Source organism: Rhizobium sp. 22-785-1 (genome assembly GCF_053521965.1).
On the sequence record NZ_JBNWDI010000001.1, the window covers coordinates 686,901 to 743,458 of the forward strand.

General features: G+C 56.9%; 57 protein-coding genes (2 of these 57 cut by a window edge). 34 read left to right on the top strand and 23 right to left on the bottom strand.

Annotation, left to right across the window (positions count from 1 at the left end; translation table 11 throughout):
• From ACQZ5M_RS03210 to ACQZ5M_RS03225, 4 genes are all read left to right on the top strand, one after another.
• Window positions 1-179: the final stretch of a nucleotidyltransferase family protein gene (locus ACQZ5M_RS03210; RefSeq protein ID WP_296078631.1), read on the top strand. The gene continues 874 nt to the left of window position 1, outside the view; only the last 179 of its 1,053 coding nucleotides appear in the window; its start codon lies beyond the left edge, outside the window; it ends in the stop codon at window positions 177-179.
• The gene (locus ACQZ5M_RS03215) at window positions 179-892 is read left to right on the top strand and encodes an acylneuraminate cytidylyltransferase family protein (protein ID WP_296078632.1); all 714 of its coding nucleotides are present in this window, start codon (window positions 179-181) and stop codon (window positions 890-892) included. Before ACQZ5M_RS03210 ends, ACQZ5M_RS03215 begins: the two co-directional genes overlap by 1 nt.
• Before the next feature lie 115 nt (window positions 893-1,007).
• The gene (locus ACQZ5M_RS03220; RefSeq protein WP_449079060.1) at window positions 1,008-2,144 is read left to right on the top strand and encodes a hypothetical protein; all 1,137 of its coding nucleotides are present in this window, start codon (window positions 1,008-1,010) and stop codon (window positions 2,142-2,144) included.
• A 98-nt stretch (window positions 2,145-2,242) separates the two neighbouring features.
• Complete coding sequence (locus ACQZ5M_RS03225; protein WP_296078634.1) at window positions 2,243-2,446, top strand: hypothetical protein; 204 nt, start codon at window positions 2,243-2,245, stop codon at window positions 2,444-2,446.
• A gap of 10 nt (window positions 2,447-2,456) precedes the next feature.
• Here ACQZ5M_RS03225 and ACQZ5M_RS03230 read toward each other — a convergent pair whose 3' ends face one another.
• The gene (locus ACQZ5M_RS03230; RefSeq protein ID WP_062598662.1) at window positions 2,457-2,924 is read right to left on the bottom strand and encodes an Lrp/AsnC family transcriptional regulator; all 468 of its coding nucleotides are present in this window, start codon (window positions 2,922-2,924) and stop codon (window positions 2,457-2,459) included.
• Window positions 2,925-3,160: 236 nt separating this feature from the next.
• On the opposite strand from ACQZ5M_RS03230, the gene trxB reads away from it, so the two are divergent.
• The 4 genes from trxB to ACQZ5M_RS03250 all read left to right on the top strand — a co-directional run bounded on the left by trxB (window position 3,161) and on the right by ACQZ5M_RS03250 (window position 7,078).
• The gene (gene trxB / locus ACQZ5M_RS03235) at window positions 3,161-4,135 is read left to right on the top strand and encodes a thioredoxin-disulfide reductase (protein ID WP_296078635.1); all 975 of its coding nucleotides are present in this window, start codon (window positions 3,161-3,163) and stop codon (window positions 4,133-4,135) included.
• A 24-nt stretch (window positions 4,136-4,159) separates the two neighbouring features.
• The gene (locus ACQZ5M_RS03240; protein WP_296014747.1) at window positions 4,160-5,056 is read left to right on the top strand and encodes a LysR family transcriptional regulator VtlR; all 897 of its coding nucleotides are present in this window, start codon (window positions 4,160-4,162) and stop codon (window positions 5,054-5,056) included.
• A 569-nt stretch (window positions 5,057-5,625) separates the two neighbouring features.
• Window positions 5,626-5,916, top strand: coding sequence for an ArsR/SmtB family transcription factor (locus tag ACQZ5M_RS03245; RefSeq protein WP_296014659.1), 291 nt, complete (start codon window positions 5,626-5,628; stop codon window positions 5,914-5,916).
• Window positions 5,917-5,965: 49 nt separating this feature from the next.
• On the top strand, window positions 5,966-7,078 hold the full coding sequence (locus ACQZ5M_RS03250) for an alkene reductase (RefSeq protein WP_296078636.1): 1,113 nt from the start codon (window positions 5,966-5,968) through the stop codon (window positions 7,076-7,078).
• Window positions 7,079-7,101: 23 nt separating this feature from the next.
• Here ACQZ5M_RS03250 and ACQZ5M_RS03255 read toward each other — a convergent pair whose 3' ends face one another.
• Window positions 7,102-8,127: an NAD(P)H-binding protein gene (locus tag ACQZ5M_RS03255; protein WP_296078637.1), complete on the bottom strand. Its 1,026-nt coding sequence runs from the start codon at window positions 8,125-8,127 to the stop codon at window positions 7,102-7,104.
• 104 nt (window positions 8,128-8,231) lie between these two features.
• Here ACQZ5M_RS03255 and ACQZ5M_RS03260 point away from each other — a divergent pair, with 104 nt between their 5' ends.
• Window positions 8,232-9,176, top strand: coding sequence for a LysR family transcriptional regulator (locus ACQZ5M_RS03260; protein ID WP_296078638.1), 945 nt, complete (start codon window positions 8,232-8,234; stop codon window positions 9,174-9,176).
• 15 nt (window positions 9,177-9,191) lie between these two features.
• Here the strand turns inward: ACQZ5M_RS03260 and ACQZ5M_RS03265 are convergent, their stop codons facing one another.
• Window positions 9,192-9,464 (bottom strand): DUF2188 domain-containing protein, encoded by a 273-nt coding sequence (locus tag ACQZ5M_RS03265; protein ID WP_296014643.1) that lies wholly within the window; start codon window positions 9,462-9,464, stop codon window positions 9,192-9,194.
• Window positions 9,465-9,654: 190 nt separating this feature from the next.
• On the opposite strand from ACQZ5M_RS03265, the gene ACQZ5M_RS03270 reads away from it, so the two are divergent.
• On the top strand, window positions 9,655-10,767 hold the full coding sequence (locus ACQZ5M_RS03270) for a calcium:cation antiporter (protein WP_296097423.1): 1,113 nt from the start codon (window positions 9,655-9,657) through the stop codon (window positions 10,765-10,767).
• A gap of 9 nt (window positions 10,768-10,776) precedes the next feature.
• Window positions 10,777-11,301 (top strand): GNAT family N-acetyltransferase, encoded by a 525-nt coding sequence (locus ACQZ5M_RS03275; RefSeq protein WP_365999740.1) that lies wholly within the window; start codon window positions 10,777-10,779, stop codon window positions 11,299-11,301.
• An 80-nt stretch (window positions 11,302-11,381) separates the two neighbouring features.
• Here ACQZ5M_RS03275 and ACQZ5M_RS03280 read toward each other — a convergent pair whose 3' ends face one another.
• From ACQZ5M_RS03280 to ACQZ5M_RS03290, 3 genes are all read right to left on the bottom strand, one after another.
• Window positions 11,382-11,963: a TetR/AcrR family transcriptional regulator gene (locus ACQZ5M_RS03280; RefSeq protein ID WP_296078641.1), complete on the bottom strand. Its 582-nt coding sequence runs from the start codon at window positions 11,961-11,963 to the stop codon at window positions 11,382-11,384.
• A 2-nt stretch (window positions 11,964-11,965) separates the two neighbouring features.
• Window positions 11,966-12,430, bottom strand: coding sequence for a nuclear transport factor 2 family protein (locus tag ACQZ5M_RS03285; RefSeq protein WP_296078642.1), 465 nt, complete (start codon window positions 12,428-12,430; stop codon window positions 11,966-11,968).
• Between the two features lie 328 nt (window positions 12,431-12,758).
• Entirely contained in the window at window positions 12,759-13,961 is a 1,203-nt protein-coding gene (locus tag ACQZ5M_RS03290; RefSeq protein ID WP_296014626.1) for a pyridoxal phosphate-dependent aminotransferase, read from the bottom strand.
• 446 nt (window positions 13,962-14,407) lie between these two features.
• On the opposite strand from ACQZ5M_RS03290, the gene ACQZ5M_RS03295 reads away from it, so the two are divergent.
• The 3 genes from ACQZ5M_RS03295 (at window position 14,408) to ACQZ5M_RS03305 (ending at window position 16,451) form a co-directional block, all read left to right on the top strand.
• On the top strand, window positions 14,408-14,671 hold the full coding sequence (locus ACQZ5M_RS03295; RefSeq protein ID WP_449079061.1) for a hypothetical protein: 264 nt from the start codon (window positions 14,408-14,410) through the stop codon (window positions 14,669-14,671).
• A 242-nt stretch (window positions 14,672-14,913) separates the two neighbouring features.
• Complete coding sequence (locus ACQZ5M_RS03300; protein ID WP_296014618.1) at window positions 14,914-15,816, top strand: DMT family transporter; 903 nt, start codon at window positions 14,914-14,916, stop codon at window positions 15,814-15,816.
• Window positions 15,817-16,235: 419 nt separating this feature from the next.
• Window positions 16,236-16,451: a cold-shock protein gene (locus tag ACQZ5M_RS03305; RefSeq protein WP_003494703.1), complete on the top strand. Its 216-nt coding sequence runs from the start codon at window positions 16,236-16,238 to the stop codon at window positions 16,449-16,451.
• Between the two features lie 105 nt (window positions 16,452-16,556).
• Here ACQZ5M_RS03305 and ACQZ5M_RS03310 read toward each other — a convergent pair whose 3' ends face one another.
• Complete coding sequence (locus ACQZ5M_RS03310; protein WP_449079062.1) at window positions 16,557-17,255, bottom strand: MBL fold metallo-hydrolase; 699 nt, start codon at window positions 17,253-17,255, stop codon at window positions 16,557-16,559.
• 234 nt (window positions 17,256-17,489) lie between these two features.
• Here ACQZ5M_RS03310 and ACQZ5M_RS03315 point away from each other — a divergent pair, with 234 nt between their 5' ends.
• From ACQZ5M_RS03315 to ACQZ5M_RS03330, 4 genes are all read left to right on the top strand, one after another.
• Window positions 17,490-18,092, top strand: coding sequence for a DUF1236 domain-containing protein (locus ACQZ5M_RS03315; protein ID WP_296014610.1), 603 nt, complete (start codon window positions 17,490-17,492; stop codon window positions 18,090-18,092).
• A gap of 218 nt (window positions 18,093-18,310) precedes the next feature.
• A complete protein-coding gene (locus ACQZ5M_RS03320; protein ID WP_296078644.1) occupies window positions 18,311-18,808 on the top strand; it encodes a MarR family winged helix-turn-helix transcriptional regulator in 498 nt (165 codons plus the stop codon).
• A 2-nt stretch (window positions 18,809-18,810) separates the two neighbouring features.
• Window positions 18,811-19,521, top strand: coding sequence for a response regulator (locus ACQZ5M_RS03325; protein ID WP_296014745.1), 711 nt, complete (start codon window positions 18,811-18,813; stop codon window positions 19,519-19,521).
• 50 nt (window positions 19,522-19,571) lie between these two features.
• On the top strand, window positions 19,572-20,951 hold the full coding sequence (locus tag ACQZ5M_RS03330) for an ATP-binding protein (RefSeq protein WP_296078645.1): 1,380 nt from the start codon (window positions 19,572-19,574) through the stop codon (window positions 20,949-20,951).
• A gap of 32 nt (window positions 20,952-20,983) precedes the next feature.
• Here ACQZ5M_RS03330 and ACQZ5M_RS03335 read toward each other — a convergent pair whose 3' ends face one another.
• From ACQZ5M_RS03335 to ACQZ5M_RS03350, 4 genes are all read right to left on the bottom strand, one after another.
• Window positions 20,984-21,325, bottom strand: coding sequence for a tRNA-binding protein (locus tag ACQZ5M_RS03335; RefSeq protein ID WP_296014606.1), 342 nt, complete (start codon window positions 21,323-21,325; stop codon window positions 20,984-20,986).
• A gap of 12 nt (window positions 21,326-21,337) precedes the next feature.
• Window positions 21,338-22,156, bottom strand: coding sequence for a pyrroline-5-carboxylate reductase (gene proC / locus ACQZ5M_RS03340; protein WP_296078646.1), 819 nt, complete (start codon window positions 22,154-22,156; stop codon window positions 21,338-21,340).
• Window positions 22,157-22,161: 5 nt separating this feature from the next.
• Entirely contained in the window at window positions 22,162-22,662 is a 501-nt protein-coding gene (locus ACQZ5M_RS03345) for a type III secretion system chaperone family protein (protein WP_296078647.1), read from the bottom strand.
• 462 nt (window positions 22,663-23,124) lie between these two features.
• A complete protein-coding gene (locus ACQZ5M_RS03350) occupies window positions 23,125-23,388 on the bottom strand; it encodes an accessory factor UbiK family protein (RefSeq protein ID WP_062426406.1) in 264 nt (87 codons plus the stop codon).
• Between the two features lie 301 nt (window positions 23,389-23,689).
• On the opposite strand from ACQZ5M_RS03350, the gene lgt reads away from it, so the two are divergent.
• The 5 genes from lgt (at window position 23,690) to ACQZ5M_RS03375 (ending at window position 28,498) form a co-directional block, all read left to right on the top strand.
• Window positions 23,690-24,511: a prolipoprotein diacylglyceryl transferase gene (gene lgt / locus ACQZ5M_RS03355; RefSeq protein ID WP_296040703.1), complete on the top strand. Its 822-nt coding sequence runs from the start codon at window positions 23,690-23,692 to the stop codon at window positions 24,509-24,511.
• A 5-nt stretch (window positions 24,512-24,516) separates the two neighbouring features.
• Window positions 24,517-25,617 (top strand): class I SAM-dependent methyltransferase, encoded by a 1,101-nt coding sequence (locus ACQZ5M_RS03360; RefSeq protein ID WP_449079063.1) that lies wholly within the window; start codon window positions 24,517-24,519, stop codon window positions 25,615-25,617.
• Between the two features lie 148 nt (window positions 25,618-25,765).
• Window positions 25,766-26,560 (top strand): peptidoglycan editing factor PgeF, encoded by a 795-nt coding sequence (pgeF, locus tag ACQZ5M_RS03365; protein WP_449079064.1) that lies wholly within the window; start codon window positions 25,766-25,768, stop codon window positions 26,558-26,560.
• 1 nt (window position 26,561) lies between these two features.
• Window positions 26,562-27,713, top strand: coding sequence for a M24 family metallopeptidase (locus ACQZ5M_RS03370; protein WP_296014599.1), 1,152 nt, complete (start codon window positions 26,562-26,564; stop codon window positions 27,711-27,713).
• 77 nt (window positions 27,714-27,790) lie between these two features.
• On the top strand, window positions 27,791-28,498 hold the full coding sequence (locus ACQZ5M_RS03375; protein WP_449079065.1) for a hypothetical protein: 708 nt from the start codon (window positions 27,791-27,793) through the stop codon (window positions 28,496-28,498).
• A gap of 72 nt (window positions 28,499-28,570) precedes the next feature.
• On the opposite strand, the gene ACQZ5M_RS03380 is transcribed toward ACQZ5M_RS03375, so the two are convergent.
• The gene (locus ACQZ5M_RS03380; RefSeq protein WP_449079191.1) at window positions 28,571-28,936 is read right to left on the bottom strand and encodes a hypothetical protein; all 366 of its coding nucleotides are present in this window, start codon (window positions 28,934-28,936) and stop codon (window positions 28,571-28,573) included.
• Here ACQZ5M_RS03380 and ACQZ5M_RS03385 point away from each other — a divergent pair.
• Window positions 28,820-29,707 carry a ribose-phosphate pyrophosphokinase gene (locus tag ACQZ5M_RS03385; RefSeq protein WP_449079185.1) on the top strand — a complete coding sequence of 296 codons (888 nt, stop codon included), beginning with the start codon at window positions 28,820-28,822 and terminating at the stop codon, window positions 29,705-29,707. The genes ACQZ5M_RS03380 and ACQZ5M_RS03385 overlap by 117 nt on opposite strands.
• A gap of 85 nt (window positions 29,708-29,792) precedes the next feature.
• Here ACQZ5M_RS03385 and ACQZ5M_RS03390 read toward each other — a convergent pair whose 3' ends face one another.
• The 4 genes from ACQZ5M_RS03390 to ACQZ5M_RS03405 all read right to left on the bottom strand — a co-directional run bounded on the left by ACQZ5M_RS03390 (window position 29,793) and on the right by ACQZ5M_RS03405 (window position 35,040).
• The gene (locus ACQZ5M_RS03390; protein WP_449079066.1) at window positions 29,793-30,671 is read right to left on the bottom strand and encodes a phosphatase PAP2 family protein; all 879 of its coding nucleotides are present in this window, start codon (window positions 30,669-30,671) and stop codon (window positions 29,793-29,795) included.
• The gene (locus tag ACQZ5M_RS03395) at window positions 30,661-32,175 is read right to left on the bottom strand and encodes an ArnT family glycosyltransferase (RefSeq protein WP_449079067.1); all 1,515 of its coding nucleotides are present in this window, start codon (window positions 32,173-32,175) and stop codon (window positions 30,661-30,663) included. The genes ACQZ5M_RS03390 and ACQZ5M_RS03395 overlap by 11 nt, the downstream gene beginning before the upstream one ends.
• 228 nt (window positions 32,176-32,403) lie before the next feature.
• On the bottom strand, window positions 32,404-33,921 hold the full coding sequence (gene exaC, locus ACQZ5M_RS03400) for an acetaldehyde dehydrogenase ExaC (protein ID WP_449079068.1): 1,518 nt from the start codon (window positions 33,919-33,921) through the stop codon (window positions 32,404-32,406).
• A gap of 159 nt (window positions 33,922-34,080) precedes the next feature.
• Window positions 34,081-35,040: a helix-turn-helix domain-containing protein gene (locus ACQZ5M_RS03405; RefSeq protein WP_449079069.1), complete on the bottom strand. Its 960-nt coding sequence runs from the start codon at window positions 35,038-35,040 to the stop codon at window positions 34,081-34,083.
• 281 nt (window positions 35,041-35,321) lie between these two features.
• On the opposite strand from ACQZ5M_RS03405, the gene ACQZ5M_RS03410 reads away from it, so the two are divergent.
• The 8 genes from ACQZ5M_RS03410 to ACQZ5M_RS03445 all read left to right on the top strand — a co-directional run bounded on the left by ACQZ5M_RS03410 (window position 35,322) and on the right by ACQZ5M_RS03445 (window position 43,376).
• Entirely contained in the window at window positions 35,322-35,966 is a 645-nt protein-coding gene (locus ACQZ5M_RS03410; RefSeq protein ID WP_449079070.1) for a 50S ribosomal protein L25/general stress protein Ctc, read from the top strand.
• A 301-nt stretch (window positions 35,967-36,267) separates the two neighbouring features.
• Complete coding sequence (locus ACQZ5M_RS03415) at window positions 36,268-38,664, top strand: bifunctional diguanylate cyclase/phosphodiesterase (RefSeq protein ID WP_296102401.1); 2,397 nt, start codon at window positions 36,268-36,270, stop codon at window positions 38,662-38,664.
• 24 nt (window positions 38,665-38,688) lie between these two features.
• Window positions 38,689-39,417, top strand: a complete 729-nt coding sequence (locus ACQZ5M_RS03420) for a substrate-binding periplasmic protein (RefSeq protein WP_449079071.1) — start codon at window positions 38,689-38,691, stop codon at window positions 39,415-39,417.
• 93 nt (window positions 39,418-39,510) lie between these two features.
• Entirely contained in the window at window positions 39,511-40,227 is a 717-nt protein-coding gene (pth, locus tag ACQZ5M_RS03425; protein ID WP_449079072.1) for an aminoacyl-tRNA hydrolase, read from the top strand.
• Window positions 40,228-40,383: 156 nt separating this feature from the next.
• Window positions 40,384-40,983, top strand: coding sequence for an exopolysaccharide biosynthesis protein (locus ACQZ5M_RS03430; RefSeq protein WP_296040389.1), 600 nt, complete (start codon window positions 40,384-40,386; stop codon window positions 40,981-40,983).
• Between the two features lie 112 nt (window positions 40,984-41,095).
• Window positions 41,096-42,199, top strand: a complete 1,104-nt coding sequence (gene ychF / locus ACQZ5M_RS03435) for a redox-regulated ATPase YchF (RefSeq protein ID WP_449079073.1) — start codon at window positions 41,096-41,098, stop codon at window positions 42,197-42,199.
• 257 nt (window positions 42,200-42,456) lie between these two features.
• Complete coding sequence (locus ACQZ5M_RS03440) at window positions 42,457-42,912, top strand: MaoC family dehydratase (protein ID WP_296014564.1); 456 nt, start codon at window positions 42,457-42,459, stop codon at window positions 42,910-42,912.
• The gene (locus ACQZ5M_RS03445; RefSeq protein WP_296085768.1) at window positions 42,909-43,376 is read left to right on the top strand and encodes a MaoC family dehydratase; all 468 of its coding nucleotides are present in this window, start codon (window positions 42,909-42,911) and stop codon (window positions 43,374-43,376) included. Before ACQZ5M_RS03440 ends, ACQZ5M_RS03445 begins: the two co-directional genes overlap by 4 nt.
• 116 nt (window positions 43,377-43,492) lie before the next feature.
• On the opposite strand, the gene ACQZ5M_RS03450 is transcribed toward ACQZ5M_RS03445, so the two are convergent.
• From ACQZ5M_RS03450 to petA, 4 genes are all read right to left on the bottom strand, one after another.
• Complete coding sequence (locus ACQZ5M_RS03450) at window positions 43,493-44,035, bottom strand: adenine phosphoribosyltransferase (RefSeq protein ID WP_296014557.1); 543 nt, start codon at window positions 44,033-44,035, stop codon at window positions 43,493-43,495.
• 318 nt (window positions 44,036-44,353) lie between these two features.
• Window positions 44,354-45,265 carry a cytochrome c1 gene (locus tag ACQZ5M_RS03455; protein WP_449079186.1) on the bottom strand — a complete coding sequence of 304 codons (912 nt, stop codon included), beginning with the start codon at window positions 45,263-45,265 and terminating at the stop codon, window positions 44,354-44,356.
• Between the two features lie 21 nt (window positions 45,266-45,286).
• Entirely contained in the window at window positions 45,287-46,570 is a 1,284-nt protein-coding gene (locus ACQZ5M_RS03460) for a cytochrome b (protein WP_296014556.1), read from the bottom strand.
• Between the two features lie 13 nt (window positions 46,571-46,583).
• Window positions 46,584-47,162 (bottom strand): ubiquinol-cytochrome c reductase iron-sulfur subunit, encoded by a 579-nt coding sequence (gene petA / locus ACQZ5M_RS03465; protein ID WP_296014554.1) that lies wholly within the window; start codon window positions 47,160-47,162, stop codon window positions 46,584-46,586.
• Between the two features lie 310 nt (window positions 47,163-47,472).
• On the opposite strand from petA, the gene ACQZ5M_RS03470 reads away from it, so the two are divergent.
• A complete protein-coding gene (locus ACQZ5M_RS03470) occupies window positions 47,473-48,423 on the top strand; it encodes an endonuclease/exonuclease/phosphatase family protein (protein ID WP_296097466.1) in 951 nt (316 codons plus the stop codon).
• Window positions 48,424-48,786: 363 nt separating this feature from the next.
• Window positions 48,787-51,111: a methyl-accepting chemotaxis protein gene (locus ACQZ5M_RS03475; RefSeq protein WP_449079187.1), complete on the top strand. Its 2,325-nt coding sequence runs from the start codon at window positions 48,787-48,789 to the stop codon at window positions 51,109-51,111.
• Window positions 51,112-51,269: 158 nt separating this feature from the next.
• Here ACQZ5M_RS03475 and ACQZ5M_RS03480 read toward each other — a convergent pair whose 3' ends face one another.
• From ACQZ5M_RS03480 to ACQZ5M_RS03490, 3 genes are all read right to left on the bottom strand, one after another.
• Window positions 51,270-53,132, bottom strand: coding sequence for an ABC transporter ATP-binding protein (locus ACQZ5M_RS03480; RefSeq protein WP_449079074.1), 1,863 nt, complete (start codon window positions 53,130-53,132; stop codon window positions 51,270-51,272).
• Window positions 53,133-53,371: 239 nt separating this feature from the next.
• On the bottom strand, window positions 53,372-55,321 hold the full coding sequence (locus ACQZ5M_RS03485) for a methyl-accepting chemotaxis protein (RefSeq protein WP_449079075.1): 1,950 nt from the start codon (window positions 55,319-55,321) through the stop codon (window positions 53,372-53,374).
• 194 nt (window positions 55,322-55,515) lie between these two features.
• Window positions 55,516-56,558, bottom strand: partial view of an ABC transporter ATP-binding protein gene (locus tag ACQZ5M_RS03490; protein WP_296014540.1) — the 3' portion only. It continues 814 nt past the right edge of the window; the window shows 1,043 of its 1,857 coding nt (coding positions 815-1,857); its start codon lies off the right edge, out of view; its stop codon occupies window positions 55,516-55,518.

Here is a 56,558-nt window from a genome sequence, read left to right on the forward strand (position 1 = left end):
CCAGCATTGTGGATCTAATCGAAACGGGTGTTCCACTTGATATGCCCGACCTTTTCCTGCGAGCCTTGAGACGAGGTGAAGTGACGACCGTTTATCCGATCCGAGACTACTGGATTGACATCGGTCGCAGCGAGGATCTAGACCGTGCTCGAACCGAGTTCCAAACGGTATTTGGCTAATGGAGAAGGTAGACGGCGTTATCGCTATTATTCCAGCGCGAGGCGGATCCAAAGGACTTCCCCGGAAAAATATTTTAAAGTTAGGCGGCAAGCCATTGATCGCCTGGACAATCCACGCTGCGCTTGAGTCTGGTACTGTCGATCGTGTCGTAGTTTCTACAGATGACGAAGAAATCGCCGAAGTTTCGCAGCGCGAAGGCGCCGAAGTGCCATTCTTACGACCCGCTCATCTGGCGACCGAAACAGCAAAATCAGTGGATGTGATGCGGAATATGTTGGAAGCCTTTCCACATCACGAAACAGCCATCTTGCTTCAGCCAACATCACCATTTCGGACCGGTCGTGACATAGACAAAGCTATAGACCTGTTCAAAGGACATAAAACCAGAAGCTGTACATCTGTGTACACGGCGGAGGAATCGCCTTATTTGATGTTTTACACCGGAGATGATCACAGATTGACTCGCGTCCTTGGTTCTGACGTCGCAAAAAATTTGCGCCGACAAGATCTGTCATCCGTGGTGCTTCTTAATGGTGCGATCTACATCGTCGACGTGCCGACGTTTTTGAAGGACAACAGCTTTATCCACGCTGATACGGTCGGTTACCTTATGCCACGAGCGCGCTCTATCGACATCGATACTGAGGAGGATTTTGCTGATGCTGCCGAAACGTTGAAAAATTGGGGCGGGATTATTAAAACAGACCCATAGGTACCCAAGCTAAATAGTCCTGGAATTATTGACCCCGTCACAACTGCTGCCCCAAGTTGATCATCCAAACAAGACATGACTTTGGTTATCAGTTTATCACTAGGCTTATATCTATATGAAACAGCGTCGCGCGATCGTTTTCTGTCATGGTGCTAGAGAGCGAACATTGCAAGAAAGTGGTGGTGTAGTTTGCTTATCTCAAATCTTTGACACGATTTTAGATACGAGCGAATTTAGCAAGCCGTGGGAGTTCAACTTCGGTTACCACGATCTGTTTCGGGGTGATAATGTCGTATTTCTATCGTCGCTTTCGGACGCTGAAGAATTTTTCAGAAAGCAAGCCTTTGATTACATTTTGGTAGTGGGTCTCGAATGGTCGAAAGATCGTAATAGCCTCACGCGCTTGATCAGCGAAAATTGCCGTGACTGGGGCATACTGTTCATTCGGGGAGATATGCTAGATCTGTTTCACGGACGTCGCTACGACACACGATGGTTTATTGGTTGGCGGCAATATCTTCGTCGTTGGTTAAAAAAACTACCAAATGATACCCGTCCCGCGGCGCACTATTTCAGCAACGAATTGAACGCCTTTGAATTCCCCGAAGTTGTACGAGGAAAGACTAAGGTAGTCCCAGTCAATCACTCTGATTATATCAAATTAAAAAACGCAAATCCCTCGCGAGAAGATGGTGAAATAGTATTTATTGATCAAGCGGTTACTTTTACTTTTTCAGACTCAGATAAAAACCACGCAGAGGAACGATTTTACGACAAAAAAAGGGCAGAACAATACTTTGAAATGTTGAACACTTATCTCGTGTCAATGGGGGAGACGACTGGCTTGGGGGTAACAGTTTGTTTGCACCCTAACGCTCCAGAAGATTATCCCTCCTCATTTCATCCCTCTTTTCAAATCTCTCGAGGGAAAACGTTAGATCATGTGGCGAAAGCAAAACTTGTTGTAACGCACTGCTCAATGGCGACTGCATATTGCCATCTCTTGAAGGTTCCTACTGTCATTTTAGTTTTTCCTAAAACGGAGATGCCGAAATCACTTTATAAGAGTACTATTAGAAAAGCCTCACAAGAGAAACTCACGTTACAACGTTGGCCGACATCAAACGCCCCGAAAATCGCGATTAGGCCTGCAGGTCATAAAGTGATTACCGCGTTTCTTAATCCGGTCACACAGGATGAACCCCTTTGTGACGTAATGGAGCAAGAAATAAAAAATCTTGCTGGCGGCTAATAAGACATCCTATCTAGCTCCGCTTGCAAGTCAGGCAAAATTTTCTAGCTGTCCCAGTATCCCGGTCATTTTTTTAGCCGGAGTCAGCGGCATCACTCATGGATGACCGCTACGATCCCGAAAAGCAGTTCTATGACGGCATCAATCCGGCCATGGAGGACTTCGTACGTCCTTATAAGAACTACATGCTCGGGGCAAAAAGGCGCTTTATCATCACCGATATCGGGCGCGAATGGCGTGATGAGCGGAAGTTGACGAAGACCTATGTCGATGGCGTTTCCAATTGGGAGCAGGAAGGCTGACCGCCTCCCATCAAACCTCAACCAACCCCAACCTCTTCACCTGCCGGATGGTCAACATCGTCCGCACCGTCTCCACATGCTCATCCGCCGTCAGCACCTCGATGACGAAGTCCTGAAACTGCGTGAGGTTTTCGGCCACACAATGAAGCAGGAAGTCGCTGTCGCCTGAGACCATCCAGGCTTGGCGCACTAAGGGCCAGCGGTCGGTAGCGGCAGCGAAGGCTTTGAGGTTGGCTTCGGACTGGCGCTTCAGGCCCACCATGCAGAAGGCCACCAGATCGAAGCCGAGCTTGGGGGCGTTCAGCATCGCGTGGTAGCCTTCGATGATGCCCGCCTCTTCCAGCTTGCGCACGCGGCGCAGGCAGGGCGGCGCGGAGATGCCGACGCGGTCGGCGAGCTCGACATTGGTCATGCGGCCGTCGCGCTGCAGTTCACGCAAGATTTTGAGATCGATGGCATCGAGTTCGACGCTGGCCACGCATGCATTCCTTCGTCAGCGGTTACGTGCTTCCTTCTACTCCACGCGACGGGATTCGCAATAATCCGTCGTGCCCACGACACAAAATTACGTGTTCTCCCGCAACTGCCCTGTTGGTAATGCACGGCTGCCCTTGAATATCGGCACTGGACACCCTTAAATGCTGCGCAAGAAGGGTATCAATCTTGGCGCCATGATGAGTCCGGCTGCCTGCACCCTGTTGAAAGGAACGTCTCATGTCCGCCCGCCATACAAAGGTTTTGATCATCGGCTCTGGCCCCGCCGGTTACACCGCCGCCATCTATGCTGCTCGCGCCATGCTTCAGCCGGTTCTGATTGCCGGCATGGAACAGGGCGGGCAGTTGATGATCACCACGGATGTGGAAAACTATCCAGGTTACGCCGATCCCATCCAGGGGCCTTTCCTTATGGATCAGATGCTGAAGCAGGCGCAGCATGTCGGTGCGGAGATCGTCAACGATCTGGTGACCGAGGTTGAGACGACCAGCCGCCCGTTCACAGTGAAGACCGACTCCGGCGCGGTCTGGACCGCCGATACGCTCATCATCGCCACCGGCGCCAAGGCAAAGTGGCTTGGGATTGAGAGCGAGCAGCATTTTCAGGGCTTCGGCGTTTCTGCTTGCGCCACCTGCGATGGCTTCTTCTATCGCAACAGGGACGTGATCGTGGTCGGCGGCGGCAACTCCGCCGTCGAGGAAGCGCTTTATCTCGCCAACATTGCGAAGTCGGTTACCGTCGTGCATCGCCGTGACAGCTTCCGTTCGGAAAAAATTCTGCAGGAACGTCTCTTTGCAAAGGAGAACGTGAACGTCCTGTGGAACACCGAGGTCGCCGAAATCACGGGCACGCCTGCCAAGCCGCCGATGCCACCTTCGGTTACCGGCGCGCGCCTGCGCAACACCAAAACCGGCGAGATTACCGAAATGCCGATCCACGGCGTCTTCGTCGCAATCGGTCATGCACCGGCGGTCGAACTGTTCAAGGACAAGCTGAAGCTGAAGCCGAACGGCTATATGTGGACGGCACCGGATTCGACGGCAACAAATGTCGAAGGCATTTTCGCCGCAGGCGACGTTACCGACGATACCTATCGCCAAGCCATCACCGCGGCCGGAATGGGTTGCATGGCGGCTCTCGAAGCCGAACGTTATCTCGCGGCGCAAGCACCGCTGGCTGTTGCAGCCGAATAAAGAAGGGCACTAAACCGCATGCCTATGCCATTGGACTGGGACAAACTGCGCATATTTCATGCGGCTGCCGAAGCTGGATCCTTCACCCATGCAGCCGACAAGCTGCATCTGTCCCAGTCCGCCATCAGCCGCCAGGTCAGCGCGCTGGAGCAGGACGTCGGCGTCAAGCTTTTCCACCGTCATGCGCGCGGCCTGATTCTCACCGAGCAGGGCGAGTTGCTTTATCGAACCGCGCATGACGTGCTGCTGAAGCTCGAAACCGTCAAGATGCAGCTGACGGAAACGACCGAGAAGCCGAGCGGCAAGTTGCGTGTCACCACGACTGTCGGTCTCGGCCAAGGCTGGCTGACGGACAAGGTGCAGGAATTCCTCCAGCTCTATCCGGAAATGTCGATCCAGCTCATCCTCGACAACGAGGAACTGGACGTCAACATGCGCCATGCGGACTGCGCCATTCGACTGCGCCAGCCGCAACAGTCCGATCTGATCCAGCGCAAGCTCTTCACCGTGCATATGCACGTCTATGCAGCGCCCTCGTACATCAACCGCTATGGAGAGCCGCAGTCGATCGAAGATCTGGACAACCACAAGATCATCTCTTTCGGCGAGCCCGCGCCGAACTATTTGCTGGACGTGAACTGGCTGGAAAATGCCGGGCGCTCGTCCGACAACACGCGGCTCGCTCACCTGCAGATCAACAGCCAGACATCGATCAAGCGCGCATGCCTGCTTGGCATCGGTATTGCCTGCCTTCCCGACTACATTGTGGGACGCGATCCAGGCCTCATCCAGCTGTCGCTTCCGGCCGATATTCCATCCTTCGATACCTATTTCTGCTATCCGGATGAGATGAAAAACGCTGCAAAACTTAAGGCCTTCCGCGATTTTATCGTGGCAAAGGCCCGAAACTGGAATTTCTGACGCTCCGCTGCGGTCTTAAAAGATCAACCAATACAAGGTGATGAGCGACCTTGTCATACCTGCGTGAGGCTTGCGTCCGAAGACAGTCTTGCGCCAGAAATATGACCGCGCGTCCGAGTGATGCACAAAACGCATGCCTGTCCTGCACAAAAAAGAGTTGAAGCCTGCCCATAAAAGCATCATATCGCACACAGCTGATGCACACGGCGGCTTTTCCTCCCAGTTCCGCCGCATCAGCTGTTCCCCTCTGGAGGTTTTTGACCTTCACAATTACAAGGGCCCTGGAGCAATCCGGCGGCCCTCTTTTTTTACCCGCAACATTTTTCCTCGGTGGCCTGCGAAATTGGGCAAAATCGCCCTTGTTTCGCCGACCTTCCAGCGCCATATCTAAGTCTGCAACAGACATCTTAGGGTTGTCCGTTGCAGTTCCCCTCTGGAGGTTTTGACCTTCAAAACTGTCAGGCCGCGGAGAAATCCGGCGGCCTTTTTTTTGAGAAAATTTCCCTCACATCCTTGATATCGAGAAAGACCGATTTAAATATCGTCTTAGACAGATATGCAGGAATGAGATGATCCCCGAAGACGCGCTCAAAGCGATAGCTCACCCGGTGAGGCTGAAGTTTCTTAAATGGTTGCAAGAGCCTGAGAAACATTTCAGCCAGGCACATCCGTTCAGCATGGGCGTATGCGCTCATCAGTTTGAAATCAGCGGTCTGTCGCAGTCTACGGTCTCATCACATCTTTCCGCCTTGCAAGCCGCTGGCCTCATCCGCTCGCGCAAAGTCGGTCAGTGGAATTTTTATGAACGCGACGAGGAAAACATCGCGAAGTTCCTGCGTTATCTGAACGAAAATCTTTAAACCAAGGCGCAGACGCTGCGCGTCTAACAACAGGAAGAGAAAGCACACCATGACCAAACTGTTCGAACCCGCCCAGGCAGGTGACATCGCATTGGCAAACCGCGTCGTGATGGCACCGCTCACACGCAATCGTTCGCCTGGCGCTATTCCGAACAATCTCAACGCCACTTATTACGAGCAGCGGGCGACCGCAGGCCTGATCGTTACGGAAGGCACGCCGGTCTCGCAGCAAGGTCAGGGCTACGCGGATGTCCCCGGTCTCTATAAGCAGGAGGCCATTGAAGGCTGGCAGAAGGTAACGGACGGCGTTCACAAGGCAGGCGGTAAGATCGTCGCACAGATTTGGCATGTCGGCCGCGTGTCGCACACATCGCTTCAGCCGCATGGTGGTCAACCTGTCGCCCCCTCCGCCATCCGCGCAAAATCCAAGACCTACATCATCAATGATGACGGTACAGGCGGCTTTGCCGAAACATCCGAACCGAGAGAGCTGGGAACGGCTGAAATTCCGGTCATTCTCGAGGATTTCCGCAAAGGTGCGCGTGCTGCGATCGAGGCAGGTTTTGACGGCGTCGAAATTCATGCGGCCAATGGCTATCTGATCGATCAGTTCCTGAAGTCTGGCAGCAACCACCGCACCGATAATTACGGTGGATCGGTCGAGAACCGCGCACGCTTCCTCCTTGAAGTAGTTGATGTTGTCGCAAAGGAAATCGGCGCAGGCCGTACTGGCATTCGCCTATCGCCGGTCACGCCCGCAAACGATATTTCCGAGGCAGATCCGCAGCCCCTCTTCAACTACGTGGCAAAAGAACTCGGCAGCCGCGGCCTCGCCTTCATTCACGTCATCGAGGGTGCAACCGGTGGCCCGCGTGATTTCAAGCAGGGCGACAAGCCTTTCGATTACGCTGCGCTCAAGGCTTCCTATACCGAAGCCGGCGGCAAGGGTCTCTGGATCGCCAATAACGGTTACGATCGTGCGTCTGCCATTGAAGCAGTCGAGAGCGGCAAGGCAGACGCTATTGCATTCGGCAAAGCCTTTATCGCCAATCCGGATCTGGTTCAGCGCTTGAAGGACGATGCGCCTCTGAACGAACCGAACCAGCAGACCTTCTATGGCGGCGGCGCTGAAGGTTACACCGACTATCCGGCCCTGGCCTGATCAAGAATTGGACGCCGCGCATCTTAGACGGCTGCGCGGCGTTCGTCGACCGAGACGATCTCCCCATGCGGGTTGTGTGGCAAGCCAAGGCAGCCCAGGTCCATAAGCGTGGCAAAGACCGCTTCGTCGAGTGGCGTGCGAGGCTCCTGTCCTAGAAAATCCACCAGCGTCTCGTTGCCCATTCTGACCTCCCGTTGCCAGAGATAACGCATCTCCAAGAGTTCTTTAAACAGCGGGACGAATGGTGAGCATAGCCGGAACAGCCACCATGGAACGCGCTTCGTTTTAACGTCGCGTCCAACCACCCGTTCGATTGCCGCGGGCAAGTGGCGCCCATCCGGATCCCAGAAGCCCTCCATGTGAAAGACGGCAAAGGTCGGCAAAGCATTGGTACGCTCAAGCAGGCGCATCATGGTTTCTGCCACATCCGGAAGATACGCCCATTGGTGGCCGACGCCGGGACTTCCCGGATTGGAAATGCTGCGCACAGGCTTTCCAGGCTGAACAAGCCCTTGGCCAAACCAGTTGTTGCGCGCCCGCGGCCCAAAGAAATCTCCTGCTCGGACAATTAACACCGGCACACCCCTTGTTGAAGCGGCGCGCAACCGATTTTCCATCTCCACACGGATCTTCCCCTTGCGCGTCATCGGCCGTTGAGGGCTTTTCTCCGTCAGCAAGGGGAAGACATCAGGGCCGAAATTATAAACGGTGCCGGGCAGCAATATGTGCGCACCGACACTTGCCGCTGCCTTGATGGTATTGTCGAGCATGGGCAGAACAAGCGTCTCCCAGTTTCGATAGCCGGGCGGGTTGACCGCGTGAACGATCAGCGAAACGCCTTGCGCAGCCCGCAACACATCCTGAGCCACCATCGCGTCACCGACGCTCCATTCCATCAAAGGATGCTGAGACATTGACGCCCGGTCCCTGACGAGCCCGCGCACCTTCCCCCCTCGCCCGAGCAACGCCTGAGTGACATGCCCGCCTATGCCGCCACGGGCACCCAGAACCAATGCTGTTTGCTGCTCGGTTTCTTTGACATCGATCATAATGAACTCCAGTTCGCTTCAAGCAATCGTGCTTGGACTGGAGCATCGAGCAAAAACTCGCTATACAGAATTCGCCAAACACGTTTATCGGCCATACAGAAATTATGATCATCGATCGCGAAATCAGTTGGGACTACTACCGCACATTTTTAAGCGTGTTGCGAGACGGGTCTCTGTCTGCGGCGGCGAGAGAGCTCGGCATCACGCAGCCAACTGTCGGTCGCCATATCGGTGCTCTTGAAGAAGCCATCGGCTACCAGCTTTTCATTCGCTCGCCGCACGGCCTCGTTCCGACCGATGCGGCGATGGCCTTGAAGCCGTATGCGGAAAATCTGTCCGCCACTGCCGCGGCACTGGTGCGCGCCGCCTCGGGGGAAGTCGGAAAGATCGAAGGTGCCGTGCGCATCAGCGCCTCGGATGTGATCGGCGTCGAGGTGCTGCCCCCAATCATCGCCGCCCTGCAAGAGACACATCCGAAACTCGAAATCGAGCTTTCGCTATCCGACACGATCGAGGATTTGCTGCGCCGCGAGGCGGATATCGCTATCCGCATGACCGAGCCGGTGCAAGACGCCATCGTGATGCGCTATGTGGGAAATTTTCGGATCGGCTTTCACGCAACGAACGGCTACCTGCAGAAGATGGGAACGCCGACAAAGAAAGAAGATCTGGACGCGCACCGGCTGATCGGGTTTGATCGCAAGACGCCCTTCATCAGGGCGATCCTCCAAAACATGAAGAAGGAAAATCCGGCCATCCCCGATGCCGATCAAATTCCTTTCGCCATTCGCGCCGATAGCAATCTGGCGCAGCTCGCCCTGGTTCGCGCCGGCGCCGGTATCGGCATGTGCCAGATCGGATTGGCCAAACGCGATCAAACGCTCAAACACGTCCTGCCGGAACTCGAAGTCGCACTCCACGCCTGGGTCGCCATGCATGAAAATCTTCGGACCTCACCACGCTGCCGTGCGGTATTCAGCGCTCTGGTGGAGGGCCTGAAATCGCACCTGAGAACGACAGATCCCGAAGCGCCATCATCCAAGCGCTAACGCCTGCGACGAAAATCAGCTTGGATTGCGGGCCTGTCGCTCAACATAGGTGTCGACAACCTCCGCTTCCGGCCTGTCACCGCCCTGGCTGAATTCCTCGTGCCATCGACCGCGCTCATCCTGGTAGCTGATTTCCTCATCTTCGCCGCCGACCTGCTGTTCGGCGGCAGCGATCTTGGCGGCTTGCACCGCATCTGAATGGGTGGGGAAGGCTTCGGAATAGGCACCATTCATTCGATACGCCCAACCGCCATCATGCTCCACGATTTCATAACACACCTTGGTCACGCTGATATCCTCCTGTTATTCTTTGGAGAAGATTGACAACCAACACCGCAAGTGGGCATTTCTGGGCCGAGATCGCGGTTTCGGTACCTATGTCCTCGCGATCCACTATCCTACCAAACGGCCAAGAGTGCAAATCGCGTTTCTTGACCTTTCAAATGCATATCGCTCGGTCCAGGATCTGGAGGGGAACATGTCCATCGCCACCGCTGTCAAGCAGGAGCGCATGCTGCTTCTTGCAGTTCCCGTTGCCATTATCGCCTATCTCGCAGAGCACAGCGTGCTTGAGGGAGGCAAGGTGATGTCCTTCGTCGTGGCCGCAGCGCTGATTGCCGTCATCGTCGGGGTTTCCATGCGCGTTGCCCACCACGCCGAAATCCTTGCTGCCAAGGTCGGGGACCCTTACGGAACGATGATCCTGACCCTGTCTGCGGTCGCGGTCGAGGTGCTGATCCTCGCCATCATCATGAGTGAGTCAAGTTCCCCTACCCTGGTGCGCGACACGATCTATTCCGCCGTGATGATCGATATCAACGGCATCCTCGGGCTTGCTGCATTGCTGGGTGGTCTGCGCCATGGAGAGCAGCCCTATAACGACGATTCCGGGCGCACCTACGGGGTGATGATCCTGACGGCGATGGGCATCTCGATGATCGTCCCGGAATTCGTACCGGAAGCGAAGTGGCACCTCTACTCCGCCTTCACCATCTGCGCGATGATTGCGCTCTACGGTCTGTTCCTGAAAATGCAGGTTGGCCCGCACAGCTACTTCTTCAGCTACAGCTATCCGCGCGCGGACCGCAAGAAGGCGGCCCCGGAAGGCGAAGCGCACGGGCATGAGGAAGAGGACGGCTCGGCAGGCTATTCGATCGGTGCCATTCTCGTCGGCGTCGTGCTGATCGGCCTATTGGCGGAATTCATGGCCGCATTCCTCACGCACGGGCTGGAAGGAAGCGGCGCTCCAGAAGGCCTGATGGCGGTCGTCGTCGCCACCATCTCAGCCGCACCGGAAATCCTCACCGCCATGCGCGCTGCCTTGCGCAACCGCATGCAACCCGTCGTCAACATCGCCATGGGCGCGTCACTCTCGACGGTCATTCTGACCGTTCCGGTCATGGAGGCAATTGCGCTCTACTCAGGCCAACCCTTCATCATGGCGATGACGCCGGTGCAGACGGTGATGGTCTTCATCACACTCATCGTTGCCGCCATCAATCTCAACGATGGGGAGACCAATGCCATCGAAGGTATGACGCACCTCATCCTCTTCGCCACCTTCATCATGTTGCTGTTTCTCGGTTTGTGAGGGCATGGGTTGCTTCAGATAAGGACTGCGCAATCAAGTGACGTAGCGCAAATCGCCCGCGTTCATACCCACGTATGGAGAGAAACCATGCGGGCGCTTGCCCCTCCTTCAGCGTTTGAGGCTCTCGATGCGAACCACCGGCTGCGTTACTGGACGGCTAAACTCGCCGATGATGATCCGCACCAGCATGTAGCGATCGCTGAGACCGGCAGCCAAGTCGTTGGCATCGGCGCGGTAGGCCGACCGTCCGATCCAATCTTCGGATCACGGGCGGAGATCAAGAACCTCTACGTCATGCCGGACGACCAGGGGCAAGGTATTGGCACGCGCATTCTGAAAGACCTGGCCGCACATGCGGAAGCGTCCGGATATCGTTCGGTCGCACTCAGCGTCGTCAAAGGCAATGAGCGGGCGGCGGGCTTCTATCAGGCGCTCCGCGCCAAAAAGATTGGAGAGTTCCGCGATCCCGGACCGATATGGCGCTCTGACAATGTCGTTTATGGTTGGGACGAGATCGACCAGTTGCTGTCCTGAAGTCCCGAGTAGCGTTGTATGTCAGCGCCACTGAAGACTACCGCATTGCCGTATTGGTCGAAATCCTTTCGGCCCAACCTTCATTCTGGGGCAGAGGCAGAGCTGTCCATCGCCAGCCGGTCGTGAAGTTGGTCGATCGCCCGTTGGAAAACAGCCGGATCGTCCAGCGCACGAGAAAGAACGATCGCGCCTTGAATGGCAAGGACGGTCTCCTCCGCGAGCATGCGCGACTGATCGCGGTCACGGCCCTGCCGGATAAGCGCCGACTGCAACGCGTCCACCCAGGCCGTAAAGTAACCTCGGATGGCTTGTGCAAAACGGTCTCTCGTATTGCCCACCGCCAAGGCACCGACGAGGCAAACGCGCCTGCCGGTCCTGAAATATTGGTCCGTCGAGGCAAGCATGGCACGGATGGCGCCATTGGCGTCGGGTTCGTTACGTAGTGGCGCATAAATGGCATTCTCGAACCATTGGCTGATGTCGTCGAGCACAGCCCCCACCATCTCCTCCTTCCCGTTTGGAAAGAAGTGGTAAAGGCTGCCCTTGCCGAGACCGGTCGCCTTGACTATGAGGGCAAGGCTTGCGCCTTCATAACCATACTCGCGAAACACCTCGGCCAAGGGACCTATGGCATCGGCTCTTTCGCTGACCATACGCGCCATGATCAGAGGCCCAGATCGCTAAGGCTGGCATGATCATCCGGCCGACGGCCAAGCGGCCAATGGAACAGGCGATCGCTTTCAGCAATCGGCATCTCATTGATGCTCGCGTGTCTGTGCGCCATCAGGCCGTCCTCTGCGAATTCCCAGTTCTCGTTGCCATAGGCGCGGTACCAGTGACCAGCATCGTCGCGGTATTCATACGCATACCGTACCGCGATGCGGTTTTCGGTGAAAGCCCATAGCTCCTTTATGAGGCGGTACTCGTGCTCCTTGTTCCACTTGCGCGTCAGAAATGCCTGAGCTTCATCGCGATTGCGTGCAAATTCGACGCGGTTGCGCCAGCGGGTGTCGAGCGTATAGGCAAGAGCGACTTTCGCCGCATCTCTGGTGTTCCAGCCGTCTTCGGCCAGGCGAACTTTTTCAATAGCGGTCTCGCGGGTGAATGGGGGAAGTGGAGGACGTGACATGGTGATCTCCTCGATCAACTGGGTCTATTGTACCGATTAGTAATTACTTTACCGATCGGTACAATCATTGAAGATCGTGGCGTTGTCAAGCGGCTTATGTGCTTCAATGCTGAGATCGATACCGGCGAGCGTCGCGGGATTGACTAGGAGAACCACGGTTTACCATCGCTGGTAACTGTCGTCGCTGAGACAGCGCAGATGATCCCGCCGTATGTTTCAAACAGGCATCAGAACTCCTCCTGATAAGGGGCATAGCTCTGCTGGAACAACAGGCATAAAAAAAACCCGGCATCGCTGCCGGGTCCATTTCATTCGATTGTATCAAGCATTAGCGGCAATTGGCGCAGAAACGCTGGATGCGGTTGCAGGCCTCTTCCAGTAGCTTTTCCGAGGTGGCGTAGGAAATGCGGAAGTTCGGGCCGAGGCCGAAGGCGGAGCCGTGAACGACGGCCACACCTTCTGTTTCCAGAAGCTCGGTGACGAAATCCTCATCCGTTTCGATGACCTTGCCCGAAGGCGCCGTCTTGCCGATCAGACCGGCGCAGGAAGGATAGACGTAGAACGCGCCTTCCGGAACCGGGCAATTGATGCCCTTGGCCTGGTTCAGCATGGAGACAACGAGGTCACGGCGGCCTTCGAAGATCTTCTTGTTTGCCGGAATGAAGTCCTGGCTACCGTTCAGCGCCTCGACAGCCGCCCATTGCGCAATCGAGGTCGCCCCAGACGTCTGCTGACCCTGGATCATGTCCATCGCCTTGATCAGTTGCAGCGGACCTGCCGCATAACCGATACGCCAGCCGGTCATCGCATAGGCCTTGGACACGCCGTTCATGGTCAGCGTGCGGTCGTAGAGCGAGGGCTCAACTTCCACAGGCGTCACGAACTTGAAGTCGCCATAGGTCAGGTGCTCATACATGTCGTCGGTCAAAACCCAGACATGCGGGTGCTTGACCAGCACATCAGTCAGCGCCTTCAGCTCGTCGTGGCTGTAAGCGGCGCCCGATGGGTTGGACGGCGAATTGAAGATGAACCACTTGGTCTTCGGCGTGATCGCCTTTTCAAGTGCTTCCGGCTTGAGCTTGAAGTTGTCTTCCAGCGTGGTGTTGACGAAAACAGGCGTACCGCCGCAGATCGCCACCATCTCCGGATAGCTTACCCAGTAAGGTGCCGGAATAACGACTTCGTCGCCAGGGTTAAGGGTTGCCATGAAGGCGTTGAAAAGAATCTGCTTTCCACCCGTGCCGACGATTGTCTGCTCGGGCTTGTAGTCCAAACCGTTTTCGCGCTTGAACTTCTCGGCAATCGCCTTGCGCAGTTCAGGAATGCCTGAAACGGGCGTGTATTTCGTCTTGCCTGCTTTAATAGCGGCAATGGCTGCTTCCTTGATATTGTCGGGCGTATCGAAATCCGGCTCGCCGGCGCCAAGGCCAATCACATCGCGACCCTGTGCCTGCAATTCGCGAGCTTTCTGCGAAACGGCGATGGTGGCGGATGGCTTTACGCGGGAGAGAATGTCGGCAAGGAAGGCCATTTTTATCGGTCCTATTGAAGTTGACATCGACAGAAGTTGCGGCGGAATGTCGCTCTCTGCGGCAAGTGGTATGTCGAAAGACACACAGTCTTTCAAGGTCAAAACCCATCAAAAGATGCGATGGATCGCATTTACTTTATTGCAGAATGACCGATTGTCCCGATTGAGATGAAGCCGCCTTCGTCCTCGAACGGCCTCTCTCGGCAAAGCGTCCATCATCTATCTCAAAACGAGGCAATCGCCGAAAAAATCGGCAATTATAGCGGCCTTAACTTCTCGTTAATTCGCGCCTTTTTATCGCCACAATAAATACGCCGGACTGACGAAATTCTGTCTCCAAGCAGTCCACTTCCAAGCCTCTTTTCGGCATGCGGGCAAACGAGACAAGGACGACGATGATGCTTATGAATGACCGGAATTCGGCAGATCGGCTGAAGGTGCAGAGGATGCTTTTCTCTCTGTGGATGGCGCTTGCCGCCATCATGGTCATCCTCACCATGGCAGCCGGCCTTGCAACGTCCTCCCACGCTTCGCAAGCGGTCGACCCCATGACGACATCTGCCATCGCCAGCGCACCGATTTCCAAAGCATCGGATCGCATCTTCGTTACCGGCCTTGTGATGCTCGGCTTCGGCACAATGGCGGTTGGCGGTGTGCTCTTGACGCTCAGCAGTATTCGCGAAGGCCGCCTGCGCCGAAACCGTGACTGACTTCCCCTGACCGTCCCTTGCCGAACCATGCCCTTGCTGATAGAGCACCGATGAAATGGCGGTCCGAGGCACCTGTTGCGACACACAGGGATGTCTTCGCCATCTTCAGGGTCAAGATCTGCTGCTTCATGCAACACCGCCGGACGTTCCGATAGCCTCTGGCAGTCGATCACCAAGCGGGCCGGATCGCCTTTCGAAAAGACGATGAAGCAGCCGCTGCGCTGCTTCCTTGATGGTGAAGAATGACGCGCATTCAGGCAAACCTTGTATTGCTTCTCGCTGCCGCAATCTGGGGCGGTGGTTTTGTTGCGCAGTCCACGGCCATGGCATCCATCGGCCCTTTCTGGTTCGTGGGCTTGCGCTTTGCCATTGCAGCGCTTGCGGTCCTGCCCTTCGCACTCATGGAAACGCGCCGCATGGGAGCAAGGCCTAGCAAGGCGGAATACCGCGCCTTCGGCCTTGTCGGGCTCGCCCTCTTCATGGGTGCCACAACCCAGCAGGTGGGACTGCTTACCACCTCCGTCACCAATTCCAGCTTTCTGACAGCCCTCTATGTCATCTTCGTCCCGGCCATCGCCGTTCTGATCTATCGGCGTTATCCGCACTGGGTGGTCTGGCCGGGTGCCACGATGATGCTGGTCGGCATCTTTCTGCTCTCCGGCGGCGCCTTCAGCAGCCTGACGACAGGCGATTTTCTCAGCATTACCTGCGCCTTCTTCTGGGCTGTGCAGATCACGCTTGCGGGCCGTGCCGTCATGGCCAGCAACCGGCCGCTTGCCCTTTCCTGCGTGCAGTTTTCCGTCTGCGCCATTCTGAGCATGGTGATCGGCGCCGCCTACGAGCCGATTAACACTGAGGCAATTGCTGCGTCGCTCCGTGAGATCCTTTATGTTGGCCTTGTCTCGTCGGGCCTTGCATTCGTTCTCCAGGTCATCGGCCAGCGTTACACGACAGCACCGCAGGCGGCGATCTTTCTCTCCTCCGAAGCCCTGTTCGGCGCCCTCTTCGCGTCGCTCTTTCTTGGAGAGATCATACCGGCTGCCGGTTATATCGGCTGCGCCATCATTTTTGCCGCGATTTTGCTGGTAGAGTTGGTGCCGGAGCTTACGAAAAGACGCCACCAAAAACTTGGTAAAGCAGGCTAAAGGCCGCTTTCCACTCATGCCCTATGCGCGAAAATTGCCGAAAATTCCCATCGCTAACGATGGTTTTGTTTTCCCAACAGCGCCCCTGCGAGAAAAATTTCCGCGACACGCGTAATACGCGTCAAACGCCCATGATTAATCATGGTTGCCGCTTAAAAACTTTTGCTTGCCAATTTTAAATAAACACATCACTCTATCGCGGTTCAGGCAATTTGCGAGCATGGGACGACCTATAAACAGATGCATCGGAGACAATACTTCGAGCGGTGGGAACAACAAAACGTTGATCAGAACGTCAAGACTTCCACAGCGAAGGTCCAATCTCTCAATCATCAAGAGCTGCCTGCCGTACGCCCTGACGGGCAAAACTGTAATGCTGCCTGGAGCTGAACACGGGCAGAGCGAAAAGGACCTGATGCATGGCCGAGACTGGCACCGTTAAATTCTTCAATACCGACAAAGGCTTCGGCTTCATCAAGCCAGACAATGGTGGCGCTGATATCTTTGTTCATATCTCCGCTGTACAGGCTTCCGGCCTGTCCGGTCTTTCAGAAAATCAGAAAGTGAGCTTCGACACGGAACCGGATCGTCGCGGCAAGGGGCCAAAGGCAGTCAATCTTCAGATTGCTGGTTGAGCCATACGACTTTCTCTTCTAGTTGAAGCCCGGCAGGAATGCCGGGTTTTTTCATGGCTGCTCTTAAGAGGGCTGTCTATGAACGGGACGCCCTCGCCCACTTTCTCAATCTGTTTTCTGATCAATCCCAACTGGAGCTTGAGGCGCAGCACCAATGGGTCCGAGGCCCTGGAGATACGGGTTCGTGCGACGCTCCTCGCCAAATCGTCCACCGGGGCCATGGCCGCAAATGAACCCCACCTCGTCGCCGAGCGGAAGCACCTTGTCACGAATAGATGCCAGTAACTGCTCGTGATTGCCTCCGGGAAGATCCGTTCTTCCGACGGAGCCATTGAAGAGCACGTCGCCCACATGGGCAAAGCCTTGGGCACGATTGTAATAGATGACGTGGCCGGGGGCATGGCCCGGGCAATGATAGACTTCGAAGCGGTGATCGCCAAAGGAAACGACATCACCATCCTTCAGCCACCGGTCCGGAAGCACGTTCTGTAATCCCGAAATACCGTATTTCTGCGCTTGGGTCTCGATCCGCTCCAGAAGCGGAAGGTCGTCTTCATGCGGGCCGATGATGGAGAGCGAAAGGCGCTCCTTCAATTCCTTGGCACCACCGGCATGATCAAGATGACCGTGGGTCAGCCATATCTCCTTTAACGTGATGCCGTTTTCGACAACAGTCTGAACGATGACGTCGACATCCCCGCCTGGATCGACGACAACACCTTCCCTTGTGTCCTCATCGAAGAGAATGGTGCAGTTCTGCTGAAACGCCGTCACCGGAATGACCCCTGCCTGCAACTTACCCATGATGACCTTCCTTCACTTCAAAAGACTGGCCCACCTATAAAGAGCCCGACGCGACTACACAATCGATCGTCAGGAAACATCATCTGCGAAGAATTGTCGGCAATGTGTTAAATTATTTAATTTCAATAACTTATCTAGTACGCAGTAGTGTTTCCTCAAACAAACTGTTCACAAATTCGGGAACGGAAAACAAAAAGCTGCGTTCTTGCCCCAGTCTTCAAAGGAGAGAGACAGATGGACAAGAAGCTGAAACTGATGATTGCTGGCGGCGCTTTCGCTTTGATCGCCGGTTATGCCAATGCGGCCATGGTTGCGACCACGGCATCTGATATTTCGGTGCGATCCGGCCCTGGTGAAGATTACCCGGAAGTCGGACTTGCCACACGCGGCAGCAATGCGGTTCTTGACGGATGCATGGAAGGCAGCGCCTGGTGCCGTATCGAAGTAAACGGCGTGCGCGGTTGGGCAAATGCCGATTACCTGAACGTCATGTACGAAGGTGCCCCCGTGATCCTGCGGGAACGCCGCGCCGATATCGAAGTGCCGGTGGTTACCTATGAAAAGACAGCAAGCGTTCAGCAGGAAGAGCCGAATCCTGGCGACCCCAACCTCGGACGCGTCGGTGAAGTCAATCCGCCGGAGCAGGTGATCACTTATATCGATCAGCACCCGGCACAGGTCGTTCGCATCGATGGCGACGTCGCGATTGGCGCCACCATTCCAGCCAGCGCTGAATTGGTGTCGATCCCGGACTATGAATACAGCTACGTGCGTGTGAACGACCGCCGCGTTCTGGTGGAGCCGAGCACGCGCCGCGTTGTGTATGTGTACGAGTAAGTTTGCGTAGAGTATCTGCGTAACCGAGTACCTGAGAGCGCGGCTTAGTCCGCGCTCTTTTGCTTCGTTGAGGACCGGCGCAGATATTGGCGTTGATGTTCAACCTGCGGCATATTATCGAACGCAACAGAAAATGATCGGGAGATTGCCCGGCGGCACACTATTGGGGCAGATCTCGTGCTAATGGTGGCCAAGCGCGATACTATGAAGGAAGACCAGTGCCTGCCCAATCGCTGAAAAAGGCTGCCGCCAAACCGAGCCCGGCCCTGCCCCATGTCGATGACGCCAAGATCGACTTTGACACGATTGAGGCCTTCTTTTTCGCCTATCGAGACTTCGTTTCAGACCCTGACGCAATTCTGGAAAAGCTGGGTTATGGTCGAGCTCACCATCGCGTCGTCTATTTTGTTTGCCGAAATCCCGGCATGACAGTCGCCGATCTTCTCGATACGTTGCAGATCACCAAGCAGAGCCTGGCACGAGTGCTCAAGCAGCTGATCGATGATGGCTACATCCGCCAGATGGCGGGACCTGAAGACCGGCGTCAGCGCAGACTTTATCCAACGCTCACCGGTCGTGAACTGGCGCTCGCCTTGAGCGATCCTCAATCGCGCCGTATCGCTCGCGCCCTCGAAGGCATGTCCTCCGAAGCCAGGGCATGCGTTCTGCAGTTTCTCGCCAGAATGCGCGACGTCGAAACAATGGGAGCTGAATGAAAATGGCCACAGCCGCCACCAGAACGCCAGCGGATGACGACGCTTCTCATATCCTCATCGTGGATGACGACGCGCGTATCCGCGATCTTCTCCAGCGCTTCCTCAGTGACAAGGGTTACCGTATCACCGCCGCTGCAGACGCGGCGGAAGCGCGGCGCAAGATGCAGGGCATCCAGTTCGATCTCCTGATCCTCGACGTGATGATGCCCGGAGAAAACGGCTTGTCGCTCACAAAGTCTCTCAATGAAAACAAGACCGTGCCGGTCATTCTTCTCACGGCACGCTCCGAGGCGGATTCGAGAATCGCTGGCCTCGAAGCCGGTGCTGACGACTACCTTGCCAAACCCTTCGATCCACGCGAACTTGTGCTGCGCATCAACAATATCCTGCGCCGCAATACCTCGCCGGATACGCCAAAAATCGACCAGATCATTTTCGGGCCCTTCAATTTCTCGCTCCACAAGAAGGAACTTCGGCGCGGCGCAGAGATCATCCGCCTGACGGATCGCGAAATGGATATCATGATGCTGTTTGCGCTGCGCGCCGGTGACACCATCCCACGGCACGAACTCGTGGATGCCGATGCCGATGTCGGCGAGCGCACCATCGACGTTCAGATCAACCGCCTGCGGCGCAAGATCGAAGACGACCCCGCCAATCCCGTCTATTTGCAGACGGTACGCGGCATCGGCTACCGTCTGAGCGTGGATTGAAGCACGCTTTTCTGGCGTGTCCGGATCAGAGCCGGATGGACAGGTAATCTATGGCAAGCCTCGATTTTATGAGTTTGGCCCGCAACAGCGCCCCTGCCCGAGGGTGGCGCTTCTTCGTGCGATGGCTGCGGCACTGGCTTCCCACCGGGCTTTATACGCGCTCGCTGCTGATCATCATTTTGCCGATGGTTCTATTGCAGGCCGTGGTTGCAGCCGTCTTCATGGAGCGACACTGGCAGTTGGTGACAGAGCGCCTGTCCGCCGCCGTCACGCGCGATATCGCCGCAATCATCGAACTGATCGAGACAGATCCTGAGCAGGACGATTATCAGCGCGTCATCAACATCGCACGCGAGAAGCTCGATCTCAGCGTCTATATCGAACAGAAAACCGAACTGCCGCCCGCGCGCCCGCAACCCTTCTTCTCTATTCTCGATTCCATTCTGGCAGACCAGATCACCGCACAGATCGGCAGGCCCTTCTGGATCGACACTTACGGCAACGGATCGCTGGTCGAAATCCGCATTCAATTGAACGACAAGACGCTGCGCATCTTCACACGGCGAAATCAGACCTACGCGTCCAATACCCATATCTTCCTCGTCTGGATGGTCGGCGCGTCTCTCGTTCTGCTCGGCATCTCGATCCTTTTTCTGCGCGGCCAGATCAGGCCGATCCTGGCGCTTGCCAAAGCCGCCGAAAGTTTCGGCCGCGGACAGAAGATCACGGCATATTCGCCCAAAGGCGCCGATGAAGTCAGACGCGCCGGTCTTGCCTTCATCCTCATGCGCGAGCGGATCGAACGACAAATGGAACAACGTACGGCCATGCTGAATGGCGTGAGCCACGACCTGCGCACTATCCTTACCCGCTTCAAGCTTCAACTGGCGCTCGCTGGAGACAATCCCGATCTTGAAGGGCTGGATAAGGACGTCGACGACATGCAGTCGATGCTGGAAGCCTATCTCGCCTTTGCTCGTGACGACGCGGAGGAAGACGTTGGAGCGCTGGAACTCGAACCGCTTCTGAGAAAACTGCAAAGCGATTTCGAGATGGTCGGCAAGACGATGCGGTTTGAGCTCAATGGGGTTTCGCAGATTACCGTCCGCCCTACGGCCTTCTCCCGCGTGGTCGGCAATCTTGCTGCCAATGCGCAACGCTATGCCTCGACACTCTCCATCGAGCTGCGACGCGCACCGCGCTCCATCAGCCTCGTCTTTGATGACGACGGACCGGGCGTTCCGCTGGAATCACGCGAGGATGTCTTCAAGCCCTTCTTCCGCCTGGACGAGGCGCGTAACCTGAACTCCTCCGGGACCGGTCTCGGCCTATCGATTGTCCGAGACATTGTCAGAAGCCATGGTGGCGATGTGATGCTGGACGACAGCCCCCTCGGGGGCTTGCGGGTGATTGTGAAAATCCCGGCCTGAGTTGTAAATGCTGTACTAAAGGCTGAAATCGGTCAGCACATCTTCTCGCCGTTGGGGACGCCCTGCTCCACAGCCGCCAGAACGATATCGCCATTGCCATCGGCAAAACCGAGCGTCAGGACTTCGGAGCGGAAAGGCCCGATCTGGCGCGGCGGAAAGTTGACGACGGCAAGCACCTGTCTGCCGATCAGGCTCTCCAGCGTATAATGGACGGTGATCTGCGCCGATGATTTCTTGATGCCGATTTCCGGACCAAAATCGATCTTCAGTTTAAAAGCAGGCTTGCGCGCTTCGGGAAAGGCTTCCGTCTCGATGATGGTACCGACGCGAATGTCGACCTTTTCAAAATCCGCATAGCTGATTTCAGCGCTCATTCTCGTGCGTCCTCAGTTTGCCAGTTCCTGCGCGCGCGTCTTCGCCGCCGCGATCGCCTTGTCGAACAAGGGCTGCATACCATCCTGCGCCATCAATACGGAGAGTGCAGCCGCCGTCGTACCACCCGGAGACGTCACATTCTGGCGCAGTTTGGACGCATCGTCGGGGGACTGGTAGAGAAGTTCACCAGCCCCCGCGACGGTTTCTCGCGCGAGACGCATGGCGAGGTCCGCCTGCAGACCGGCTTTGCGACCTGCCTCCGCCATGCATTCCACGAGATAGAAAACATAAGCGGGTCCGCTACCGGATACGGCAGTGACGGCATCGATATCGCCCTCGGTCGGAACCCATTCCACCGGACCGCTGACCTTGAGAAGCTCTTCCACGGCCTGACGCTGGTCGGCGGAAACGCGTTCATTGGCGTAGGCGCCCGTAACCCCACGTCCCACCATGGCGGGTGTGTTGGGCATGGCGCGAACGCAAGCAGCCTGACCCAGATGGCTTTGGATATAGGATAACGTCTTGCCGGCAGCGACGGAAACGACAATCGTCTCTTGGCCGACAAGCGGTTTCAACGAAGGCAGCACCGTATCCATCAACTGCGGTTTGACCGCCAGAAACAGGATGCCGGCAGTCACGCCTTCGGGAGCGCTTTCGCAATGGCGCGCGCCAGCCTCCGCGAGCTTTGAGGACATGGCATCCGAAGGGCGCGGATCGACGACGAGGATCGATGAACCGGATACACCTTTCTTCAACCAGCCGGAAAGCATGGCGCCGCCCATATTGCCGGCGCCAACGAGAACGAGCGGACCAGAACCGAATGACAGCATGTGTATCAGGCCTCGCCTACCGTCTCGAAGAGGGCCGCATCCATGGCGGCCTTGGCTTCCATGCCGGACCAGACGACGAATTGGAACGCCTGATAATACTGTTCGCAGGCTTCGAGAGCGCTCGACAGCAGAACTTCGACCTGCTGATTGGTTGGCTCGGCGCCGCCCGCCAGAAGCAGCGACTGGCGGAAGATGATCACGTCTTCCTGACGCCATAGATCGAAATGGCCCATCAGCGTCTGACCGTTGACATGCGACAGCAGCCGGATCACTTCGTTGACGCGATGATCGGGGACCCTGATGTCGAAAGCGCAGGCCAGATGCAGCGCCTCGAACTGCTCCATCCAGGAAAACGAAACGTGATAGTCGGCCCAACGGCTTTCCACCGTCATCGCAATTTCGTCCTCGCCCGAGCGCTCAAAAGACCAATCGTTGGCGGCCGCCACAAACTCGATCATATCGACCGGATTGGAGAAACGTTCAACTTCGAATTCTATTAGGCTCATACGGCACCTTTTCAGCCGGAAATGAATGTTTTGTTTCGCACGCGAAAGCACAAAAACGCACATACAAATGCCGGTACATCAGTTTAGGACGATTGCCCGACGCCGCCAGATTAACGCAGTGAACCTGTCTGGAGCTTACCGAGTTCGTTTCGAATCATCATTTAAAATCAGTCTATAACGAGCGAGTCCCGTCGCCACCCCCCGCCAGTCCATTTTCCGGGGACAACCGTGGATATCTCTTGTGGCGGAATGTCAGGCGGGAGTCATAACCGACTCTGCCAATTGCGTTTTTTGCAAGTGTCCACAGAGGGCAAAAAAATGCTGATGAAAATGCTTGCTCTTTGGGTACGAATCCGCACTCGCGAGGGTGCCTGCTTCGAAGCGGACAAAATGAAAGGCCGCGCTCCTTTTGAGAGCGCGGCCTTGAACAAAATCGACCAATTTAAAACGGCTGCATCACTATCAGGAGGCATTACCCGAGAGCTTGGCTTCCAGAGCCTCTATCCTGGCGCGCAGCGCGTCGTTCTCATCACGCGCCTTGATCGCCATCTCGCGAACGGCATCGAACTCTTCGCGCTTGACGACATCGAGGCTGTTCAGCCAGCGATCCGCCTGCGCGTGGAAGGCCTGCTCCACTTCCTTGCGGACGCCCTGAGCCGCACCTGCGGCATCGGTCATCAGCTTCGCGAATTCATCGAAAATGCGGTTGGTTCCGGTTGTGCTCATGGCGCGGTGTCCTCGTCTTCATCCGGAGAGACTTGATGCTCGATCCGGTTCTGACATTTCAGGTAGGCACTCACTCGGTCCGTTGCAAGCAAAAACGGGATCGTCAGGCGCGGTAACCTTACTTTTGACAGTCATAAAAGCGTCAAAGAATCGCCTTGACCGCTTCTCTTTCAATCGCCATTTTCGCCCGGCGGGAAAGCTGACGATCATGCAGCCTGCCTTCTGAAAACGCTGGCGTTTTCGATGACAACCAGAGAACGGAATACGCAATTTGTTTTCACCACTGGCGCCGCTGTCGATCATGCCGTTTCCCAACATCGATCCGATCGCCTTCTCCATAGGCCCGATATCGATTCACTGGTATGGCATAGCCTATGTCATGGGCATTCTGCTCGGCTGGTCATACGCCCGAAAGCTGAGCATGACGGATCGCCTGTGGCCGGGCGACAAGTCTCCAGTGACACCGGTTCACCTGGATGACTTCATCATCTGGGCCGCAGCCGGCATCGTGCTGGGCGGACGTATCGGCTATGTGCTCTTTTACGACCTCCCAGCCGTCATGGCGAACCCGGTGCGCGCCTTAGAGATCTGGAATGGCGGCATGTCCTTCCATGGTGGCCTCCTGGGCACGACGATCGCAATGATCCTCTTTGCCCGTAAAAACGGCATTCCGGTCTGGAGCATGTTCGACATCATCGCGGCCGTGGCACCCGTCGGCCTGTTCTTCGGGCGCATCGCAAATTTTATCAACGGCGAATTATGGGGCCGCCTGACGGATGTTCCGTGGGCCGTCGTGTTCCCGACAGGTGGGCCCTTTGCCCGTCATCCAAGCCAGCTTTACGAAGCGGGACTGGAAGGCATCGTGCTTCTGCTTGTACTCTCGGTCATGATCTGGGCGTTCAGAGCGCTGAAGGCGCCCGGCACCGTGACCGGCACCTTCGTTGCGGGCTACGCCCTGTCACGAATCTTCGTGGAGTTTTTCCGAGAACCCGACGCGCAAATCGGGTATCTCGCGGGGAACTGGTTGACCATGGGAATGGTTCTCTCCGCGCCCATGTTCGCGCTTGGCGTCTGGGCCATCCTTCGTGCGCGTTACGCTGCCAGCGCCCGGCAGAACGGATAAGTGCCATGCCAACGCCCCTTGCCCGTCGAATCAAGTCTCTCATTCGCCTCAACGGCCCCTTGAGCGTCACCGATTATTTCTCGCTCTGCCTCGCAGATCCCGAGCATGGCTATTACAAGACGCGCCAACCCTTCGGCCGCACCGGCGATTTCGTTACCGCGCCGGAAGTCAGCCAGCTTTTTGGCGAAATGCTCGGCGTCTTCATGGTCCATGCCTGGCAGCGCCATGGCACCCCTGCCAATGTCAGGCTTGTCGAAATCGGCCCCGGTCGCGGCACGATGATGGCGGACATGCTGCGTGTCATCCAGCGCATTGCCACGCCTTTATACGACGCCATGAGCGTGCATCTGATCGAAACCAGCCCGCGTCTCACCGAGACGCAGCAGAAGACGCTTGCCACGCATGAGGGAAAGATCAATTGGCACGAAAGTTTTGACGATGTGCCTCCGGGCTTCCTGCTGATTGCCGCCAACGAGCTTTTCGATGCGATTCCCATCCGTCAATTCGTCAAGACGCCCCAAGGCTTCAGAGAACGCGTCGTGAGCCTCAGCGAGGATGACGAGCTCATCTTCACCGCCGGCATCGCCAGCATCGATCCAGATCTCCTGCCGCCACAGCCGGAAAGGCAGGCGCTTGGCACCATCTTCGAATATTCCCCTGCCAGGGAAGCAGTCATGGCGGCGCTGTGCGAGAGGCTGAAACTCCACGGCGGCACGGCGCTGATCATCGACTATGGCCATATGGTGTCTGGCTATGGCGACACAATGCAGGCACTGAGAATGCATGAATACGATCCCGTTCTGGCCAATCCTGGCGAAGCCGACCTCACAAGCCATGTGGATTTCGAAAGCCTGACGAAGACGGCCACCGCCAGCGGCGTTCATATCAATGGCTGTCTGCACCAGGGCGACTTTCTCTTCGGGCTTGGGCTACGAGAGCGGGGCCAGGCTTTGGCGGCGGCGGCAACGCCCGACCAGACGCTGGATATCGCGGAAGCCATCAACCGTCTGGCAGGCGAAGGCGCTGGCAAGATGGGAGAGCTCTTCAAGGTATTGGCCGTGTCGAGCCCAGCTGTCCATCTGCTCCCCTTTCGTCCACTGGATTGACAGAGACAGGTGGCTTGGGCCACCATTGTCCTCATTCGAAGCAGAAACAAATCTGCCGGACGGCATCGTTTGAGATGCGCTCATCGGAAACACTCGCTCAGAATCATCCCTCAAAAAATCGGCGACACCGCAAAGGATTGAACACCCCATGCAGGACGATACGCTGCCGTTTCCCGTTCAAAGCGACCTGCTTAAGGCCGCATCCAGAAACGGCATACGCCATGGTTTCTTCACCCGTGAAGGCGGTGTGTCGACAGGCATCTACCGCGGACTGAACGTCGGCCTCGGTTCGCAAGACGATCGCGAGGCGGTTTTGGAAAACCGTCGTCGCGTGGCGCAGTGGTTCGGCTTTCCTGTCGAGCGACTCGCAACCGTCCACCAGATTCACTCGCCCAATGTGGTCGTCATCGACAAAACCTATGACGGCGCAAGACCGCAAGCCGATGCCATGGTGACGGCAACGCCCGGCATCATCCTTGGCGTATTGAGCGCAGATTGCGGTCCGATTCTCTTTGCCGATAGCCAGGCCGGCGTCGTCGGCGCAGCCCATGCAGGCTGGAAGGGGGCAGTCCATGGCGTACTAGAAAACACAATCGACAGCATGGTCGCCCTCGGCGCTCGCCGCGAAAACATTACCACCGCCCTCGGCCCTTCGATTGCGCAGGAAAATTACGAGGTCGGACCGGAGCGCGTCCAAGACCTCAAGACGCTCGACGCCGCCTATGAGCGATACCTTGCGCCATCGCAAAACAATGGTCATGCCCATTTCGATCTGAAGCAGCTTACGATGGATCGCCTGACCAAGGCGGGAGTGCAGGCCGAAAACCTCCATCTCTGCACCTATCCGGACGGCAAGCGCTTCTTTTCCTTTCGCAGAACCACGCATCTGTCCGAACCGGATTACGGGCGGCAGATCTCAGCAATAGCAATTTTGGAGACTTAAGATGGCTCTACACTTCGAACCCGCCGAATTCGAGGCGCGTCGTGCCCGGCTGATCGAGAAGATGGCCGAGGAAAAGCTGGATGCCGTACTGCTCTTTGCTCAGGAAAGCATGTACTGGCTGACCGGCTACGACACCTTCGGCTACTGCTTCTTCCAAACGCTGATCGTCAAGGCGGACGGCTCCGTGGCGCTGCTGACCCGTTCGGCCGATTTGCGCCAGGCACGCCACACGTCCAATATCGAAAACATCTACATCTGGGTGGATCGCCTGAATGCCGATCCGACGCTCGATCTGAAGAACCTCATGAGCGAAATGGATCTGCTCGGCTGCCGCGTCGGCATTGAGTTCGACACCCATGGGATGACCGGTCGAGTTTCGCGCCTTTTGGATAACCAGCTTGCAAGCTTCTGCCAGATCGTCGATGCCTCCTATCTTGTCAGCACGCTTCGCCTCGTCAAAAGCCCCGCCGAGATTGCCTATGCAAAGCGCGCCGGTGAGCTTGCCGATGACGCACTCGATGCCGCAATCGCCCTGATCAAGCCGGGCGCGGATGAGGCCGATATTCTCGCCGCCATGCAAGGTGCTGTGTTTTCCGGCGGTGGCGATTATCCCGCCAATGAGTTCATCATCGGCTCCGGCCCGGACGCGCTGTTGTGCCGCTACAAGTCCGGACGTCGCAAGCTCGATACCAAGGACCAGATCACGCTCGAATGGGCAGGCGCGAGCGCCCACTATCACGCCGCGATGATGCGAACCGTGGTGATCGGCGAACCGGAGTTCCGTCATAAAGAGCTCTACAATGCCTGCGCGGAAAACATTCGCGCCATCGAAGACGTGCTTCGCCCCGGCAACACATTTGGCGATGTCTTCGACGTTCACGCGAAAATCATGGACGAGCGCGGCCTGACCCGCCATCGCCTGAATGCCTGCGGTTACTCCCTTGGCGCACGCTTCTCTCCCTCCTGGATGGAGCATCAGATGTTCTACGCCGGCAACACGCAGGAAATCCTGCCGAACATGACGCTCTTCGTCCACATGATCATCATGGACAGCGACGCGGGCATCGCCATGACGCTCGGCCAGACCTATGTGACCACGGAAGGCGCACCCCAGTCATTGTCACGCCACGGGCTCGACATGTTGACCGCCTGATTTGACTCCGTGGTCAAACGCCACTTAAATCACAAGGGTCCTGGGGAGGGCGTAATGATGATGAAGAGATGTAGGATATGAACAGGCTTGGTGCGCTGCTCGCGATTCCAGGTCTCGCCGTAGCTCTTTGCGCATGCAACACCAGCGATGCGCTGACGCCGCAGGTCAATGTCGGACACAGTCAAACGCCATCCACCCCGGTCACCCAGGGCGATCTCGACCAGATGGCAGCAGCAGCCGATCGCACCGGCTCCGGCGTCGCTCCACAGGTGCCGGCCTACGCGCCGCAAAACACCTTGCAGGCGCAAGCTCAGGCAATGAGCGGCGGCGTTCAGTATGGCCAACCCGTTGCGCGCCAGCCAGGACAGCCGGTGCCGGCAGAGGCCCGGCGGCAGACGGCCGCGCTCGCGCCTTCCGGTTCCGGCAGCATCCGCTTCCTGCCGATCATCGGGGCACCGGTACAGGCTGTCACGCCGCTTTCTCGGCAGCTGGGCGCGGAGGCACGTTCCAAAGGCCTGACGATCCTGCCCTCCGCCGACACGTCGGCAAACAACATCCTAAAGGGCTACCTCTCCGCTTTTGCGGATGGCGGCAAGGTCACCATTGTCTATGTCTGGGACATCCTCGATACCAATGGCGCACGCCTCCATCGCCTCCAGGGCCAGGAAACGGTGCCATCACGAGGCGGCGATCCATGGTCGGCAGTCACCGATAGCGTCATGCAAAAGATTGCGGCCAGAACGCTGGATGATTACCAGGCATGGCGACAGACAGCGCGTGGATAAATACAATCCATACGATGGGAAAAGTCCCGCCGCCGATCCAATCGATTGAATAAGGTCTGCGAAACACGTGAGTCATAAAGTTTTCACGAAAATCATGGGTAACGCGGTTCCGGCTATTGCATTCACGGGCAACAGCGCTATTAAGGCGCCCATGGCAAAACGGCATGTCCGGCGCCCTTCTGGGCCGGGTATTCCTTCCCGTTGAACGACGCACTGGCCGCGGAACAGACTAAAACGTCCGGGCTCAAGCGATGGCATGGAAAACAGGCGGCACCCATGAAGGTTTTCGCAGGCAATTCGAACCGGCATCTGGCCGAAGCGATCTGCAAGTATCTCAATGTTCCCCTGGGAAATGCCACAGTAAAACGGTTTGCGGACCAGGAAATTTTCGTAGAAATCAGTGAAAATGTCCGTGGTGAAGATGTATTCGTCGTCCAATCCACATCCTTTCCGGCTAATGACCACCTGATGGAACTGCTGATCATGATCGACGCCATGCGTCGTTCTTCGGCAAAGCGCATCACCGCCGTTCTCCCCTATTTCGGCTACGCCCGCCAAGACCGCAAGGCTGGCCCAAGAACACCAATCTCGGCCAAGCTCGTTTCCAATCTGATTACCGAAGCCGGCGCCGATCGCGTTCTAACGCTCGATCTTCACGCCGGTCAGATCCAGGGCTTCTTCGATATCCCGACGGACAATCTCTTCGCGGCACCCATTCTCGCACGCGATGTCAAGGAACATTACGACACCAATAACGTCATGGTGGTTTCACCGGACGTCGGCGGCGTGGTCCGCGCCCGTGCGCTTGCCAAGCGTCTCGACTGTCTGCTCGCCATCGTCGACAAACGCCGTGATCGCCCGGGCGAATCCGAGGTCATGAACGTTATCGGCGACGTTTCGGGTAAGGACTGCATCCTGATCGACGACATTGTCGATTCCGGTGGCACGCTCTGCAACGCCGCCGAAGCGCTTCTCAAGAACGGCGCAACCAGCGTTACCGCCTATATCACCCACGGCGTCCTTTCTGGCGGTGCCGTCGCGCGTGTTTCCTCATCCAAGCTGCGTGAACTCGTCATCACCGACAGCATCCAGCCCACCACCGCAGTCCAGTCCGCGCATAATATCCGTGTCATCACCACAGCGACACTGCTTGGCGAAGCGATCAACCGCACGGCTCTGGAACAGTCCGTTTCTGGTCTCTTCGACTAAAGCGCACGAGAGAATCTGAAAGATCACGGCATGCTCCAAGACGCAGCCGTGTCATCAGCATCTGGAATTCGCAACTCGCCTATGATTACTCCGCGGCAATCTGTGTCCGTCTAGAGATGAACCCTGCCCTCTCCTTCGCGCTCCGCGCCGAAAGGGCTCTCCCTACCTCCACCACCTTGCGCAGGGTCGCTTTTAGCAAATGAAGACCGCGAACGCTTGATCGGCGAAGAATGACTCGGACGTCCGATGAAACCGGACCGGCAGCGAACACGGATCTGCACTGTCCAATTGCCAGAAGTCGGTAGAGGATAAGCGTGGTCAGCGCGGCAAAAAGGATCGACATTGTCGTGTCGCTCAAAAAATGCCGTCCCGCCGCCATGCGCATTGTAGCCGTCACAATCATTAAAAACGCGGCTACGACGCCACAGGCGAATTTGCCTCTTCGCGACAGATGCGGCCACAGCAACACACAGACCGGAAGAAGGACGCTTGCGATCAGCGCGGTCTCTCCAGACGAAAAAGAACAGTTCTTGAAGCACTGATTGCTGAGCTGGAAGGCTGGCGTAAATGCCTGGAAGCCGCCGAACTCTGCGACACCATCGGGCCTAGCACGCCCCAGCCAGGTCTTCAGGACGCCGTTCACCAGCAATCCTGCGCACACAAACGTGTTTCCCCAGATGAAGGCCCAGACCCGCCACCCGGTCTGCTGCTTCGAACCGATCAGGACATTACCGAGAAAAATGAGAAAGGCGACGACGGCGAAGATTTCTCCACCATGACGCAGCACATCTCTCCAGAAACTGAAGTCTGGGCCAAGGCCCATCCAATCACCCCGTTGTCCATTGAAAAAGAACGCCGAGACCTCAAGATCGATAAAGGGGAAGACTGCAAAGATTATGACAGCGAGCAGCGTCAAGACAGTAAGCCAGATGGTAAGCCGCATATGAACGATATCATGATCCATGATTTGTCCCTTCAAAACATGAAGACGGTATTCTCCAGAGGCCGACGATGGCTCTTTCCATGAAGCCGGCCGAAGCCACCCAATGGCTCTGGGGCTTCTCATCCTTGATGCAGGACGGCAAAGAATCGGCGCGTGACAGCAGAAGTGCGTTCGCCTCCTCGCCAGGTTGCAACGGATAAAGCAGCGCATAATGGCTGGAAGGCAGCTGCGGCGCCTCGTTCCAGGCGCGTGGCGCGATGCGCCGATCGTCTCTCAACTCATAGAACATTTCCGCCAGAAAGGAGCGGTCGGCGGCGACAAGAATATTGGCGTGCATTTTTTCCGCGTCGGCAATGGCTGTCGAAACCACAGCTGAGCGCCCCAGATAGCGCTTCAAGGCAAGATCGCCATTGGGGAGTCGCAACTCGGTACCGAAGATGGTGAGAAGGGGCAGGATGACAGCAACAGTGGTGTTCAAAATGAGCGATGCCCGCATCCAACGCGGTCTTGCCGCAAGCCAAGGTGTCGCCAGCAAAATACCTGCCGCATAAGCCCCAACCGCCCAGTTGGCGAGCGCGCGCGAAATCAAAGCTTGCGCCGTCATCAACAGGAGAAGCGGAATGCTCAATGCAGAAAGCGAACGCGTTGTCGGATGTCTCATGTCACGCAAGGCCATCAGCATTGCGATGAAGACGAAGGGTCCGACGACACCGGCTTGAGCACCGAAGAAGCCAAGCGCCGAGCCGAAATTGAGGCTTGCGGCATTCCAATGCGCGATCGATACCGTGTGACGGGCGGTCGCGAAGTCATGCGCGTAATTCCACCAAAGATTTGGCGAAACGACGACCAAAGCAACAAGCCCTACCAGCAAGGCGTGCGACCATCCTATCCGCCAGCCCTTATCCAGATAGGCGGCAAGCGGGACAAACGGGAACAGAAACGCCATGGCATATTTGGAGAGAAAACCGAGCCCGACCGTCAGCCCCAGTCCCACGGCCAGAAAAAGAGCATAAGACCCCGCATATTCTTTCTCCGTGGCAAGCCTGCGCCACAGGATCATCGATAGCACGATGAAGAGCAACATCGGCGTGTCGGTGGAAATCAAGAGACTGGACAGCGACACGCCGGGCAGCGTGATATAGACGATCGCAGCCATAGCCCCGATCCGCACATCATAGAGCATGCGTCCGAGATGGAGCATTGCAGCAGCCGTCAGCGCATGCAGGATGGGTGCCGCAAGACGAACCTCAAACGTCCCCTCCCCGCCCGAGATCCAGGTGGTGAGACGAATGACCCAGCCAATCAAGGGCGGCTTGGAGTAAGCTCCAAAAGCCATTTCCCGGCTCCACAGCCAGTACTGCGCCTCGTCGACGAAAAGATCTGTCCGGTTGAAGGCGAGACAGACAATGCGAAACACTGTGATGCCGAGAACTGAAAACAGACAAATCGCGAGCCAGCGCGAACTTTCCGTCTCCAGCCTGCCGAAGCGTTCACCGCCACGAAATTCTCCGGCAATCTCGCTCATGAGCGGCACCCATGGGCGGTGCGAGCGACGTGAAAAAGATAAAAAAATAAATGGCGCATATCGATCCACGCAAAAATAACGAGGAGGATATGCGCCTGTTTGATGACACCTTTACGTCAATTCAGACCGCTTCGATACAAACCGCATCTGCGCTCGCCCGAAGCTTTGCCTGAACCTCAGTAGACCTCGCCACCGGCAGACTGCCTGCGGCGCCGAGGTCCAATATTGTCAGAAGAAGCCAAGCTTGTTGGGGCTGTAGGACACAAGCAGGTTCTTGGTCTGCTGATAATGATCGAGCATCATCTTGTGGGTTTCGCGACCGATGCCCGACTGCTTGTAGCCACCGAAAGCCGCCCCTGCCGGATAGGCGTGGTAGCAATTCGTCCAAACGCGTCCAGCTTCGATACCGCGACCTGCGCGGTAGGCAAGGTTGGTATCGCGGCTCCAGACACCGGCACCAAGACCATAAACGGTGTCGTTGGCGATTTCGATGGCTTCTTCCACTGTCTTGAAGGTGGTGACGGAAACGACGGGACCGAAGATTTCCTCCTGGAAGACCCGCATCTTGTTGTTGCCTTCAAAAATGGTCGGCTGAATGTAGAAGCCGTCCTTGAGATTGCCGGAGAGCGATTTCTTGTCGCCGCCGGTCAACACTTTCGCGCCTTCCTTCTTGCCGATTTCCAGGTAGCCCATGATCTTGTCGAACTGTTCCTGAGACGCCTGCGCGCCGATCATGGTGGAAGCGTTCAGCGGATCGTCCTGGCTGATTGCCTGTACGCGCTTCAGCGCCTTTTCCATAAAGCGGTCATAGATCGATTCATGCACAAGCGCGCGGGATGGGCATGTGCAGACCTCGCCCTGGTTCAGCGCGAACATGGCAAAGCCTTCAAGCGCCTTGTCCAGGAAGGCGTCGTCCTCATTCATCACATCGGCAAAGAACACGTTCGGCGACTTGCCGCCAAGTTCCAGCGTGATGTTAGTGACGTTGTCTGCCGCATAACGCATGATCTCCTTGCCGACAGACGTCGAGCCAGTGAAGGCGATCTTGGCGATGCGGCTACTCTGCGCCAGCGGCTTGCCGGCTTCCGTGCCAAGGCCGTTGACGATATTGACCACGCCCGCCGGCAGCAGGTCTTCGATCAATTCCATGACGAGCAGGATCGAGGCGGGCGTCTGCTCTGCAGGCTTCAGCACCACGCAGTTGCCGGCGGCAAGCGCTGGCGCAAGCTTCCAGGCCGCCATCAGGATTGGGAAGTTCCATGGAATGATCTGGCCGACAACGCCAAGCGGCTCATGAAAATGATAGGCGACCGTGTCGTTGTCGATCTGGCCGATCGAGCCTTCCTGGGCGCGGATACATCCTGCGAAATAACGGAAGTGATCAATGGTCAGCGGAATATCGGCATTGGTGGTCTCGCGCAGCGGCTTGCCGTTATCCCAGGTTTCCGCCCGGGCGATAAGATCGAGATTATCTTCGATCCGCTGGGCAATCTTCAAGAGAATGTTGGAGCGCTCCGTCACGCTGGTGCGGCCCCAGGCGGCACGCGCCTGATGCGCGGCATCGAGCGCGGCTTCAATGTCGCTGGCATCGGATCGCGGCACTTCGCAAATCTTCTGGCCGGTAACGGGGGAGATGTTGTCCATATAGCGCCCGGACTTCGGCTCCACCCATTTGCCGCCGACATAGTTGCCGTATTTCAGTTTGAACGGTGTCTCACCCGCTTTGTGCTGAACCTGGATGTTCATGTTTTCATCCTCCCTGATGAACAACGATCGATGTGCGATCGCGTGAAGAGAGGTTGTGCCGACAATGGGGCAAATCAAAGGGGTCAGATCGCGTTCCGCACTGCACAGTGTGTCACATCTGCGACAACGCCCGCGCCAATCCGTCGCGGTTTGCCCGCTTCAGTGGACCGCGAGTTTCTTCATCTTTCGGTGCAGAGTGGCGCGGCTGATGCCGAGCAGTTCAGAGGCTTGCGTGACGTTGCCGTTGGTACGCGCCAGAACGCGCCGGAGTGCGGCGCGCTCGGCCTCCATGAGATCGCTTCCTTTGTCATGCCGCTCTTCCTTGAGAGCGTCGGACGCCGCAATCCCTTGTGCAATCCGCGCATCGTCTAGCCGAAGCGCAAGCCTGGCCGCACGGGTAGCGCCCAGAATGATGTCGTCCTGATCGACGGCAAGCAGCGAAAGCATGGCGGAATGGGCGGAAGGCACCATCAAGATGCGCGCACCTGGAAAGGCGCGCCGGAAAAGATTGCCCTCGATACGCTGTGCCGCATCGCGCACGGTCTGCGTCACCATCGAAAAAGTCAGTTCGTTGATATCGTCGCGACAGGTGGAGATATCAAGTGCGCCCGTAACCTGCCCACGGTGATCGCGGATCGGTGCTGTCGTACAGGACAGGTTGATGTTGGAGCTGAAGAAGTGCTGGTCGCGATAGACCACTGCAGGCCGCTCATCGGCAAGCGCTGTGCCGATACCGTTGGTGCCAACACTGGCCTCGCTCCACAGCGCGCCCGACCAAAGCCCCGCCTTGCGGAAATCCTCGTCATCGCTAGCGGCCCCACGTCGTTCCAACGCCACACCCTTGGCATCGGTCAGAAGCAGGCAGCACCCTGCCCGTCCGACGGTCGAAAAGATTCGATCGATCTCATCCGCACTCTCGGCCAGAAGGTCGAATGCCTCGTCGCGAGCCTTGCGAAACTCCGCTTCCGAGAGAAGGATCGGCTTGCGGTTTTCCTCCGGTGCCAGATGATGCATGGTCATGCACCGCCGCCATGACGCGACGATAGGAGAACTTGCGGCAGCGGATGAATGATTGGCGCTCTCATAGACATGAGTGGCATGTGCGGCGTCGTTCGACATAGGCTCCTCCCAAAGCGTTCCTTATGGTGCGCCGGTTGAAGCAGTCTTTCAACAGTAAAATAGTCGCATGTGGGAGCACCGGACGGTGGCGACGCAGCGACATGCGCGTGATGCCGTCGCACGCGGCACGGCCTTGCCTTTGCGGCAGCTTTATACTATAGCGCGCGCATCCGTGTAGACACCCTTGGAGGCAACGCGGTCGGGTTGGCGCAGGCGCCGCCCCAGTTCTCGTCAGGCTTTGCCTGTTTGAACTCTCCATATAACCTCGAAAAGGAAATGCCATGAGCAAAGAAACTTATGAGCTCAAGGCCGAGGCGCGCGAACGAGTTGGTAAGGGGTCCTCTCGTGAACTTCGCCGCAACGGTTTGATTCCCGCTGTCATCTATGGTGACAAGCAGGCCCCGATTTCTATCGCGATTTCGACCAACGAAATCACCAAGCGCATCCACGGCGGCGGCTTCATGACGACGATCGCAACGATCGACGTCGACGGCAAGAAGTACAAGGTTCTGCCGAAGGACTACCAGCTGGACCCGGTTCGTGACTTCACGATGCACGTGGACTTCCTGCGCGTTTCGGCAAACTCGAACGTCACTGTCGAAATCCCGGTTCACTTCATCAATGAAGACAAGTCCGAGATCAAGACCGGCGGCGTTCTGAACATCGTTCGCCACACGATCGAAGCCAACGTTCCTGCGAACCAGATTCCGGATGCGATCACCGTCGACCTCGAAGGTCTGAAGATCGGTGACAGCGTTCACATCTCGCAGATCAAGCTGCCGAAGGCCGTCACCCCGACGATCACCGATCGCGACTTCACCGTTGCAACGATCGTTCCGCCGGTTGTCGACGTTGTTGAAGACGATGCCGTCGCTGCTGAAGCAGACGCCGCAGACGTTGCAGAAGACGAAGACAAGTCCGAATAACCCCTCTCGGGTCGTTTCGAAAAAGCCCCGTATCGAAAGATGCGGGGTTTTTTTATGCGCGCTTTGCCGCGCGGCGCGTGACCGCCGGATCGATTGCAGGCCTAGCCGTGCGCGCTGAATTCAACAAACGATTAAGCATCCTGTGAAAGGATACCTAAAATCTTTGGCTTTAGAACCGCTATTGGAACCAACCTTGGAAGATAGGTGAATGTGATCGCGCGGTCGCGGCTATCTCGGCGCAATGTATCGCCCGAGCTTGAAGCGGGATTAAAGGCGCTCTGTGGAGTCTTAGAGAGGGTAGATGACCCATTCGGTGGAAAGGCGCTTTCTAGCAATCGTGTCCGGCGTCTTGCTGGCCATTGTCACACCGCTTTTTACGCTTCTGTTGTCTCTCTCCTATAGCGAGGCGACATCCAGCCAGGCAGACCGACTCGAAATTCTCATCGTGGCCAATGCACAGGCGCTGGGGCGTCCACTCTGGGACCTGGACGACGACAGTATCAACCAGATCACCGGAAATCTGATCACAGATCCGGCAATCTATATGGTCCGCGTCAAGGATAGCTTCGGCCAGTTGGATGTCACCCAGACATCCAGCACCCCCCGCACCGGCAAAATCTCCTCCATGAGCCGGGATATTTTCTACAAGAACCTGGACGGAGAAACGAAGGTCGGCACCATAAAGGTCTTCTTTCACAATATCAGTCTGTTCTCGTCTTTGAACGGGATTGCGCTTTCCTTTCTGTCGATCTTCGTTCTGGCGATATTGGCTGTTTTCGCCGCAGCAATCATCGGCAACCGGATGATGGTCATGCGCCCGCTCATGCGCCTTACGGCTGCGATCGAGGCGACGCGCCGACTGGGCTCCCGCCATCATGTCGATTGGCAATCAAGCGATGAAATGGGGCGGCTCGCCCAAAGCTTCAACGAGATGCAAACTCAGCTTGACCGCGAGGAACACGAAATCAAGCGGGCGCATCGGCGCACAGCGGAAATCTACAACCGCACGCCTGCCATGCTGTTCTCACTCGATCCGAACAACCGCATCGCAGCAGTCTCCGATTACTGGGTGAAGGCGACCGGCTACAGCCGTGAGGAAGCGTCTGGTTGCTGCTTCGAGGCGTTTCTCCATCCCGATGATCGCGAAAGCTTTCGCCAACGCCATCAAAACCGCGCTTCCGGCCCAGCGGATGATTCCGGCGCCGCCGAACTCACTGTCCGCTTCATCTGCGCCGACGGGCGGTCGATGGATGTGCTGATTTCCGAGAAAACACTGGAAACCAGCATCGAAGAGGCCAGCGCGGATATCTTGTGTGTCATGACGAATGTCACCGAACTTCGCCAGTCAGAACAGCGCAACGGCTTGCAGGCGATTTCCGATCATCTCACCGGACTGCTGAACCGTCAGGGCTTCGAAGCGATGTTGGATCAGAAAATTCTGACCGTCGATGCGACCGAGACCGAGCTTGCCTGCCTCTTCATCGACCTTGATCGTTTCAAGAACATCAACGACAATTTCGGCCATGCGGCAGGAGATAGTGTTCTCAAACAATTCGTCGAGCGTTTGAAAAGCGTCCTCCATCCCCAGGATTCGGCCTCAAGGCTCGGCGGCGACGAGTTCGCTCTGCTGCTGACCGGTAGCGACGCAGAAGAGCGCGCCTTGAAGCTTTGCGACAAGATCGGCGCCATGTTCAATGAACCCTTCATGGTCAACGGCCAAGGCATTCGTCTGAGTGCCAGCATCGGTGTCGCCATGTATCCCGAGCATGCCAGCAGCGCCTCCGAACTTTTGCAGCGCTCCGACCTTGCCATGTATACCAGGAAGCGGGCCGGCAAGAATGGTGCGCAGGTTTTCGATGCCGCGATCATGAACGAGACGCGCCAGCGGGCGGAGATCGAACGGGAGATCGAGCAAGCCATCGAGGAAAACTGGCTCGTAGCCCACTTCCAACCCATCCTCAACCTGACGACAGGCGCGACATGTGGCTTCGAGGCCTTGATGCGGCTTCATCATCCGCAAAAGGGTCTTCTTCCACCCGGCCCGATCATTCGCGCCGCTGAGGACAATGGTAGCATCAAGCGTCTCGGCAATATAATTCTTGAACAGTCGATCAGGAACCTTGCCGAACTCTCTGAAGTTCCAGGACTCGAAAACGCCTATGTCGCCGTCAATTTCTCCGCGCAACAATTCGAAACCGGGCTACCCACTCGTATTGCCGGCTTGCTGCACCGTTACGGCGTTATTCCAACAAGGCTTGTCCTGGAAATCACCGAAGCGGTTCTGATGCACGACGACCCGCAGGTCCGCGCAGTCCTCAATGCGCTGGGTCAGCTTGGGTGCCGCATTGCGCTGGATGACTTCGGCACCGGATATTCGTCCCTGAGCTACCTCAACCGCTTTCCTGTCGACATCGTCAAGATCGATCAGTCTTTCACGCGCTCCATCAGCGATGACGCGCAGGATATCAGCAAGAAGAGCCGCATGCTGGTCGAAGGTATCAGCGCGATTTCGCACAAGATGAACTGCCTGGTGATTGCCGAAGGGGTGGAAACCGAAGAGCAGATGAAGATGCTGCAGGAGATTGGCGTGGACTGTGGTCAGGGCTATCTGTTTTCCAGACCGAGCGCTATAGATGTCCTCGCAGAAAAATACCGGACGTTCGGAGAGATGAGCAAGAGACTGAGGTCCGCGACATAAACGCTGCGTGAGGGGGGGGGAGCAATGTTACGACTTTGTCTTCTGTGGGCCGGATTGTCAGCCTGCCTGCTGGCGGCAACATCTGCCAAGGCGGAAAAATTGATCCTGTCGACGGAGTATTATCCGCCGTACAATGTGCGCGATGCAAACGGTCAGCCTAGCGGTGTCTACTGGGATCAACTGAAGATCATTCTGGAGCGAACCGGCACGCAATATGAAGCGACCGTCATGCCCTGGGCACGCGCAATAAAGCTGGCGGAAACCGCGCCGATGCATTGCGTGTTCGCTGCGGCCCGCACCGCAGAGCGTGAAAACCGCTTCAAATGGGTGTCGCCTATCCACACCGATCGCAACGTTCTGGTCGCACGCAAAGACCACGTCTTGAAGATCGCGACACTGCAGGATGCAAAGGCCTATACGATCGGAACCCAGCGAAACGACTATACGGAAGCGCTGCTGCGCTCGATGAATTTTCCGCGCATCGATGTCAGCGCGGACTTCAACAACACGCTTTCAAAACTGATCGCTGGCCGGATCGACATGATGCCCATGTCTGAAAGCGCCCTTAAAAATCTTCCTCAGCATGAACTCACAGAGGTCATCACCTTTAGCAAACAAAGGCTTGGCATGGCCTGCAACAAAAGCGTGCCGGACAGTCTCATCGAAAGAATGCAGAAAGTGCTGGATGATCTGATCTCCGACGGCACCCAGCGGCGCATCTATGAGAAGTACGGTCTGGTCATCAGCGAGTAAGTGGGCCGCTTTCGTTTCCTGCACAAAAAAGTTGACACTGGCTGCGTTTCGCGTTGGTGAGAAGACAACACTTGACTGAAACGGAATGCGTCCATGATCATCATAGCCGGTCTCGGCAACCCAGGCAGCCAGTATGCCGGCAACCGCCATAATATCGGCTTCATGGCCGTCGACGCCCTGCAACGCCTGGCGTCGTTCACACCATGGTCGAAAAAGTTCAAGGCCGAAATCTCAGAGGGCGAGATCGCCGGTGAAAAAATCCTGCTGATGAAGCCGCTGACATTCATGAACCTCTCGGGCGAAGCCGTTGGCGAAGCGATGCGCTTCTACAAACTGAAGCCCTCCGACGTGATTGCTATCCATGATGAGCTTGACCTGCCCGCCGGTCGCGCCCGCGTGAAGATCGGTGGCGGCCATGGCGGCCATAATGGCCTGAAATCGCTCGATGCCCATTGTGGCAAGGATTATCGGCGCCTGCGCCTCGGCATCGGCCACCCGGGTGACAAGGACCGTGTTCACGGTCACGTCCTTGGCGATTTTGCCAAGGCGGACAAGGCGTGGCTCGAGCCGCTGCTCGACGCGATCGCCGATAATGCCGCCATGCTGGTGAAGGGTGAGGACTCCCAGTTGATGAACAAGCTTGCGCTTGCAACAGGCGCCAAGTCAGACGCTGACAAGGCTGCAAAGACGGCGAAAGCGGCGGGACAGTCGCACATCCATCAGGCCCGCAATCATGCGCAACCGAAAAAGCTGCCGGAAACCGGGCCTATGGCAGAGATGCTCAAAAGGATGTTCGGCAATAAGGATTGAGGCTTTCGAGCGCGTCAATAGAGGCTCGAAGTCGGCGCGCGGTGACTTGAAACGACAAGCGCCGTCCCCATTTCATTCCCATGACGCATAACGACCAATCCACCCTCTTTTTCTACGACGTGGCGATCCATGGATAAGGAAGCGCCTCATAAAAGCATGGCAGCAGCCCTCAAGCATCTGCCCCATGGGCTTCCCGAGCGCGTCTCGCTCGATGATCTGCTTGACCGCCTGGGCGACAAGGCGATCGCCTTCGTGCTCCTGGTCTTTGCCATTCCCGCTATCATACCGACCCCGGGCATTCCGGCAGGAATGATTTTCGGGACAGCGCTTGCCATACTGTCGTTGCAGATCATCTTTCGGGCGCGAAGACTTGTGCTGCCGAGTATCCTCGGCCGTCTCGCTGTCTCGCGCTCCATCATCGAACTGACGGCAGAAAAAGCAGCGCCCCGATTAGAAAAACTGGAGCGCCTGCTGAAGCCACGCGGTCATGTGCTGGCAAGATTTGCAGGGCAGACGCTGCTCGGCATCGTGATCTTCCTGATGGCCGTAATCATCGCTCTGCCCATTCCGTTCGGCAATATGCTACCTGGCATCACCGTTCTGATCATCGCCTTGGCAATCGCCCAACGCGACGACCTGGCGTTGCTTGGCGGCCTCCTGATGGCGGTGGTGTCGCTGCTTGCAACGCTCGCCATTGTCTATGGCGGGTGGGCGCTCATCTCCAGCTGGTTTGGCCTTGGTCAGCCCGCGGCATAACAGGCAAAGGGCGGAATTCTCGTCCTTTGCGGCAACAAGGCTTGACCTTGTCCCGCCGTTTCCGCAAAAGGCTGGCAATGGAATTTTCAAAAGTTAAAGACAGGTTCAAGCCATGGGCTTCAAATGCGGTATCGTCGGCCTGCCGAATGTCGGCAAGTCCACACTCTTCAACGCGCTGACGAAAACGGCAGCAGCACAGGCAGCCAACTATCCCTTCTGCACCATCGAGCCGAATACCGGTGAAGTCGCGGTGCCGGACGCGCGCATGCGTGTTCTGGCCGATATTGCCGGTTCGAAAGAAATCATCCCGACACGCATCTCGTTTGTCGATATCGCCGGTCTGGTTCGCGGCGCATCCAAGGGTGAAGGTCTCGGCAACAAGTTCCTTGCCAATATTCGTGAGGTGGACGCTGTCGTTCACGTGCTGCGTTGCTTCGAAGATGACGACATCACCCACGTCGAAGGCCGCATCAATCCGGTCGGCGACGCCGAGACCATCGAAACGGAACTGATGCTGGCCGACCTGGAGAGCCTCGAGCGCCGCGTCGAGCAAACGCGCAAGCGGGCAACCTCGAAGGACAAGGAATCGCTGGCACAGCTGCCTGTCATGGAAGCCGTCATCAAGCTCCTCAATGAAGGCAAACCTGCACGTCTTCTTCTAAAGACGCTGGCAGCAGACGAGATCGAAGTCCTCAAGGGCCTGAACCTCCTCACATCGCATCCGGTTCTCTACGTTTGCAACGTGGCGGAAGCCGATGCCGTGAATGGAAACGAGCACACCAAAGCTGTTGCCGAAATGGCAAAGGCGCAGGGTGCCGAATGCGTCATCATCTCGGCTGCGATCGAATCTGAAGTTGCTCAGCTTCCGGAAGAAGAATCCAAGGAGTTCCTGTCGGCGCTCGGCCTTGAAGAGGCCGGTCTCGACCGTCTGATCCGCGCCGGTTACCATCTGCTTGATCTGATCACCTACTTTACGGTAGGCCCGAAAGAATGCCGCGCCTGGACCATCGTTCGCGGCACCAAGGCACCGCAGGCAGCGGGCGTCATCCACACGGATTTCGAACGTGGCTTCATTCGCGCCTTCACGATCGGCTACGACGACTACGTCGCCTACAAGGGCGAAGTGGGCGCCAAGGAAGCCGGCAAGGGCCGCGATGAAGGCAAGGAATATGTCGTTCAGGATGGCGATGTCATCCACTTCCGCTTCAACACCTGATCGGTTTTTGACGCGGCAGCTGCATGCCGGCAGTATTTGGACGGTGCCGACATGACTGCACCGTCTCTTCAAAAAGCAAATCTGCTCGCCGTCCCATGTGGGCCCTGTCCGACGAAACAATCATGCCTCGACTCTCAGCGAGGCATCCTGCGGGCCTCGTACGCCACTTCCATCACGCTGAAGCCAATCTGACCTTTACGTAAAGGGAATATTGGCGTTAGCTTGAGTTCAACGTCACGGGACGGAGGAGTAAGCTCGTGAAATACAGTTTTGAAGATTTTGCCCCCGGGCGCAGTTTTCCGCTTGGACCAAAGACGGTAACGGCGGACGAGATCGTTGAATTCGCATTGGAATTCGACCCGCAGCCGATGCATCTCTCCGAAGAGGCTGGCAAGGCCAGCATTCTGGGCGGCCTTGCCGCGTCAGGTTGGCACACATGTGGCATGCTGATGCGCATGACTGTGGATAGCTACATCGGCCATTCAAGCTCCCAGGCGGGATTGGGCGTGGATTTCGTCGAATGGAAGAAGCCTGTTCTGGCGGGAGACACGCTGAGCGGCACATCTACCGTGGTTGAGCGGCGCGTGTCGAAGTCCAGGCCCGGGCGCGGCGTTGTCAAACTTCGCCACGAACTGCAAAATCAACACGGCGACACCGTCTGCATCGTCGAATTGAACGCCATGCTGGCGACATCGACGGAGGCAACGCCATGAAGTTCATCGAGCTATACCCTGTCGGTGAGAAACTGGAGCTGGGGACGATCCATTTCTCAGCGGACTCGATCATCCGCTATGCGGAGAAGTTCGATCCTCAGCCATTTCACCTAAGCGAAGAAGGCGCCAAAAACTCCGTTTTCGAGGGCCTGTGTGCGTCCGGTTGGCAGACCAGTGCGTCATGGATGAAGTGCTTCCTCAGCTACTGGACGAAGGAAGTGAAGCGATTGACGAGCGAAGGCATCGAGCCACCGAAACTTGGCCCCTCGCCCGGCCTCACCAAGCTCAAATGGCTGCATCCGGTCTATGCTGGCGACGACATCACCTATTTCGCCACACTCCTAGCCGCCCGTCCACTGGCATCACGTCCCGGCCTGTTGTTGAACACGACGCTCAATGAAGGCGTCAATCAACGTGGAGAACTGGTGGTGACTTTCGAAAGCAAGGTGCTGGAATTCGAATAAGTTTTCGGCTCCAGATCATGTCGCGCAGCACGTTGGCAGGCGCGACATGCGCATTGAGAGAATGAACACCCTCTCGGTTTTTTTCAGACAACGAGCCTGTCCGCCCGATGACATGATTAATGCCCTGCGAACTCCACGAGCGTGCGGACTTCGACGCCAAGGTCTTCCAGCTTCTTGCGCCCGCCAAGATCGGGAAGGTCGATGACAAAGCAGGCGGATACGATTTCTGCACCCATCTGGCGCAGCAGCTTGACGGCCCCTTCCGCCGTTCCTCCGGTTGCAATTAGATCGTCCACCAGAATGACCTTCTCACCCGGTTGGACTGCATCGACATGCATCTCCATCTCGTCGACGCCATATTCGAGACTATAGGCCACGCGCACCGTCGTGTGCGGCAGCTTTCCTTTTTTACGGATCGGTACGAAGCCGGTGGAAAGCTGATGGGCCATCGCGCCGCCGAGAATGAAGCCACGGGCTTCAATACCAGCGATCTTGTCAACCTTGGTGCCCGCATAGGGCTGCACGAGCTCGTCGACGGCACGGCGAAATGCCCGAGGATTTCCGAGCAGGGTCGTGATGTCACGGAACACGATCCCAGGCTTGGGATAGTCGTTGATGGAGCGAATGGCGGCAGCAAGCTCCGAGGCGATAGTCGTCATGGCATGTCCAGTTGAAGTATCGGGTTGGAAGTTGGCGGCACCTTATCAATTTGACGTCCGTGAACCAACGAAAAAGGACTGGTGTTAGCCCGCACGTTAAATCCCGGTGACCGCCGCGCAGACGTCTTTGAATGAGTAACTGAGAGAGTAAGGAACGACAGAGAGCGGGAAGCGCCTCATCGGCCCCTCGCCTCAACGTGGGCGGCACGACACGGACAGCCATCGTTCAAGATTCACGTCATCAAGCCCTTCCGCTATTGCATAGAAAAGCCCCCACGGAAGACCGTGGGGGCCGTAAAACGCAGGTGCTCAAAGCTATCAGTGCTCTTTTCGCGAATAGACCGCCTTTTTCGTGAGATAGAGCAGCGCCGTGAAGATGAACAGGAACACGATGACCATGAACCCGGTGCGCTTGCGCTCTTCCAGGTGCGGCTCGGCAGCCCACATCAAGAATGCGGAGATGTCTCTGGAGTATTGCTCCAGAGTCTGTGGCGTGCCGTCATCATAGGTCACCTGATCGTTGCTGATAGGCTGGGCCATCTTCAACGACGTCGCGCTGGCGAAGTAAGGGTTGAAGTGCGTGCCTTCCGGCACCTTGTAGTCCGAACCATCCGGGTTCTTGATGCCAGCTGGCGGCTCCTGATACCCCGTCAGCAAGGCGTGGATATAATCCGGGCCGCCTTCCTGATAACCGCCGATAACCGGGATCATGTCGATGATGAACTGCGGGAATCCACGCTCCACGCCGCGTGCCTTGGCAAGCAGAGACATGTCCGGTGGCGCGGCACCACCGTTGGAGGCAGCAGCCGCTTCCTTGTTCGGATAGGGTGATGGGAAGTGGTCGGATGGAACGGCCTTGCGGGTGAACATCTCACCATCGGCATTCGGACCGTCCTGCACTTCATATTCCGCCGCGAAGGCCTTCACCTGATCTTCCGAATAGCCCAGGCCGGTCAACGTACGAAAGCTGACCAGATTCATCGAGTGGCACGCGGAACAGACTTCCTTGTAGATCTTCAGGCCACGCTGGAGCTGGCCCTTGTCATATTTACCGAAAGGGCCAGCGAAAGACCATTTCTCCTCATGCGGCTTGAGGATGGGGAAATGCCCGCCCGCAATCGCATGGGTCGTCTTCGAGGCCAGATCGTCGTGGGCTTCCTCTGCTGCCGATGCTGCAGTAAATCCACCGAGAGCGGCAATGAGCGCGATGCCCGATACAAGCTTCTTCATTGTCATCATTTTCTCCCGCACTCAGATCTTCACGCCGGCAGGCGTGCCGTTTGCCGCCTTGGCGTTCTTTTCAAGAACAGCCTCGGTGATCGAATTCGGAATGCGCCTTGGCGTCTCGAACAGGCCGAGAAGTGGCATGATGATGAGGAAGAAACCGAAGTAGTAGAGCGTTCCCAGCTGCGACATCGTCACGTAGAGGCCTTCCGCCGGGCGCGAGCCGAGCCAGCCGAGCATGATGGAATTGGCAACGAAGATCCAGAAGAACAGCTTGTACCAGGGACGATAGACCGCAGAGCGAACCTTGGAGGTATCGAGCCATGGCAGGAAGAACAGCACGACGATCGCGCCGAACATCACCAGAACGCCGCCGAGCTTGGAATCGATCGGACCGATATTGAAGGTGATGGCACGCAGCATGGCGTAGAATGGCAGGAAGTACCATTCCGGCACGATGTGAGCCGGCGTCTTCAACGAGTCCGCCATGATGTAGTTGTCTGGGTGGCCGAGGAAGTTCGGCATGTAGAAGACGAACCAGGCATAGGCGATCAGGAAGATCGATACGCCAAGCGCATCTTTCAGCGTTGCATAGGGCGTAAACGGAACCGTGTCCGTCTTGCTCTTGACTTCGACACCCGTCGGGTTGGTCTGGCCGGTCACATGCAGCGCCCAGATGTGCAGGATAACGACACCGGCGATCATGAAGGGAAGCAGGTAGTGAAGCGCAAAGAAGCGGTTCAGCGTCGGCTGATCAACTGCAAATCCACCGAGCAGAAACTGCTGGATCCACTCGCCGACCAGCGGGAAGGCGGTGAAGAAGCCGGTGATGACGGTCGCGCCCCAGAAGGACATCTGACCCCAAGGCAGAACGTAGCCCATGAAGCCGGTCGCCATCATCAGAAGGAAGATGACGCAACCGAGGATCCAGAGGATTTCGCGCGGCGCTTTGTAAGAGCCGTAATAGAGACCACGGGCAATATGCAGATAGACCGCGATGAAGAAGAAGGACGCGCCATTGGCATGCATGTAGCGCAGCAGCCAGCCATGGTTCACGTCGCGCATGATCTTCTCGACGGAGGTAAAGGCGACCGTCGTCTCGGCGGCATAATGCATGGCAAGCACCACGCCCGTCAGGATCTGCACGATCAGCATGACGGCAAGCATGGCACCGAAGGTGTAAGCGTAGTTCAGATTGCGCGGAACCGGATAGGCCACGAAGCTGTCATAGATCATACGCGGTAGCGGAAGGCGGGAATCGACCCATCTTTCGATGCCGGTCGATGGCTGGTAACTGGAATGACCACTCATTTCATCTGTCCCCTTATCCGATTCTGATCACGGTATCGGATGTGAATGCGAAGGTCGGAATATGCAGGTTTTCCGGCGCCGGACCTTTGCGAATGCGGCCCGCCGTATCGTAGTGCGAGCCATGGCAGGGACAGAACCACCCGCCGAAATCGCCCGCCTGACCGAGCGGAACGCAGCCTAGATGGGTACAGGAACCGATCATGACGATCCAGTTTTCCTTGCCCTGTCCGGCCGAACGATCGACGTCGGTGGCCTGTGCATCGGGTGCAAGGTTGGCGTTACGGGCGACCGGGTCCTTCAGCTGCGCCAGTTCCACGGCGTTGGCTTCCTGGATTTCCTTTTCCGTGCGGTTGCGAATGAAGATCGGCTTTCCGCGCCACTTCACGGTCAGAGACATGCCGGGTTCGACGCTGGCAACATTGACCTCGATGGACGCGAGAGCGAGCGTGGAGGCATCCGGGCGCATCTGGTCGATGAAAGGCCATGCGACGGCGGCGGCGCCGACGGCACCAGCCATACCCGTTACAAGATATAGAAAATCGCGACGGGTGGGTTCACCCGAGGCGTCATGGTCATTTACGTGCTCGCTCACCGCTACACCATCCTCTGCGCTAATTTCGTTGAAAATCGCATGAGTCCTCCCGCTCCGATTTGATCCAAGACAAACTCCATCCCCAGGGTCTCGGCCATGCTTGCGCGAAGACAAAATCGCGCTTGATATGTGTGATCGCAAAATATGCCCGACCTTGGCAAGAGGAAAGCACATAAAGCTGCCGCAATTTTGCCCCGCCCGACATTTTTTCGTCCGTTTTTCTCGGCCGACTGTCGATCCTGCAACATTGTGTGTTTGAGTGGCCCATGCTAATCGACATGCGGGAGAGCGAAGAGACGGGAATTTACGCGTGAAAGCACGGCTCACCTGCATCGCCTCGACTGCGATCATTGCGGCGCTTTTTTCCATAAGCTTCAGATATATCTATGATTTCTGGCTGCTCGCTTTCGTCACCAGCTTCCAGCTTCATATAGCGCTTCTGGCGTCGTTTGCCTCGGCAATCTGCCTTTGGGCATTGCGCTCGCGCCTGTTTGTCGCCCTTCTGGCTTGGTCACTGGTTCTCACGGCGCATGGCGTCATCATGCAACAGGATTTCTCCACAGACGGGATTTATTCGTCATCGGCCAAGCCGTTCCGGCTGTTGTCCTTCAATGTGCTGAGAGAAAACCGCAGAAGCGCCGAATCAATTGCCGATGCCATCGTCGCCTCGCAGGCGGACGTGGTCTACGTCATGGAAGCAGCGGCCCTGCGGAACGTCCTCCCCCGGCTTTCCCAGACCTATCCCTATCGTCTGGGTTGCGGCATCGCTGTCAGCGACTGCGATCTTCTGATGCTATCGAAGAGACCGCTCATCGATGGCAAGATCGGCAGCCTCAGCTACGTCAGCCAGGAACGTGCAGGCCTTGCCCATATCGACCTTGAGGGCGTAACGCTGACGCTTGCGCAGGTTCATCTGACAAAACCGTACTTCGACAAATATCATAGCGAAGAACTGAGCAAGCTTTCAGACATACTGGGCCAGATAGAGGGACCACTCATTCTCGGTGGTGATTTCAACTCCGCCAGCATCGTCCCCGATATGCGGGAGTTCATGGCGCAAACGCGCCTCGAGAAAGCGCCGTGGGAACCGGCAACATGGCCGATCCGCGCCGGACGCTTCGGCATCGCCATCGATCATATCTTCGCTCGCAAGCCAGCGACGCTGATGAGCGTCAAGCGTCTGCCAGACAATTTCGGCTCGAACCATTACGGGCTGATTGCCGACTTCATGATTGCTGCCAAGACAGTCGACGGCGACTGACACCTCACCCTATTCGAAAATCATCGACACTCAAAGTATATCGACCGAAATTTAATTATTTCCTGAAATTTACTTATCCGGGAATCGGCACAGTTCACTTTTTCTGCCCCGCCCGCACGTTCGAAAAACAGGCACAAATCCAGGCAACGTCCGTCTTACTTTTCGTCCCAAACAAGGAAAGTGAATTCCTAATCTCGTCCCACTAAAATAAAGCACGACGACCCTGCGTTTAACAATACGCAATACAATTAATTATTTTTTTAAAAATTATAAGTAATAAATACTCTGTAATATCGTCGTGTGCCTATGTGTTCAGCTTAGACGAACGTAGAAATTGTTTACCCATCCTGGGAGAGTTCTGTGCTGGTTCCAAAAACTGCAATTGCCCGAAATATGTTTGCTATTGTCGCCACCGGGGTTGCAACCACCGTAGCAACGGCAAGCATTCTGCTTTGGATGTCGTATCGCACGGTCGAGGAGCGTTCAGTTTCGGAAATGGTTGCCAATGCCCATTCCAGCGCCGAAAAAGTGCAGACCCATTTTGCCAGCATCAAGACGCTTGCCTGGAACATGCGGTCCTCGCTTTACGCAATGAAGCGTAGCGGCACGCCGAGCCGCGATGGCATGACGGCATTCATGGAACGTCTCCTTTCGGACAATACTGCATTCGGCCTCAGCACGGGTTGGGAGCCGAACGCCTTCGACGGCAAGGACGCAGATTACGTAAACAAGTCGGGCCACGATGCGACAGGTCGCTTTATTCCTTATGTCGCGCGCGTCGATGGTAAGGTCACGCTCATGCCGCTGGTCGATTACGAAAAGCCCGGCGATGGCGACTACTATCTGGTGCCGAAGTCGAACGGCAAGGACATGCTCACCGAACCTTACGACTATAAAGTCGGTGACAAGGTGGTCAACATGACCTCCTTCATGACGCCGGTGATGATTGACGGCAAGTTTGCTGGCGTCGTTGGCGTCGATAGCGCGCTCGACGCCCTGGCCAGCGAGATGGCTAAGTTGAAACCTTTGGGAGCGGGTTATGTCGCACTGCTGAGCCAGAAGGGCAATATAGTCAGCCACCCAGACAAGGCTACGTTGGGCAAGGCGCTGAAGGATTCCGGTCTGGATGCTCAGGCTTGGCAGGCTTTGATCGCCAACCCGGAAAAGCCGCTGGAGATCGCCGATAAGGATGGTACGCCCTATCTCTCGGTCGCTGTCCCGGTTCCACTTGCTGAAGGCGCCACATGGTTTACCGTCGTCAGCGTTCCGAAAGCTGTCGTCTTTGCCGAGGTCACATCGCTTGCTATAACCTCCATCATCATCATCGCGACTGCCGCCGGGCTAATGGTTGTCGTGGGCTGGTTGCTGGCAACGCGCATGCGCAAACGTCTGGACAAAGTTATCGTAGCCACCAGCGAAATCGCTCGCGGCAAAACGGATGTCGATCTCTCTCAATCAGTTCACAAGGATGAAATCGGCGAGATGGCCCGTTCGCTGGCTGTGCTGCGCGATGCGACCCTCGCCAAGACCCGCCTGGAGGCCGAGGCCGAACGTGACCGCGCAATAAGCGAAGCAGAACGTCGCGAGCGCGCCGAAGAAGCTGCCGAGCGCGAGCGTCAGACGCGTGCAGCCGTCGAAGCGCTGGCCGAAGGCCTGAACAAGCTCGCGGAAGGTGACATGACCCACAGGATCGATACCGCCTTCGCAGGCTCCCTCGATCAACTACGCCATGATTTCAACGCCGCAGTGATGAAACTCCAGGCCGCGCTGCGCTCGGTTGGCGATAACGCCAATGCGATCCGCGCCGGTTCGTCGGAAATTCGATCGGCCTCCGACGATTTGGCCAAACGTACGGAACAGCAGGCGGCCTCTGTCGAGGAAACCGCGGCAGCCTTCGAGGAAATTTCCACGACACTGCGTGATGCCACCAAACGCGCCGAAGACGCAGGCGTGCTCGTCGAGCAGACAAGGCTCGGTGCGGAGAAGTCGGGAGCAGTCGTCCAGCGTGCCGTGGACGCGATGTCCGGCATCGAGGCCTCGTCTAGAGAAATTTCCAACATCATCGGCGTCATCGATGAAATCGCCTTCCAGACGAACCTTCTTGCGTTGAACGCAGGTGTGGAAGCCGCACGTGCTGGCGAAGCAGGCAAGGGCTTTGCCGTCGTTGCCCAGGAAGTGCGCGAACTGGCGCAGCGCTCTGCCAATGCCGCCAAAGAGATCAAGGCGCTGATCACCAAGTCTGGAACCCAGGTGACATTGGGAGTGGAACTCGTTGGTGAGACCGGCAACTCCCTGCTTCAGATCATCAACCAAGTTCAGGAAATCGACCGGAACGTCACAGCGATCGTCTTGTCGTCACGCGAACAGTCGACGGCCCTGAAAGAAGTCAGCGAAGCGGTGAACAACATCGATCAGGCAACGCAGAAGAATGCTGCAATGGTGGAAGAACAGACCGCCGCAAGCCATTCGCTCGCAAGCGAGGCAGATGAGCTGAACCGGCTGATATCGCAGTTTCGGATCGAGAACACCCAGGTTTCCGAAGCAGCACGTCCGGTCGCCGCCTCAGCAACGGAACATCGCCCCATCGCCTCCGCTGCCCGCGCACTCGGCAGCCGTCTCGCCAGTGCCTTTGGCGGCGGGAGGGCCACAGCGTCCAATGCGGCAGCAAAAGAGTGGGAAGAATTCTAACATCTTCAAAACAGAGCAGCAGGGCGGGCGCTTCGAGCGACCGCCTTTTTTTTTGCTCATAAGATAGTGGCAAAGCTTGAAAGAGAATGGAAGTCATGACGCAGCGGAGCCGCATCTAACCGACGCGTCTCGGACGCCCGGGACTGGGACTCGAGATCTTACTCTCCTTCAGCATCTAGAAACCCACCCGACTGGCGCGCCCAGAGCTCCGCATAAAGCCCGCCACTTGCCACCAGTTCGCTATGGGTCCCCTGCTCCACGATCCGCCCGGCATCCATTACCACCAGCCTGTCCAGTGCCGCGATCGTTGAGAGACGATGCGCGATCGCCAGTACGGTCTTGCCCTTCATCAACTCGTCGAGGTTGGTCTGGATCGCCGCTTCCACTTCAGAATCGAGCGCGGACGTCGCCTCGTCCAGAATGAGGATCGGCGCGTCTTTCAGCATGACGCGCGCAATCGCGATACGCTGCCGCTGGCCGCCGGAGAGCTTCACGCCGCGTTCACCGACATGCGCGTCGAAGCCGCTGCGCCCACGCTGATCCTCCAGACGCGCAATGAATTCGTCCGCCTCGGCGCGTCGGGCGGCCTGCAGCAGCTCTTCCTCCGTCGCATCCATGCGACCAAACATGATATTGTCGCGAATGGAGCGGTGGAGAAGAGATGTGTCCTGCGTGACCATGCCGATATGGGCGCGAAGGGTTTCCTGCGTCACATGGGCGATATCCTGTCCATCGATCAGAATGCGTCCCTGCTCCACGTCATAGAAGCGCAAGAGGAGGTTGACGAGGGTCGATTTGCCGGCACCTGATCGACCAACGATGCCGACCTTCTCACCGGGCGCAATCGTGAGATTGAGGTGGTCGATCACCCCTTTGCCACGGCCATAGTGGAAGCTGACATTATCGAAATGGATGCTCGGCACCGTCACCTTCAACGGCTCCGCATCGGTGGCATCAACGAGACCGATCGGTTTCGAAATCAGCTCGGCGGCGTTCTGCACGGTTCCAAAATTGCGCATGATTCCGTTGAACTGCGTCATCAACCGTCCGAGCAGGAAGTTGAGCCGCAAGACGAGCGCGAGCGTGAAGGCCACCGCGCCAGAACTGATCTTGCCGGACAGCCAAAGATCGATGCAAAGTGCAGCCATAGAGGTGATCATGATGCCGGAGAGCAGCGCCATCGATGCCCTCACCCCGGTAATGAAGCGGGTGAAGGTCATGGTCGTGCGCTGAAAGATGTCGAAGCCCTGCCGCATATAGCGGTCATTGGCGTCGTCCCGACTGAACAGGCGTAGCGTCTGGATGTTGCCATAGGCATCCACCATGCGTCCATTCAGCATCGAAGCGGCTTCCGCAGTTTGCTTCGAATGATAGCGGATGCGTGGCACGAAGTAGCGTGCGAGCATGGAAAATACTCCCACCCATACCACGACGACAAGACCAAGTCGCCAGTCCAGCCCGCCGATCAGGAAGAGCATCGACACGGAATAAATGCCGACGAACCACACGCTTTCCATCAGCGACGTCACAAGATCGCCGGCCGCCTGCCCGCCGGACCACACCTTGGTAACGATACGACCGGAGAAATCGTTCTGAAAGAAGCTCAGCGATTGCCGCGCCACATGCATGTAGGATTGCCAGCGCACCAGATTATAAAAGCCCGGCGTGATGATCTGCTGATCGACGAGCGCCGTCAGCATGGTGACGACAAAGCGCACGACGGCGATCAAAAACAGCATTCCGATCAGTTCGTAGCCGTGGCTGGAGAGCAGACCGGACCATCCGTCAGCGGGTTTGACGGTGGACAGAATATCCACAAGCCGCCCGACAAACCAGAAGAGTGCTGCCTCGATTGCCGCGGTCAAACCACCAAGCACCAGCATGGCGAAGAACGGCGCCTTGGCTTGCCTAAGATAGAACCAGATGAAACCGAACGTGTCTTCCGGCGGCCTCAGATCGTCCTTGCGGGCGAAGGGTTCGATCCAGTTCTCGAAGTAGCGGAAAACTTTTGTGATGATCATATTGATTGTATAGGCGGATTCTTGAGAGGGGCAAAGAACAGCGTCAATTATATTTTGGTAATGCGGGCCACATCATCTCGGAACACGTCTGCATGAGAAGCGCGATACGGGACATACGGCGCTTCAATGAAAAAGGGCGGGAGATGTTCCCGCCCAAGATATCGGTACGAAAGATCGAAATCGATTTCGCAATGGCACGAAGCTTTACGATATGCTGCCCGTGCGAGGCAGCGCTCAGGTCAAAACTCGGTCCAGTTGTCTGGTGCTGCAGTTGCTGCTGCTGCTGCCGAACTCCTGCCCGAAAAGGCCGAGGTAAGCCGCTGGCCGAGCGCTCTCGCTGGAGAAGGCTGGCCCGGTTGACGAGGCGCCTGCGCGGGCTGCGCTACGATGCGCGTTGCCGATCCATCGTCGAGCTTGAACTGTGACAGAAGCTCCATGAGCGACGCAGCCTGCGATGCAAGACCGTAGGAGGCGGCGCTCGATTGCTCGACCATTGAGGCATTCTGCTGCGTGCCCTGATCCATCTGGTTGACGGCAGAGTTGATCTCGGAAAGGCCGGTAGACTGTTCTTTAGCTGATCCGACGACCGCCGCCACGTTTCGGTTGATCTCCTGTACTTCGGCAACGATGGTCTCAAGCGCTTGGCCGGTCTCGCCCACCAGATCCACACCGTCGCGCACCTGCACACCGGACTTGGTGATCAGAGCCTTGATTTCCTTGGCAGCACTCGCCGAGCGTTGGGCAAGCTCGCGAACCTCCTGCGCGACAACGGCAAAGCCCTTGCCTGCCTCACCAGCGCGTGCAGCTTCCACACCGGCGTTCAGGGCCAGAAGATTGGTCTGGAAGGCGATATCATCGATCACGCCGATAATATTGCTGATCTCGTTCGACGAATTTTGAATTTCCGTCATGGCGTTGACGGCTTTGCGCACAATTTGACCCGAACGCTCGGCACCGGCACGGGTTTTTGCAACCAGTTCGCCAGCCTCGCTCGCCTTGACAGCCGAGTCCTTCACCGCCGTCGTCACCTGTTCCAGCGCTGCGGCAGTTTCCTCGACCGACGCCGCCTGCTGTTCGGTTCGTCTTGCAAAATCGTCCGTGGCCGAGCGGATCTCCTTGGCACCTGCATCGATCATCCGGGCATTTTCACCGACTGAGCGAAGCGCTGCCTGCAGTTTCTCGACGGATTGATTGAAGTTGACGCGAACGCCGTCCAATTGGCCGACGAATGGTGTCTCAAGTCGGAATGTCATGTCGCCATTGGAAAGATGCGTCAGTCCGTCTGCCAAGCCGTCAACCGCAAACTTTACGGCAGCGGCTTCCTGCGCCTTCTGTTCCTCACGGGCTCGGCGTTCTTGCTCGCTCAGGTGGCGATTGGCATCGGCTTCCTTTTCAAGCCGCTCGCGCTCCAGTGCGTTTGTTCTGAACACCGAAACGGCAGTCGACATGTCGCCGATCTCGTCCGCACGCGAACCATGCGGTATTTCACGGGCCGTATCGCCAGCGGCAAGCGCTTTCATCGCATTCGTTATGTCAGTGACTGGCCGGGCGATACGGAACAACGACAGGAATGCCGCACCGATGGCGATAATGACCACCGCTACGACCGCGGCAATCGTCGTTTTCATCGCCATATCGGACGTGTCTTCCAGTGTCTGGTACGACTGTCTCGCCAGCACCTTGTTGGCAGCAATCAAAGCGTCGATGCTCTTGGTGGACATGTCCGCGGCAGGGTTCATTTTCTCTGTGCGCAGTGCGACCGCTTCGTTCAATTTGGAAGCAGCAAGAAGATTAGCAACGTCACCGCCGGTGCGCTCGTAATCGCCGACAGCCTTCGAAAGCTCCCCGAAGATGCGCTTCATTTCCGGAACCACGACCGTGGAGCCATAGGCGTCGAACGCCTTTTGCCTTGTCGCGATTGCAGCCTGGATGGACGCCGACATAGCATTGACCTCTTCGGGCGTCCGCGTACTGAGAAGAAGGGCATATTGGCGTCGGACGTCGCCAAAACTGCGGTCCATGTCGCTGATGAGAAGCGTACGCTCCATACGGTTCGCAAGTCCCGAACCCTCTCTCTCCATCACGCGCATGGAATAGATGGCCAACCCGCCCTGTATTGCCCCCACGACAATCAGTACACAGAAAAGAACGGGCAACAGCACTTTGATTTTCATATTGAATAAACGCACGATATCCCCCGATATTAGGCCGCACAGCCTCTGCGAAACATACGCACGCGATAATAAATAATATTATTAAACAAGAAGTAATTGATGAATGCCAATTTAGGGAGAGATTCCTTAAAAAATGGCCCGCGATCCTTCGAGCGCGAGCCATATACTTCGTAATACTTATTACATCAGGAAACGGTTATAAACGCTTCTTATTCCCCTGCCTCTTTCATCGCCGGCTCCTCGTCCGCGATGAAGCCGCCGGACTGGCGCTGCCACAGATCGGCATAGATGCCGCCATGGGCCACCAGTTCGGAATGCGTGCCCGCCTCAACAATCTTGCCCTTGTCGAGGATGATCAGCCGGTCCATCTCGGTCAGCGTCGAGAGCCGGTGGGCGATCGCAATCACCGTCTTGCCTTCCATCAGCGCGAACAGGTTTTCCTGGATAGCCTGTTCGACTTCCGAGTCCAGCGCCGAGGTCGCCTCATCGAGGATCAGGATTGGCGCATTCTTCAGGAACACACGCGCAATCGCGATCCGCTGACGCTGACCGCCGGAGAGCTTGACACCGCGTTCGCCGACCTGGGCATCGAGACCCTGGCGGCCATGCATATCAACCAGCGTTTCGATGAAGTCCCAGGCATTGGCGCGCTTGGCGGCAGCGATAATCTCCTCATCGCTTGCACCGGGATGACCATAGGCGATGTTGTCGCGAATGGTGCGGTGCAGAAGCGAGGTATCCTGCGTCACCACGCCGATCAGGCTGCGAAGACTGTCCTGTGACACCTTCGAAATATCCTGCCCGTCTATGGTGATCCTGCCGCCCTCCAGATCGTAGAAGCGCAACAAGAGGTTCATCAGTGTCGTCTTGCCTGCACCCGAGCGCCCAACGAGACCGACCTTTTCGCCCGCCTTGATGTCCAGCGTCAGCCCATCGATGACACCCTTGTTCTTTCCGTAGTGGAAACGGATATCGTCGAACAGGATCGCCCCCTTATGCGCGGTCAGCGTCGGCGCATTGGCAGCATCAACAATGTCATGCGGCTTGGTCATCATCGACATGCCATCATAAACCGTGCCGATGTTCTCAAATAGCGCGGTAACTTCCCACATGATCCACTGCGACATGCCGTTAACGCGCATGGCAAGGCTAATGGCAATTGCTACCGAACCCGCAGTAACTGAGCCCTGCATCCAGAAATACAGGCCAAGCCCCGCCGTCGAGAACATCACGATCGCATTGTTGATGTCGA

Bases quoted from the DNA above. Each gene is read 5' to 3' on its own strand.
- ACQZ5M_RS03215 (WP_296078632.1), top strand. From the start codon at position 179: ATGGAGAAGGTAGACGGCGTTATCGCTATTATTCCAGCGCGAGGCGGA.
- ACQZ5M_RS03220 (WP_449079060.1), top strand. From the start codon at position 1,008: ATGAAACAGCGTCGCGCGATCGTTTTCTGTCATGGTGCTAGAGAGCGA.
- ACQZ5M_RS03225 (WP_296078634.1), top strand. From the start codon at position 2,243: ATGGATGACCGCTACGATCCCGAAAAGCAGTTCTATGACGGCATCAAT.
- trxB (WP_296078635.1), top strand. From the start codon at position 3,161: ATGTCCGCCCGCCATACAAAGGTTTTGATCATCGGCTCTGGCCCCGCC.
- ACQZ5M_RS03240 (WP_296014747.1), top strand. From the start codon at position 4,160: ATGCCATTGGACTGGGACAAACTGCGCATATTTCATGCGGCTGCCGAA.
- ACQZ5M_RS03245 (WP_296014659.1), top strand. From the start codon at position 5,626: ATGATCCCCGAAGACGCGCTCAAAGCGATAGCTCACCCGGTGAGGCTG.
- ACQZ5M_RS03250 (WP_296078636.1), top strand. From the start codon at position 5,966: ATGACCAAACTGTTCGAACCCGCCCAGGCAGGTGACATCGCATTGGCA.
- ACQZ5M_RS03255 (WP_296078637.1), bottom strand. From the start codon at position 8,127: ATGATCGATGTCAAAGAAACCGAGCAGCAAACAGCATTGGTTCTGGGT.
- ACQZ5M_RS03260 (WP_296078638.1), top strand. From the start codon at position 8,232: ATGATCATCGATCGCGAAATCAGTTGGGACTACTACCGCACATTTTTA.
- ACQZ5M_RS03270 (WP_296097423.1), top strand. From the start codon at position 9,655: ATGTCCATCGCCACCGCTGTCAAGCAGGAGCGCATGCTGCTTCTTGCA.
- ACQZ5M_RS03280 (WP_296078641.1), bottom strand. From the start codon at position 11,963: ATGGCGCGTATGGTCAGCGAAAGAGCCGATGCCATAGGTCCCTTGGCC.
- ACQZ5M_RS03285 (WP_296078642.1), bottom strand. From the start codon at position 12,430: ATGTCACGTCCTCCACTTCCCCCATTCACCCGCGAGACCGCTATTGAA.
- ACQZ5M_RS03290 (WP_296014626.1), bottom strand. From the start codon at position 13,961: ATGGCCTTCCTTGCCGACATTCTCTCCCGCGTAAAGCCATCCGCCACC.
- ACQZ5M_RS03295 (WP_449079061.1), top strand. From the start codon at position 14,408: ATGCTTTTCTCTCTGTGGATGGCGCTTGCCGCCATCATGGTCATCCTC.
- ACQZ5M_RS03300 (WP_296014618.1), top strand. From the start codon at position 14,914: ATGACGCGCATTCAGGCAAACCTTGTATTGCTTCTCGCTGCCGCAATC.
- ACQZ5M_RS03305 (WP_003494703.1), top strand. From the start codon at position 16,236: ATGGCCGAGACTGGCACCGTTAAATTCTTCAATACCGACAAAGGCTTC.
- ACQZ5M_RS03310 (WP_449079062.1), bottom strand. From the start codon at position 17,255: ATGGGTAAGTTGCAGGCAGGGGTCATTCCGGTGACGGCGTTTCAGCAG.
- ACQZ5M_RS03315 (WP_296014610.1), top strand. From the start codon at position 17,490: ATGGACAAGAAGCTGAAACTGATGATTGCTGGCGGCGCTTTCGCTTTG.
- ACQZ5M_RS03325 (WP_296014745.1), top strand. From the start codon at position 18,811: ATGGCCACAGCCGCCACCAGAACGCCAGCGGATGACGACGCTTCTCAT.
- ACQZ5M_RS03330 (WP_296078645.1), top strand. From the start codon at position 19,572: ATGGCAAGCCTCGATTTTATGAGTTTGGCCCGCAACAGCGCCCCTGCC.
- ACQZ5M_RS03335 (WP_296014606.1), bottom strand. From the start codon at position 21,325: ATGAGCGCTGAAATCAGCTATGCGGATTTTGAAAAGGTCGACATTCGC.
- proC (WP_296078646.1), bottom strand. From the start codon at position 22,156: ATGCTGTCATTCGGTTCTGGTCCGCTCGTTCTCGTTGGCGCCGGCAAT.
- ACQZ5M_RS03345 (WP_296078647.1), bottom strand. From the start codon at position 22,662: ATGAGCCTAATAGAATTCGAAGTTGAACGTTTCTCCAATCCGGTCGAT.
- ACQZ5M_RS03350 (WP_062426406.1), bottom strand. From the start codon at position 23,388: ATGAGCACAACCGGAACCAACCGCATTTTCGATGAATTCGCGAAGCTG.
- lgt (WP_296040703.1), top strand. From the start codon at position 23,690: ATGCCGTTTCCCAACATCGATCCGATCGCCTTCTCCATAGGCCCGATA.
- ACQZ5M_RS03360 (WP_449079063.1), top strand. From the start codon at position 24,517: ATGCCAACGCCCCTTGCCCGTCGAATCAAGTCTCTCATTCGCCTCAAC.
- pgeF (WP_449079064.1), top strand. From the start codon at position 25,766: ATGCAGGACGATACGCTGCCGTTTCCCGTTCAAAGCGACCTGCTTAAG.
- ACQZ5M_RS03370 (WP_296014599.1), top strand. From the start codon at position 26,562: ATGGCTCTACACTTCGAACCCGCCGAATTCGAGGCGCGTCGTGCCCGG.
- ACQZ5M_RS03375 (WP_449079065.1), top strand. From the start codon at position 27,791: ATGAACAGGCTTGGTGCGCTGCTCGCGATTCCAGGTCTCGCCGTAGCT.
- ACQZ5M_RS03390 (WP_449079066.1), bottom strand. From the start codon at position 30,671: ATGGATCATGATATCGTTCATATGCGGCTTACCATCTGGCTTACTGTC.
- ACQZ5M_RS03395 (WP_449079067.1), bottom strand. From the start codon at position 32,175: ATGAGCGAGATTGCCGGAGAATTTCGTGGCGGTGAACGCTTCGGCAGG.
- exaC (WP_449079068.1), bottom strand. From the start codon at position 33,921: ATGAACATCCAGGTTCAGCACAAAGCGGGTGAGACACCGTTCAAACTG.
- ACQZ5M_RS03405 (WP_449079069.1), bottom strand. From the start codon at position 35,040: ATGTCGAACGACGCCGCACATGCCACTCATGTCTATGAGAGCGCCAAT.
- ACQZ5M_RS03410 (WP_449079070.1), top strand. From the start codon at position 35,322: ATGAGCAAAGAAACTTATGAGCTCAAGGCCGAGGCGCGCGAACGAGTT.
- ACQZ5M_RS03415 (WP_296102401.1), top strand. From the start codon at position 36,268: ATGACCCATTCGGTGGAAAGGCGCTTTCTAGCAATCGTGTCCGGCGTC.
- ACQZ5M_RS03420 (WP_449079071.1), top strand. From the start codon at position 38,689: ATGTTACGACTTTGTCTTCTGTGGGCCGGATTGTCAGCCTGCCTGCTG.
- pth (WP_449079072.1), top strand. From the start codon at position 39,511: ATGATCATCATAGCCGGTCTCGGCAACCCAGGCAGCCAGTATGCCGGC.
- ACQZ5M_RS03430 (WP_296040389.1), top strand. From the start codon at position 40,384: ATGGCAGCAGCCCTCAAGCATCTGCCCCATGGGCTTCCCGAGCGCGTC.
- ychF (WP_449079073.1), top strand. From the start codon at position 41,096: ATGGGCTTCAAATGCGGTATCGTCGGCCTGCCGAATGTCGGCAAGTCC.
- ACQZ5M_RS03445 (WP_296085768.1), top strand. From the start codon at position 42,909: ATGAAGTTCATCGAGCTATACCCTGTCGGTGAGAAACTGGAGCTGGGG.
- ACQZ5M_RS03450 (WP_296014557.1), bottom strand. From the start codon at position 44,035: ATGACGACTATCGCCTCGGAGCTTGCTGCCGCCATTCGCTCCATCAAC.
- ACQZ5M_RS03455 (WP_449079186.1), bottom strand. From the start codon at position 45,265: ATGAAGAAGCTTGTATCGGGCATCGCGCTCATTGCCGCTCTCGGTGGA.
- ACQZ5M_RS03460 (WP_296014556.1), bottom strand. From the start codon at position 46,570: ATGAGTGGTCATTCCAGTTACCAGCCATCGACCGGCATCGAAAGATGG.
- ACQZ5M_RS03480 (WP_449079074.1), bottom strand. From the start codon at position 53,132: ATGATCATCACAAAAGTTTTCCGCTACTTCGAGAACTGGATCGAACCC.